59 protein-coding genes, 1 tRNA gene and 1 pseudogene (2 of these 61 only partly in view) are annotated in these 54,627 nt (G+C 68.1%); 37 read left to right on the forward strand and 24 right to left on the reverse strand.

Annotated elements, in window-relative coordinates:
• Positions 1-485, reverse strand: partial view of a UbiX family flavin prenyltransferase gene (locus ACERZO_RS17840; protein ID WP_372665796.1) — the 5' portion only. 124 nt of this gene lie to the left of the window's left edge; the window shows 485 of its 609 coding nt (coding positions 1-485); the start codon lies at positions 483-485; the stop codon falls past the left edge of the window.
• Positions 486-643: 158 nt separating this feature from the next.
• On the opposite strand from ACERZO_RS17840, the gene ACERZO_RS17845 reads away from it, so the two are divergent.
• Genes ACERZO_RS17845 through ACERZO_RS17875 form a run of 7 tightly spaced genes read left to right on the forward strand, consistent with a single transcriptional unit; the run spans position 644 to position 8,012 of the window.
• Positions 644-1,612 carry an amidohydrolase family protein gene (locus tag ACERZO_RS17845; protein ID WP_372665797.1) on the forward strand — a complete coding sequence of 323 codons (969 nt, stop codon included), beginning with the start codon at positions 644-646 and terminating at the stop codon, positions 1,610-1,612.
• Complete coding sequence (locus tag ACERZO_RS17850) at positions 1,609-2,385, forward strand: alpha/beta fold hydrolase (protein WP_372665798.1); 777 nt, start codon at positions 1,609-1,611, stop codon at positions 2,383-2,385. Before ACERZO_RS17845 ends, ACERZO_RS17850 begins: the two co-directional genes overlap by 4 nt.
• Positions 2,382-3,251, forward strand: coding sequence for an FAD binding domain-containing protein (locus ACERZO_RS17855; RefSeq protein WP_372665799.1), 870 nt, complete (start codon positions 2,382-2,384; stop codon positions 3,249-3,251). The genes ACERZO_RS17850 and ACERZO_RS17855 overlap by 4 nt, the downstream gene beginning before the upstream one ends.
• Positions 3,244-3,726 carry a (2Fe-2S)-binding protein gene (locus ACERZO_RS17860; RefSeq protein ID WP_372665800.1) on the forward strand — a complete coding sequence of 161 codons (483 nt, stop codon included), beginning with the start codon at positions 3,244-3,246 and terminating at the stop codon, positions 3,724-3,726. Before ACERZO_RS17855 ends, ACERZO_RS17860 begins: the two co-directional genes overlap by 8 nt.
• Positions 3,719-6,049 (forward strand): xanthine dehydrogenase family protein molybdopterin-binding subunit, encoded by a 2,331-nt coding sequence (locus ACERZO_RS17865; RefSeq protein WP_372665801.1) that lies wholly within the window; start codon positions 3,719-3,721, stop codon positions 6,047-6,049. The genes ACERZO_RS17860 and ACERZO_RS17865 overlap by 8 nt, the downstream gene beginning before the upstream one ends.
• The gene (locus ACERZO_RS17870; RefSeq protein ID WP_372665802.1) at positions 6,049-6,678 is read left to right on the forward strand and encodes an SRPBCC family protein; all 630 of its coding nucleotides are present in this window, start codon (positions 6,049-6,051) and stop codon (positions 6,676-6,678) included. Before ACERZO_RS17865 ends, ACERZO_RS17870 begins: the two co-directional genes overlap by 1 nt.
• On the forward strand, positions 6,675-8,012 hold the full coding sequence (locus ACERZO_RS17875; protein ID WP_372665803.1) for a uracil-xanthine permease family protein: 1,338 nt from the start codon (positions 6,675-6,677) through the stop codon (positions 8,010-8,012). Before ACERZO_RS17870 ends, ACERZO_RS17875 begins: the two co-directional genes overlap by 4 nt.
• On the opposite strand, the gene ACERZO_RS17880 is transcribed toward ACERZO_RS17875, so the two are convergent.
• Positions 7,981-8,919 carry a cation diffusion facilitator family transporter gene (locus ACERZO_RS17880; RefSeq protein ID WP_372665804.1) on the reverse strand — a complete coding sequence of 313 codons (939 nt, stop codon included), beginning with the start codon at positions 8,917-8,919 and terminating at the stop codon, positions 7,981-7,983. The two genes, ACERZO_RS17875 and ACERZO_RS17880, sit on opposite strands and share 32 nt — an antisense overlap.
• 54 nt (positions 8,920-8,973) lie before the next feature.
• On the opposite strand from ACERZO_RS17880, the gene ACERZO_RS17885 reads away from it, so the two are divergent.
• Positions 8,974-9,333 (forward strand): ArsR/SmtB family transcription factor, encoded by a 360-nt coding sequence (locus ACERZO_RS17885; RefSeq protein ID WP_372665805.1) that lies wholly within the window; start codon positions 8,974-8,976, stop codon positions 9,331-9,333.
• Position 9,334: 1 nt separating this feature from the next.
• On the opposite strand, the gene ACERZO_RS17890 is transcribed toward ACERZO_RS17885, so the two are convergent.
• Complete coding sequence (locus ACERZO_RS17890; protein WP_372666429.1) at positions 9,335-9,970, reverse strand: hypothetical protein; 636 nt, start codon at positions 9,968-9,970, stop codon at positions 9,335-9,337.
• A gap of 98 nt (positions 9,971-10,068) precedes the next feature.
• Between ACERZO_RS17890 and ACERZO_RS17895 the strand changes: the two genes are divergently transcribed.
• Positions 10,069-10,317: a hypothetical protein gene (locus ACERZO_RS17895; RefSeq protein WP_372666430.1), complete on the forward strand. Its 249-nt coding sequence runs from the start codon at positions 10,069-10,071 to the stop codon at positions 10,315-10,317.
• On the opposite strand, the pseudogene ACERZO_RS17900 reads toward ACERZO_RS17895, so the two are convergent.
• The 3 genes and pseudogenes from ACERZO_RS17900 to ACERZO_RS17910 form a co-directional block, all read right to left on the reverse strand.
• Positions 10,198-10,518, reverse strand: a pseudogene (locus ACERZO_RS17900) (SEFIR domain-containing protein); the annotation flags it as partial. The gene ACERZO_RS17895 and the pseudogene ACERZO_RS17900 overlap by 120 nt on opposite strands.
• Before the next feature lie 77 nt (positions 10,519-10,595).
• Positions 10,596-11,399 carry a MerR family transcriptional regulator gene (locus ACERZO_RS17905; protein WP_372665806.1) on the reverse strand — a complete coding sequence of 268 codons (804 nt, stop codon included), beginning with the start codon at positions 11,397-11,399 and terminating at the stop codon, positions 10,596-10,598.
• Between the two features lie 7 nt (positions 11,400-11,406).
• Positions 11,407-12,666 carry an amidase family protein gene (locus ACERZO_RS17910; RefSeq protein ID WP_372665807.1) on the reverse strand — a complete coding sequence of 420 codons (1,260 nt, stop codon included), beginning with the start codon at positions 12,664-12,666 and terminating at the stop codon, positions 11,407-11,409.
• Positions 12,667-13,043: 377 nt separating this feature from the next.
• Between ACERZO_RS17910 and ACERZO_RS17915 the strand changes: the two genes are divergently transcribed.
• Entirely contained in the window at positions 13,044-13,496 is a 453-nt protein-coding gene (locus ACERZO_RS17915; RefSeq protein ID WP_372665808.1) for a nitroreductase/quinone reductase family protein, read from the forward strand.
• A gap of 48 nt (positions 13,497-13,544) precedes the next feature.
• Here ACERZO_RS17915 and ACERZO_RS17920 read toward each other — a convergent pair whose 3' ends face one another.
• Entirely contained in the window at positions 13,545-14,318 is a 774-nt protein-coding gene (locus tag ACERZO_RS17920) for an ANTAR domain-containing protein (RefSeq protein WP_372665809.1), read from the reverse strand.
• A 188-nt stretch (positions 14,319-14,506) separates the two neighbouring features.
• Here ACERZO_RS17920 and ACERZO_RS17925 point away from each other — a divergent pair, with 188 nt between their 5' ends.
• The 3 genes from ACERZO_RS17925 to ACERZO_RS17935 all read left to right on the forward strand — a co-directional run bounded on the left by ACERZO_RS17925 (position 14,507) and on the right by ACERZO_RS17935 (position 15,769).
• Entirely contained in the window at positions 14,507-15,112 is a 606-nt protein-coding gene (locus ACERZO_RS17925) for an HSP18 transcriptional regulator (protein ID WP_372665810.1), read from the forward strand.
• A 220-nt stretch (positions 15,113-15,332) separates the two neighbouring features.
• The gene (locus tag ACERZO_RS17930) at positions 15,333-15,566 is read left to right on the forward strand and encodes a DUF6480 family protein (protein WP_372665811.1); all 234 of its coding nucleotides are present in this window, start codon (positions 15,333-15,335) and stop codon (positions 15,564-15,566) included.
• A gap of 29 nt (positions 15,567-15,595) precedes the next feature.
• On the forward strand, positions 15,596-15,769 hold the full coding sequence (locus ACERZO_RS17935) for a hypothetical protein (RefSeq protein WP_372665812.1): 174 nt from the start codon (positions 15,596-15,598) through the stop codon (positions 15,767-15,769).
• On the opposite strand, the gene ACERZO_RS17940 is transcribed toward ACERZO_RS17935, so the two are convergent.
• Genes ACERZO_RS17940 through mdlC form a run of 4 tightly spaced genes read right to left on the reverse strand, consistent with a single transcriptional unit; the run spans position 15,766 to position 20,153 of the window.
• A complete protein-coding gene (locus ACERZO_RS17940; protein ID WP_372665813.1) occupies positions 15,766-15,915 on the reverse strand; it encodes a hypothetical protein in 150 nt (49 codons plus the stop codon). The two genes, ACERZO_RS17935 and ACERZO_RS17940, sit on opposite strands and share 4 nt — an antisense overlap.
• A gap of 8 nt (positions 15,916-15,923) precedes the next feature.
• The gene (locus ACERZO_RS17945; RefSeq protein WP_372665814.1) at positions 15,924-17,141 is read right to left on the reverse strand and encodes an MFS transporter; all 1,218 of its coding nucleotides are present in this window, start codon (positions 17,139-17,141) and stop codon (positions 15,924-15,926) included.
• 7 nt (positions 17,142-17,148) lie between these two features.
• Positions 17,149-18,576, reverse strand: a complete 1,428-nt coding sequence (locus tag ACERZO_RS17950) for a benzaldehyde dehydrogenase (RefSeq protein ID WP_372665815.1) — start codon at positions 18,574-18,576, stop codon at positions 17,149-17,151.
• Positions 18,577-18,578: 2 nt separating this feature from the next.
• Positions 18,579-20,153, reverse strand: a complete 1,575-nt coding sequence (mdlC, locus tag ACERZO_RS17955; RefSeq protein ID WP_372665816.1) for a benzoylformate decarboxylase — start codon at positions 20,151-20,153, stop codon at positions 18,579-18,581.
• 94 nt (positions 20,154-20,247) lie between these two features.
• On the opposite strand from mdlC, the gene ACERZO_RS17960 reads away from it, so the two are divergent.
• From ACERZO_RS17960 to ACERZO_RS17970, 3 genes are read left to right on the forward strand one after another with little or no spacing between them, the layout of a single operon-like run.
• Positions 20,248-21,141: a LysR family transcriptional regulator gene (locus tag ACERZO_RS17960; RefSeq protein ID WP_372665817.1), complete on the forward strand. Its 894-nt coding sequence runs from the start codon at positions 20,248-20,250 to the stop codon at positions 21,139-21,141.
• A 21-nt stretch (positions 21,142-21,162) separates the two neighbouring features.
• On the forward strand, positions 21,163-21,354 hold the full coding sequence (locus ACERZO_RS17965; protein WP_372665818.1) for a tryptorubin family RiPP precursor: 192 nt from the start codon (positions 21,163-21,165) through the stop codon (positions 21,352-21,354).
• A 59-nt stretch (positions 21,355-21,413) separates the two neighbouring features.
• The gene (locus ACERZO_RS17970; RefSeq protein WP_372665819.1) at positions 21,414-22,466 is read left to right on the forward strand and encodes a cytochrome P450; all 1,053 of its coding nucleotides are present in this window, start codon (positions 21,414-21,416) and stop codon (positions 22,464-22,466) included.
• On the opposite strand, the gene ACERZO_RS17975 is transcribed toward ACERZO_RS17970, so the two are convergent.
• Entirely contained in the window at positions 22,438-23,217 is a 780-nt protein-coding gene (locus ACERZO_RS17975; RefSeq protein ID WP_372665820.1) for a cellulose binding domain-containing protein, read from the reverse strand. The two genes, ACERZO_RS17970 and ACERZO_RS17975, sit on opposite strands and share 29 nt — an antisense overlap.
• A gap of 165 nt (positions 23,218-23,382) precedes the next feature.
• On the opposite strand from ACERZO_RS17975, the gene ACERZO_RS17980 reads away from it, so the two are divergent.
• The 3 genes from ACERZO_RS17980 to ACERZO_RS17990 all read left to right on the forward strand — a co-directional run bounded on the left by ACERZO_RS17980 (position 23,383) and on the right by ACERZO_RS17990 (position 26,164).
• Positions 23,383-24,324, forward strand: a complete 942-nt coding sequence (locus ACERZO_RS17980) for an NmrA/HSCARG family protein (protein ID WP_372665821.1) — start codon at positions 23,383-23,385, stop codon at positions 24,322-24,324.
• Between the two features lie 36 nt (positions 24,325-24,360).
• Positions 24,361-26,115, forward strand: coding sequence for an AfsR/SARP family transcriptional regulator (locus ACERZO_RS17985; RefSeq protein ID WP_372665822.1), 1,755 nt, complete (start codon positions 24,361-24,363; stop codon positions 26,113-26,115).
• Positions 26,081-26,164 (forward strand) — tRNA-Leu (locus ACERZO_RS17990). The genes ACERZO_RS17985 and ACERZO_RS17990 overlap by 35 nt, the downstream gene beginning before the upstream one ends.
• Here the strand turns inward: ACERZO_RS17990 and ACERZO_RS17995 are convergent.
• The 7 genes from ACERZO_RS17995 to ACERZO_RS18025 all read right to left on the reverse strand — a co-directional run bounded on the left by ACERZO_RS17995 (position 26,146) and on the right by ACERZO_RS18025 (position 31,706).
• Positions 26,146-27,372 carry a recombinase family protein gene (locus ACERZO_RS17995; protein ID WP_372665823.1) on the reverse strand — a complete coding sequence of 409 codons (1,227 nt, stop codon included), beginning with the start codon at positions 27,370-27,372 and terminating at the stop codon, positions 26,146-26,148. The two genes, ACERZO_RS17990 and ACERZO_RS17995, sit on opposite strands and share 19 nt — an antisense overlap.
• A gap of 18 nt (positions 27,373-27,390) precedes the next feature.
• Complete coding sequence (locus ACERZO_RS18000) at positions 27,391-27,897, reverse strand: recombinase family protein (protein WP_372665824.1); 507 nt, start codon at positions 27,895-27,897, stop codon at positions 27,391-27,393.
• A gap of 148 nt (positions 27,898-28,045) precedes the next feature.
• Entirely contained in the window at positions 28,046-30,181 is a 2,136-nt protein-coding gene (locus tag ACERZO_RS18005) for a cell division protein FtsK (protein WP_372665825.1), read from the reverse strand.
• Positions 30,174-30,863, reverse strand: coding sequence for a hypothetical protein (locus tag ACERZO_RS18010; RefSeq protein WP_372665826.1), 690 nt, complete (start codon positions 30,861-30,863; stop codon positions 30,174-30,176). Before ACERZO_RS18010 ends, ACERZO_RS18005 begins: the two co-directional genes overlap by 8 nt.
• A complete protein-coding gene (locus ACERZO_RS18015; protein WP_191309814.1) occupies positions 30,860-31,189 on the reverse strand; it encodes a hypothetical protein in 330 nt (109 codons plus the stop codon). The genes ACERZO_RS18010 and ACERZO_RS18015 overlap by 4 nt, the downstream gene beginning before the upstream one ends.
• Positions 31,186-31,521: a WhiB family transcriptional regulator gene (locus ACERZO_RS18020; protein ID WP_372665827.1), complete on the reverse strand. Its 336-nt coding sequence runs from the start codon at positions 31,519-31,521 to the stop codon at positions 31,186-31,188. The genes ACERZO_RS18015 and ACERZO_RS18020 overlap by 4 nt, the downstream gene beginning before the upstream one ends.
• Positions 31,518-31,706, reverse strand: a complete 189-nt coding sequence (locus ACERZO_RS18025) for a helix-turn-helix domain-containing protein (protein ID WP_372666417.1) — start codon at positions 31,704-31,706, stop codon at positions 31,518-31,520. Before ACERZO_RS18025 ends, ACERZO_RS18020 begins: the two co-directional genes overlap by 4 nt.
• Positions 31,707-31,862: 156 nt before the next feature.
• Between ACERZO_RS18025 and ACERZO_RS18030 the strand changes: the two genes are divergently transcribed.
• The 3 genes from ACERZO_RS18030 to ACERZO_RS18040 all read left to right on the forward strand — a co-directional run bounded on the left by ACERZO_RS18030 (position 31,863) and on the right by ACERZO_RS18040 (position 34,297).
• The gene (locus ACERZO_RS18030; protein ID WP_372665828.1) at positions 31,863-32,243 is read left to right on the forward strand and encodes a helix-turn-helix domain-containing protein; all 381 of its coding nucleotides are present in this window, start codon (positions 31,863-31,865) and stop codon (positions 32,241-32,243) included.
• Positions 32,244-32,387: 144 nt separating this feature from the next.
• Entirely contained in the window at positions 32,388-33,950 is a 1,563-nt protein-coding gene (locus tag ACERZO_RS18035) for a transcriptional regulator (RefSeq protein WP_372665829.1), read from the forward strand.
• On the forward strand, positions 33,932-34,297 hold the full coding sequence (locus ACERZO_RS18040) for a signal peptidase I (protein ID WP_372665830.1): 366 nt from the start codon (positions 33,932-33,934) through the stop codon (positions 34,295-34,297). The genes ACERZO_RS18035 and ACERZO_RS18040 overlap by 19 nt, the downstream gene beginning before the upstream one ends.
• Here the strand turns inward: ACERZO_RS18040 and ACERZO_RS18045 are convergent.
• Positions 34,286-35,767 carry a helix-turn-helix transcriptional regulator gene (locus tag ACERZO_RS18045; RefSeq protein WP_372665831.1) on the reverse strand — a complete coding sequence of 494 codons (1,482 nt, stop codon included), beginning with the start codon at positions 35,765-35,767 and terminating at the stop codon, positions 34,286-34,288. The genes ACERZO_RS18040 and ACERZO_RS18045 overlap by 12 nt on opposite strands.
• Positions 35,768-36,185: 418 nt before the next feature.
• On the opposite strand from ACERZO_RS18045, the gene ACERZO_RS18050 reads away from it, so the two are divergent.
• The 5 genes from ACERZO_RS18050 to ACERZO_RS18070 all read left to right on the forward strand — a co-directional run bounded on the left by ACERZO_RS18050 (position 36,186) and on the right by ACERZO_RS18070 (position 41,492).
• Positions 36,186-36,527 (forward strand): MarR family transcriptional regulator, encoded by a 342-nt coding sequence (locus tag ACERZO_RS18050; protein WP_372665832.1) that lies wholly within the window; start codon positions 36,186-36,188, stop codon positions 36,525-36,527.
• 86 nt (positions 36,528-36,613) lie between these two features.
• Positions 36,614-37,441, forward strand: a complete 828-nt coding sequence (locus ACERZO_RS18055; protein ID WP_372665833.1) for a Scr1 family TA system antitoxin-like transcriptional regulator — start codon at positions 36,614-36,616, stop codon at positions 37,439-37,441.
• A gap of 1,217 nt (positions 37,442-38,658) precedes the next feature.
• Positions 38,659-39,234: a hypothetical protein gene (locus ACERZO_RS18060; protein ID WP_372665834.1), complete on the forward strand. Its 576-nt coding sequence runs from the start codon at positions 38,659-38,661 to the stop codon at positions 39,232-39,234.
• Positions 39,235-39,466: 232 nt separating this feature from the next.
• On the forward strand, positions 39,467-40,543 hold the full coding sequence (locus ACERZO_RS18065; RefSeq protein ID WP_372665835.1) for a DUF262 domain-containing protein: 1,077 nt from the start codon (positions 39,467-39,469) through the stop codon (positions 40,541-40,543).
• 40 nt (positions 40,544-40,583) lie between these two features.
• The gene (locus ACERZO_RS18070) at positions 40,584-41,492 is read left to right on the forward strand and encodes a hypothetical protein (RefSeq protein ID WP_372665836.1); all 909 of its coding nucleotides are present in this window, start codon (positions 40,584-40,586) and stop codon (positions 41,490-41,492) included.
• A 689-nt stretch (positions 41,493-42,181) separates the two neighbouring features.
• On the opposite strand, the gene ACERZO_RS18075 is transcribed toward ACERZO_RS18070, so the two are convergent.
• From ACERZO_RS18075 to ACERZO_RS18085, 3 genes are all read right to left on the reverse strand, one after another.
• A complete protein-coding gene (locus ACERZO_RS18075) occupies positions 42,182-43,048 on the reverse strand; it encodes a hypothetical protein (RefSeq protein WP_372665837.1) in 867 nt (288 codons plus the stop codon).
• Positions 43,038-46,355: a hypothetical protein gene (locus ACERZO_RS18080; RefSeq protein WP_372665838.1), complete on the reverse strand. Its 3,318-nt coding sequence runs from the start codon at positions 46,353-46,355 to the stop codon at positions 43,038-43,040. The genes ACERZO_RS18075 and ACERZO_RS18080 overlap by 11 nt, the downstream gene beginning before the upstream one ends.
• A gap of 378 nt (positions 46,356-46,733) precedes the next feature.
• The gene (locus tag ACERZO_RS18085; RefSeq protein WP_372666418.1) at positions 46,734-48,053 is read right to left on the reverse strand and encodes a recombinase family protein; all 1,320 of its coding nucleotides are present in this window, start codon (positions 48,051-48,053) and stop codon (positions 46,734-46,736) included.
• 270 nt (positions 48,054-48,323) lie between these two features.
• On the opposite strand from ACERZO_RS18085, the gene ACERZO_RS18090 reads away from it, so the two are divergent.
• Positions 48,324-49,373: a hypothetical protein gene (locus tag ACERZO_RS18090; RefSeq protein ID WP_372665839.1), complete on the forward strand. Its 1,050-nt coding sequence runs from the start codon at positions 48,324-48,326 to the stop codon at positions 49,371-49,373.
• A 269-nt stretch (positions 49,374-49,642) separates the two neighbouring features.
• On the opposite strand, the gene ACERZO_RS18095 is transcribed toward ACERZO_RS18090, so the two are convergent.
• Positions 49,643-49,954 carry a hypothetical protein gene (locus ACERZO_RS18095; protein WP_372666431.1) on the reverse strand — a complete coding sequence of 104 codons (312 nt, stop codon included), beginning with the start codon at positions 49,952-49,954 and terminating at the stop codon, positions 49,643-49,645.
• On the opposite strand from ACERZO_RS18095, the gene ACERZO_RS18100 reads away from it, so the two are divergent.
• From ACERZO_RS18100 to ACERZO_RS18140, 9 genes are all read left to right on the forward strand, one after another.
• The gene (locus tag ACERZO_RS18100) at positions 49,922-50,083 is read left to right on the forward strand and encodes a hypothetical protein (protein ID WP_372666419.1); all 162 of its coding nucleotides are present in this window, start codon (positions 49,922-49,924) and stop codon (positions 50,081-50,083) included. The genes ACERZO_RS18095 and ACERZO_RS18100 overlap by 33 nt on opposite strands.
• 52 nt (positions 50,084-50,135) lie before the next feature.
• Positions 50,136-50,867, forward strand: coding sequence for an SDR family NAD(P)-dependent oxidoreductase (locus tag ACERZO_RS18105; protein ID WP_372665840.1), 732 nt, complete (start codon positions 50,136-50,138; stop codon positions 50,865-50,867).
• Between the two features lie 207 nt (positions 50,868-51,074).
• Complete coding sequence (locus ACERZO_RS18110) at positions 51,075-51,260, forward strand: alpha/beta fold hydrolase (RefSeq protein WP_372665841.1); 186 nt, start codon at positions 51,075-51,077, stop codon at positions 51,258-51,260.
• Positions 51,257-51,682, forward strand: a complete 426-nt coding sequence (locus ACERZO_RS18115) for an alpha/beta fold hydrolase (RefSeq protein ID WP_372665842.1) — start codon at positions 51,257-51,259, stop codon at positions 51,680-51,682. The genes ACERZO_RS18110 and ACERZO_RS18115 overlap by 4 nt, the downstream gene beginning before the upstream one ends.
• 163 nt (positions 51,683-51,845) lie before the next feature.
• Entirely contained in the window at positions 51,846-52,319 is a 474-nt protein-coding gene (locus tag ACERZO_RS18120; RefSeq protein ID WP_372665843.1) for an aldo/keto reductase, read from the forward strand.
• Positions 52,316-53,029 carry a DUF998 domain-containing protein gene (locus ACERZO_RS18125; protein ID WP_372665844.1) on the forward strand — a complete coding sequence of 238 codons (714 nt, stop codon included), beginning with the start codon at positions 52,316-52,318 and terminating at the stop codon, positions 53,027-53,029. The genes ACERZO_RS18120 and ACERZO_RS18125 overlap by 4 nt, the downstream gene beginning before the upstream one ends.
• Positions 53,030-53,206: 177 nt before the next feature.
• Positions 53,207-53,608 (forward strand): nuclear transport factor 2 family protein, encoded by a 402-nt coding sequence (locus tag ACERZO_RS18130; protein ID WP_372665845.1) that lies wholly within the window; start codon positions 53,207-53,209, stop codon positions 53,606-53,608.
• 9 nt (positions 53,609-53,617) lie between these two features.
• On the forward strand, positions 53,618-54,160 hold the full coding sequence (locus ACERZO_RS18135; RefSeq protein ID WP_372665846.1) for a TetR/AcrR family transcriptional regulator: 543 nt from the start codon (positions 53,618-53,620) through the stop codon (positions 54,158-54,160).
• A 217-nt stretch (positions 54,161-54,377) separates the two neighbouring features.
• A protein-coding gene (locus ACERZO_RS18140; RefSeq protein ID WP_372665847.1) for a TetR/AcrR family transcriptional regulator crosses the window boundary here: on the forward strand, positions 54,378-54,627 show its start. 311 nt of this gene lie beyond the right edge of the window; only the first 250 of its 561 coding nucleotides appear in the window; its start codon is at positions 54,378-54,380; its stop codon lies beyond the right edge, outside the window.

A 54,627-nucleotide genomic window follows, 5' to 3' on the forward strand; every position in this document is an offset into this window, starting at 1 on the left:
ACCGTCCGCGGCCGCGGGTAGAACGCCGGCACCGGCGGCGCGACGATCGCGCCGGCCTCGGTCACCGCGACCATCGACTTGAGGTGGCCCAGGTGCAGCGGCGTTTCGCGGACCATGAGCAGCAGCGGCCGGCCTTCCTTGAGGCAGACGTCGGCGGCGCGGCTGACCAGGTCGTCGGTGTAGCCGGTGGCGATCGCGGAGAGCGTCTTGATCGAACAGGGCGCGACGAGCATCGCCGCGACCGGGAACGAGCCGGACGCGATCGCCGCCCCGATCTCGCCCGGCCGATAGGTGACGTCGGCGAGCGCGCGGACGTCGGCCAGGGTCAGGTCGCATTCGTGGCGCAGCGTCACGATCCCGGCCTTCGACAGCACCAGGTGCGTCCGGATCCCCGGCTGTTCCCGCAACAGTTGCAGGACGCGCACGCCCAGGCACGCTCCGCTGGCACCGGTGATCGCCACGACCACGTTCCGGGTTTCCGCCACGACCGCCGCCTTTCCTCTGTGGACTCCCATCGCAGCACGAACGCCCGCCGGAAGCGAGGGCCCGGCTGTCAGTTCTCCTTACGGCTGCTGCCAGGAAAGCGCGCTGGTCCCCGGCGCGCCGCCGACCTAGCGTCGGGGCACCAACCCGACCGGTGGAGGTGATTCGGACGGAAGTCCTCGACACGCACGCGCACATCGTGCCGCGCTCGCTGCTGTCCGCGCTGGAACAGCGCCCCGTCGCGGGGTTCTCGGCGCGGCGCACCGAGCGGGGCTGGGTGGTGGCGGTGCCCGGCACCGGCGAGACCCGGCCGATCGGCGCGCGGATGACCGAAGCCGCACCCCGCGAGAGCTGGCAGCGGCAGGCCGGCGTCTCACGGCAGATCCTGTCGCCATGGCTGGACATCCAGGCGGGCAGCCGTGACTGGGCACGCACGCTCAACGACGCGATGGCGGACGCGGCCGCGGAAGCCGGCACCGTCGCCCTCGCCTCGGTGGCCGGCGAGCAAGCCGCCGAAGACCTCCTCGAAGCGTGGCAGCGCCCGGAATTCGCGGGCCTGCTCCTGAACACCGACCCGCCGGACGGCCCGGCCCCGCACGAACCCGCTTTCGATCCACTGTGGACGATCGCCGCCGCCGAAGGGATTCCGGTGGTGCTGCACCCGCCGACGTGCGGGCCGTCCGATGCTCTCGCTTCGCTGGGCACGATGGGCAACGTCCACGGCCGGCTGATCGACAACACCGTCGCGATCACGCGGCTGATCCTCGCCGGAGTCCTCGACCGCCATCCCGGTCTGAAGCTGGTGCTCGTGCACGGCGGCGGGTTCCTGCCCTACCAGGCCCATCGGCTCGACGGCGGCTATCGCACGAAGGAAGCTTTCGCCGGCGAACTCGAGCGCGAGAAACCGTCCGCCTACCTCGGCGACTTCCACTACGACACGGTCGGCCTGTCCGCGCCGGCGATCGCGTTCCTGGCCGGGTTCGGGCCGGTTCTGCTCGGCAGCGACTACCCGTTCGCGCTCGGCGACCCCGAGCCGGTCCGGACGGTCCGCGAAAGCGGCCTCGACGACGCGGTCGTCGAAGCGATCCTGCACACCAACGCCGACGCGCTCTTCCGGAGGCCCGCATGAGCAAGCCCTTGGCCGTCCGCCGCCGCGGCGCGGGGGAGCCCCTGGTGCTGCTGCACCCGCTGGCGCTGTCCGGCGAGCTGTGGACACCCCTGGCCGAAGCCCTGTCCGACGAGTTCCAGGTGTTCGCCCTGGACCTGCGCGGCCACGGCGACAGCGCCTGGGACGGCAAGCCGTTCTCGATCGAGGACCTCGCCGGCGACGTCGCCCGCACGCTCGACGCCCTCGACCTCCGGTCGGCGAGCCTGCTCGGGCTGTCGATGGGCGGCAGCGTCGCGGTGAACTTCGCCGGCCGCTTCCCCGAACGCGTCCGGTCGCTCGTGCTGGCCGACACCACGGCCTGGTACGGCGAAGACGCCGGTACGACGTGGGCGGAGCGCGCCCAGAAGGCCGTCGCCGTGCCGCGGGCGAAGCAGGTGACCTTCCAGCTCGACCGCTGGTTCTCTCCGGAGTTCCGCGACCGGCACCCGGAAGAGGCCGACCGCGTCGTCAAGATCTTCCTGCGCACCAACAGTGAAGCCCACGCCGCCGCGTCGATCGCGATGGGCGCCATGGATTCCCGGCCGCTGCTGCCGTCGGTGACCGCGCCGACCCTGGTGCTGGTGGGGCGGCACGACTACGCGACCCCGCCGGCGATGGCCCGCACCCTCGCCGAGGGCATCGGCGGCGCCGAGCTGGAAATCCTGGCCGACCTGCGGCACCTGTCGCTCATCGAACACCCGTTGCTCGCCGGCCGCGTCCGGCAGCACCTGCGCCGCGTCACGGAGACCCGATGAAACCCGCCCGCTTCACCTACCACGCCCCGCGCGAGCTCGAGGAGGCCCTCGACCTGCTGCGCGACCTCGGCGACGACGCCAAGGTCCTGGCCGGCGGCCAGAGCCTGATGCCGATGCTCAACTTCCGCCTCGCCCACGTCGAGCACCTCGTCGACGTCAACCGCCTCGGGACGCGGTGGGAGACGCCGACGTTCGGCGACACCACGATCACCATCCCCGCCCTGGTCCGCCAGCGGCACGTCGAACGCTCGCCCGAGGCCGCGCGGCTGCTGCCGGTGCTCACCGAGGCCCTGCACCAGGTCGCGCACCCGCAGATCCGCAACCGCGGCACGATCTGCGGCAGCCTGGCCCACGCCGACCCGGCCGCCGAGCTGCCGAGCGTGCTGACCGCGTTGGACGCGAAGTTCACCCTCGCCTCGGCCCGGGGCGTCCGGACGGTGTCCGCCGCGGACTTCTTCCTGTTCCACCTCACCACCGCGCTGGAACCGGACGAGCTTTTGCTGGAGGTCAGCGTCGACCGGCCGGGCGCGAACCAGTTCTCCGCGTTCCGCGAGTTCGCCACCCGGCGCGGTGACTTCGCGCTGGCCGGCGTCGCCGTGGTGTGCGAAGTGGACGGTGGCGTCGTCACGGCGTGCCGGATCGCGGCGGCCGGGGTGGCGCCGACCCCGCAGCGGCTGACCGGCACCGAGCTGCTCGTGATCGGGCAGCCCCTCGGACCCGACCTGGGTGCGGCTGCTGAGGCCACCGCCCGCGCCCAGGTCGACCCCACCGGCGACATCCACGCGAGCGCCGCCTACCGCGCCCGGCTCACCGGCGTGCTGGTCAAGCGCGCGCTCGCCGACATCACGGAGAAGGCCCATGCCTGAAGTCACCCATCGCGTCCGGGGCACGGTCAACGGCGAGCCGTTCGACGAAGCCGTCGACTCGCGCATGACCCTGGCCGACTTCCTGCGCGAGAAGCTGCGGCTCACCGGCACGCACCTCGGCTGCGAGCACGGCGTCTGCGGGGCGTGCACGGTGATCGTCGACGGTGCCGCGACGCGGGCGTGCCTGATGCTCGCCGTCCAGGTGGATGGCGCGGCCGTGGAGACCGTCGAAGGCCTGGCCGCCGACGGCGAGCTGGCGCCGCTGCAGGAGGCGTTCAAGCGCAACCACGCCCTGCAGTGCGGGTTCTGCACGCCGGGGTTCCTGATGAGCGTCACGGCGGCGCTGCGCGAGGACACCGTCCACGACGAGACCGAAGCGCGCGAGGTGCTGAGCGGGAACATCTGCCGCTGCACCGGCTACACCGGGCTGATCCAGTCCGTTTTGGACGTCGCGAAAGGACGGTCCGATGCCTGACCCGATGATCGGCGCCCGCCTCCCGCGGCGCGAGGACCAGCGGCTGCTCACCGGCCGCGGCCGCTACCTCGACGACCTCGACCTGCCGGACGCCCTCGCCGCGGCCTTCCTGCGCTCGCCGCACGCGCACGCCCGGATCACGGCGTTCGACGCTGCCGAGGCCCGCGCGCTGCCCGGCGTCGTCGCCGTCTTCTCCGGCGCGGACCTGATGGAGATCCAGAAGCCCCTGGCGCCCAAGGTGCAGCACCCGAAGCTGCGCGACTACCCGCGGCTGCCGATGCCGCCGGAAGAGCTGCACTACGTCGGCGAACCACTTGCCGTCGTCATCGCGGAGTCGCGGTACCTCGCGGAAGACGCGCTGGAACTGATCGACGTCGACTACGACGTGCTGCCCGCCGTCGGGTCCACCGCCGCCGCGCTGCGTCCCGGCGGCCCGCTCGCGCACAGCGGCGACGAGTCCAATGTGGCCGTCCTGCTCACCCAGAGCGCCGGCAACGCGGCGGAAGCGCTGAGCACCGCGCCGCACACGCTGAGCGAGGAGTTCTACCAGATGCGCGGCGGCGGCCACTCGATGGAGCCGCGGGCCGTGGCCGCGCGCTTCGAGCCGGCGACCGGGCAGCTGACCATCTGGGACACCACGCAGTCGCCGCACTACGCGCGCCAGCAGCTGTCGATGATCTACGAGATGGCCGAGGACGACCTGCGCGTGATCGCCCCGCCGGACGTCGGCGGCGGCTTCGGTCCGAAAGCCCAGTTCTACGGGGAGGAAGTCGTCATCCCGTGGCTCGCGAAGAAGCTGCGCCGCGCGGTGAAGTGGGTCGAGGACCGGCAGGAGAACTTCGTCTCGGCGATGATGGAGCGCTCGCAGACCCACCGCGTCGAGGTCGGCTTCGACGACGACGGGCGGCTGCTGGCGGTCAAGGACGTCATCGAGCACGACCAGGGCGCGTACTGCGCCGGGCTGCAGGTGCCGTCGATCACGACGTCGACCGTGCCCGGCCCGTACAAGGTGCCGAACATCGACATCGAGCTGCGGGCCTGCTACACCAACATGGTCCCGACCTCGTCGGTGCGGGGCGCGGGCCGGCCGCAGGCGGTGTTCGTGATGGAACGCATGATGGACCGGATCGCCGCGCACCTCTGCCTCGACCCGGCGGAAGTGCGGCGGCGCAACCTCATCCAGGCCGACGAGTTCCCGTACCGGGTCGGCATCATGTTCCGCGACGGCAGCCCGCTCACCTACGACAGCGGCGACTTCCCGGCGTTGCTGGAAGGCGCGCTCGAACGCATCGGCTACGCCTCGGCCCGGGAGGAGCAGGCCCGGCTGCGCGAGGAAGGCCGATACCTCGGCATCGGACTCGCCGTCTACGTCGAAGGCTGTGGCCTCGGCCCGTACGAAGGCGCGAAGATCCGCGTCACCAACCGCGGCCGGATCCTGGTGACCCTGGCCGCGGCGGGGCAAGGCCAGGGCTACGAGACGATCTACGCCCAGATCGCCGCCGACGGCATCGGGCTCGACATGTCCTTCATCGACGTCACCACCGGCGACACCGCCCGGATCCCGTTCGGCCAGGGCACGTTCGCCTCGCGCATCACGGCCACCTGCGGGCCCGCGGTGTTCGACGCGGCCAAGCAGATGCGGGCCCGGCTGCTCGACACGGCGGCGGTGCTGCTCGGCTGCGCACCGTCCGAAGTGGACTTCGACGGCGACCTCGTCTGCCTGGGCGGCGACCGCGAGAAGTCCGTGTCCCTGCAGCAGCTCGCGCAGGTCGCGAACATCGGCAAGCACGGCATCACGCTGCCCCGCGGGATCACCGCGGGCCTGGAGACGGCCAGCTACTTCTCCCCGGAGCGCGCGGCCTACGCGAGTGGCGCGCACGCGGCGCTGGTCGAGGTCGACCCGGAGACCGGCGGGATCACCATCCTCAAGTACGTCATCGGCCACGACTGCGGGACGGTGATCAACCCGCTGCTCGTCGACGGCCAGGTGCTCGGCGGGTTCGCCCACGGCCTCGGCAACGCGATGTACGAGGAAGCCGTCTACGACGAAGAGGCCACCCCGCAAGCCACGAGCTACCTCGACTACGCGCTGGTGTCCTCGGCCGAGGTGCCGCCGGTCGACCTGTTCCACATCTCTTCGCCCAGCCCGCTCAACCCGCTCGGCGCGAAGGGCGCGGGGGAGGGCGGCACGGTTCCGCCGCCGGCCGCGATCGCCAACGCCGTCGAGGACGCGCTGCGCCCGCTCGGCGCCCGCGTCACCCGCGCGCCCGTGACTCCCGCTCGGATCGTCGACGCCCTGCTCGCCGCCGGAAAGGTTTCTTGATGCTGATCGAAAACTCCTTCGAGGTCGCCGCCGACCCCGACGAGGTCTACCGGTTCCTGCAGGACGCCCACAACGTCGCCGCGTGCTTCCCGGGCGCGGAACTGGTCGAGGACCTCGGCGAGGATGCGTACCGCGGCAAGGTGAAGATCAAGGTGGGCCCGGTGACAGCGGCCTACCAGGGCGTGGCGAAGGTGGTCGAGCGCGACGAGGTGGCCCGCACGGCGGTGCTGCTCGCCGACGGCAAGGACACCCGCGGGTCGGGCACGGCCAAGGCCCGCGCGACGATGCGCGTGACGCCCACGGGTGAAGGTGCGAACGTCGTGCTGGCCACGGATTTGACGATCTCGGGGAAGCTCGCGCAGTTCGGCCGCGGGATCATGGCCGACGTTTCGGGCCGGATGGTGGGGGAGTTGGCCTCCCGGGTACGGCAACGCATCGAGCACGGCGACGAGCAACCCGCCGTCGAGCATGCCGTGGCGCCCGCCGTCGGGGACACCACTCGGGTCTCTCCGCCTCCGGTCGCCGAGGTCCCGGCCATGAAGGCGTCCGCGCTCCTCCGTGTCGTCCTCGCCGGCATCCTCGAACGCTGGGCCGCCCGCCTGCGCGCCACCGCCCCGGAGTCGCCATGACCACTCGCATCACCGTCCCGGCGCCGCCGGAAGCGGTGCCCGTCTTCGATGTCGGCATCGACGACAAGGTCCGGGTCACGAGCGCGGTCGGGCTCGGGATCCAGAACATCCTCGGCATGGCGGGCCTGCTGATCTTCCCCGCGCTGATCGGCACCGCGTTCAAGCTGTCCGCCGCGGACACCGCCTACCTCTACGGCGTCACGTTCATGACGTCCGGCCTGGTGGTGATCCTGCAGTCGGTGCTCCTGCTGCGGCTGCCGATCATCCAGGGCCCGTACGCGGGTTCGCTGGCCGCGCTGCTGGCCGTCGGGCACGGGCGCGGCGGCCTCGGTGCGGCGTTCGGGTCGATGGTCGTCGCCGGGCTGATCTGGTGCGTGCTCGCGATCCCGCTCCGGCGGTTCGGCCCGATCATGTACCTCGCCAAGTTCGTGCGCGACCCGATCATCGCCGGCGTGCTCGTGCTCATCCTGGCCACCCAGCTGACGAGCACCGCGCTGCCCAACTGGCTCGGCACGCCCGCGAGCCCCGGCTTCCCGTGGGTGAACCTGCTCGCCGGCGGCGTCGCGGCGGCGCTGGTCATCGCGCTCACGTTGCTGCGCCGCGGAAAGCTGCTTCGCCGGGGCGCGGTCTTGGTCGCCGTTGTCGCGGGTACGGTCGTCTACGCGCTGCTCGCGCCGACGAGCTTCGGCGCGGTGGGGGAGAACCTCGGCGTCACGGTGCCGCGGATCTTCCCGTTCGGCTTCGCGGTGCAGGGCGACCTCGTGCTGATCTTCTTCATCACGCTGCTGCCCGCGATCGCCGAGAGCATTGCGACCTACGACATCGTGGCGGACTGGGGCGGCCAGGAGCTGTCCGGGTACCGCGTCGCCCAGGGCGTGTTCGGCGAAGTCCTCGGCAGCACGGTCGGCGCGGTGTTCGGCGGACTGTCCACTTTGGCCTACCCAGACAACATCGGCCTGCTGCGCGTGACGAAGGTCGGCTCGCGGTACGTCACCCTCGCCACCGGGGTGATCCTGCTGGTGCTGGGCGGGCTCGGCCCGTTCGACCGGCTGCTGCAGGCGGTCCCGCTGCCGGTGCTGGCCGCGGCGGGCACGGTGCTGTTCGGCGTGCTGTTCGCCAGCGCGATCGACGTCCTCTCGGGCCTGCACTGGTCCCGGGACAACCTGATGCTGGCCGGGTTCCCTTTCATCACGGCGATCGGTGGCCTGTTCATGCCCGCCACGACGCTCAAGGCGATGCCGGCGGTCGTCCAGCTGGTCCTCGCGCAGCCGCTGATCCTCGGCACGGTGCTGCTGGTCGTCCTCAAGCCGGCGTTCGGGTTGCGCCGGAGCTAGCCGGTTCGGTGTGGACGACCACCGCGGTCAGGTGGGGCACCGCGTGCACCAGCCGGTGCTCCACCTCGTGCGCGAGCGTGTGGGCCTGGGTGACGGTCAGCTCCGGCGCGACCGCGACGGCCAGCTCGGCCCGCAGGTGGTGCCCGATCCAGCGCATCCGCAGGTCCCGGACCTCGAATACACCGTCCACTTCGGACGCTGTCCGCTCGGCCAGCTCGACCGACGCCGGGTCGACGGCGTCCAGCAGCCGCCGGAAGACCTCCTTCGCCGCGTCCCGCAGGACGAACAGGATCGCGACCGTGATGCCGAGCCCGACGAGCGGGTCGGCGGCGGGGAAGCCGAACGCGACCCCGGCCGCGCCCGCGACGACGGCCAGCGAGGTGAAGCCGTCCGTGCGGGCGTGCACGCCGTCGGCGACCAGCGCGGCCGAGCCGATTTCGCGGCCGACCTTGATCCGGTACCGCGCGACGAGCTCGTTGCCGGCGAAGCCGATCACCCCGGCGACGGCGACCACCCACGGGTGCCCGACCGGCTCGGGATCGAGTAGCCGCACGACGGACTCGTACCCGACGAGCACCGCCGAAGCGGCGACGACCAGCACGACGACCACCCCGGCGAGGTCTTCGGCGCGGCCGAGGCCGTAGGTGTAGCGGCGGGTGGCGGCACGCCGCCCGAGCAGGAAGGCGACCCCGAGCGGGACGGCGGTCAAGGCGTCGGCGAAGTTGTGGATGGTGTCCCCGAGCAGCGCGACCGACCCGGTGAGGAGCACGAGCACCAGCTGCGCGACGGCGGTCCCGAAGAGCGCGGCGAACGACCAGGTCAGCGTGCGCAGGCCGCGCGAGCTGCTTTCGAGCGCGTGGTCGACGCGGTCGGCGGAGTCGTGACTGTGTCCGTGTCCGTGTCCCATGCCGTGAGTCTATCTGCGCACACACGCAGATACGCAAGTAGTAGGGTTCACGGCATGCACGCGTCGCTGCCGGACTTCGACATGCCCACCGACGAGCAGGTCCACCTGGCGGCGGAGTCGTTCCGCCTCCTCGCCGACCCGACCCGCATCAAGGTGTTGTGGGCGCTGCTGCAGGGCGAGTCATCGGTGGCGTGCCTGGCCGAACTGGCGGGCGCGGCCCCGACGGCGGTGAGCCAGCACCTGGCGAAGCTGCGGCTGGCGGGCTTGGTGAGGGGCCGCCGGGAGGGAACATTCGTGTACTACTCGGCGGCGGACAACCACGTGCGCGGGTTGCTGGCGCAGGCTTTGCACCACGCGGACCACCTGGACCGCGACCTGCCTGCCGAGCACGCCCACCACCCGCGGACGGAGTAGTTCAGCGCCTGAGCGGTGCCGCGAGCCGCGCCACGAGTTCCTCCGCCACAGCCGCGTTTGCTCGGCGCAGTTCCTCCGGTGAAAGGTGCTCTTCGGGGTTCACCCGCACGCGTTGCGGATTGCCGATGCTGAACGATCCAGACGTCGCCGAGGCCTCGACGAGTCTGCCGAGCCTCGTCGTAGGTGTGACCGGATCCAGCCCGATCGCCGGTGCGAGCCGCCCGGGTATCGGAAGACCGATGGCCAGCAACGTGTGCAGCCGCTCCGCGACCCTCTGCGTCATGTCCTCGCGATCCACGATGCTGTTCAGCCCCACGGTCGGCAAGGCGAACCAGCAGGAGCGCTGTCCGGTGCGCAGTACGGCGAGGCCGCCTTCTCCGGAACGCCAGTCGGTCGAAAAGGCCGAAGCGGCATCGGCATTGGATTCGACAGTCACGGACTGATCCGGAGAGAACAGTCCGTCGGCTCTGCCGAGTGCGGCCAGGCTGGTGGCGATCTGCTCGAGCAGTAACACGCCGTAGCGGGCTGTCGGCTGAGCCGGGACCAGGTGGACTTCGACGAGCGGTCGCGGTGGCTGGTGACGCCACGCAAGAATCTTCGAACGCCAGGTGACTGCGAGGTCCTCGAGAAGCGCCACCCGCTTTGCTCGGCGGCCGGAACGGGGGAGGGGGAGCGCGGCGGAAGGATGGGCAAGGCGCCGAGCTCGGGGCGGATGTGAAGGGGTTGCCGGGTCAGGTGGCGAAGCAGGTCGTCGGTTCCCTCGAGCGTCACAGCGGGCACCACGAAGTGGTCGGCGCTGCGCGGCTGCAGGAACAGGGGGATTTCGTCGATGCTGCGGCCGGGCAGTACGACCGGGAGGAGCTTGCGCGTCCAGTTCCCACGATCGCGCTGCAGGAGTTCGCGGAGGGCCGCCGCTTCCGCTTGCCCGCCGAGGTTGCGATCGCCGGGGCCGTTCCCGTCACCCATCCGACGGTAACCCTCTGACGCCACCACGATCACGAAATCTGCTTCGGTGATGTTCCGCAGCGCCCAGGCGTACCAGTCCTGCCGCTCGCCGGCCCAGCGGTCGAGTTCGACGTCGATCCCGTGTTGGCGCAGGAAGATCGCGAACGCCAGGACCGCTTCACAGTGCTCGAGGCTGTCGTGCGTGTACGACAGGAAGGTCCTGGGGTTGGGCGACGCCATCGGATGGATCCTCTTCGCCAGGGCCGCGTCAGCGGGCGTTGTCCTGGCTGAGAACGATAGCAACGGCAGAGTGCACGTCAGCCGATCGGCTCCTGCAGTTCCGTCACCCAGCCCGCCGGATCCGGCGGGCAGTCCAGGTAAAGCTCCCGCTGCAACCCCGCCGACGCGAACCCGTGCTCGTCGATCCAGCGGACCACCGCCTGCCAGCTCGGCAGGACACCGTCGATCGCGCCGCGGTGGACCAGTGTTGCCGCGCGCGCCGGCGGGAGGTCCGCCATCGTCAGCCCGTTCAAATCGCCCGGACCCACCGACGCCGGGATCGCCGCGTGCACGACGACCTCGTCCTCGGCGCGCTGCTCGTAGTAGCACGTCAGCCGCCCGGCCGGGGTGACGTCCGCGGTGGCCAGGCGCCGGCCGAGTTCCGCGCACAGCGGGCGGACCACCGGCCCGATCGCCTCCGGTGCGAACCCCGCCGCCACGCCCGTCAGCTCGACCACCCGCAGCGCCGGCAGCTCCTTGACCACGACGTCGGGCGCCGTTCCTTCCGCCTCGATCGTCCGCAGCCGGGCCTCGACCTGCGCCAGCCGCGCCGCGCCCTCCGCCAGCGCGGCCTCCAGCTCCGCCCGCCGCAGCGTCAGCATCCCGCGCACCTGCTCCGCCGAAACCTCGTCCGCCAGCAGCGTCGCCACCTGCTCGAGGGTGAACCCGAGGTCCTTCAGCGCGACGATCCGGTTGAGCCGCGCCAGCTGCCCCGCCGCGTAGCTGCGGTAACCCGTCGCGGGGTCGACGCGCGCCGGCCGCAGCAGGCCGAGCGCGTCGTAGTGGCGCAGCATCCGGACCGACACGCGGCCGTGGCGGGCGAAGTCGCCGATCGAAAACACGCGCCGATCATCCCGCAGGCGGGACGAACCCGCCGACGACGTCCGCGGCGAGCTCGGCGAACGTGATCGCGGTGTCGTCCTCGCGCGACGGCCCGACCACCTGCAGCCCGGCCGGCAGCGGGCCGCCGACCGGCGCGCTCACCGCCGGCAGCCCGGGCAGCGACGCCTGCGCGATCCAGAACACCTGATCGTCGTAGCGGCGCCGGTCGTCGTGCGCCGGCGCCGTCGTGAACACCGTCGGGCAGAGGAAGACGTCGACGTCCGCGAAGTACCGGGCCCACGCCGCGCCCAGTGCCGTCCGCTGTCGCTCCCGGTCGTCGGCGCCGTCCGGCCGGTGGCCTTCCTGCGCAGCGAAGAACCACTCGACCTGGAAGCCGAACGCCTCCGCCTGGACCACCGGATCCACGTCGTCCGGCCAGCCGCCGACCACCCGCACCCCGGCTCGGGCCAGCGCGTCGACAGCGTCCGACAAGGCCGCGCCGACCTCGTCGGTGACCGGGCAGGCCGGGTCGTCGAGGACCACGCCGACGCGGAAGTCCGCGAGCCGCGACCGGCGCGAAGCCGTCAGCTGCTCGGCGGTGACGCTCAGCGCGAGCCGCAGGTCGGCGGCCGACCGGGCCAGCGGGCCGACCGCCGACGGGAACTCCCGGGCGAGGTCGGTGAACGGCCCGGGCGGCTGGAAACCCCGCAGCGGCACGGTTCCCGGCGTCGGCTTGAGGCCGTAGACGCCGCAGTAGGCCGCCGGGATCCGGATCGACCCGGCCAGGTCCGAGCCGTACTCCACAAAGGACAGTCCGGCGGCGAGGGCGGCCGCCGCGCCGCCGCTCGAGCCGCCCGGCGTCCGCGTGCGGTCCCGCGGGTTCACCGTCCGCCCGTACACCGGGTTCTCCGTCCGGCCGAAGTCGGCGAGCAGGTGGTGCACGTTCGACTTGCCGACGACGATCGCCCCCGCCGCCTGCAGCCGCTCGACGACGACGGCGTCCCGGTCCGCGACGGCCTCGGCGAACGCGGGCTCGCCCCAGGTCGTCGCCATGCCCGCGACCGCGAAGGCGTCCTTGATCGTCATCGGGACGCCGTGCAGCGCACCGCCTGAGGTCGTGTCGGCGCGTGAGGCGGCTTCGAGCGCGAAGTCGCGGCGGGTCGCGACGACGGCGTTGACGTCGGAGGCGTCGATGCGCGCGAAGAGCTGTTCAGTCAGCTCACGCGACGACAGCGCGCCCCGGCGGAGGTCGGCGGCCACCTCGGTGGCGGTGCGGAAGAACGTCATGGGTCCGGGGTAGAGCCTGACACGGTGTCAGGGTCAACTGCCGAGTCCGGCTGCGGGTGTTTCCGCCTCGCGCCCCGGTGGTAGCCCCGAGTGATCGCCGTCCGAACGGCGGACGGCGCAGCGTGGCGGAGGGAAGACCGATGCCGAACGCAACCCGCATGACCGCACCCCCGGCGCCGCCCGAGCCGGTCTCGCCCGAACCGGTGGGCCCGGACCCGGATCCGGTGCCGCCCGGCCCGGGTCCGGATCGGCCGGCGCCCGAGCCCGGCACGCCCGTCCCGGATCCGCTGCCGCCGGAATCGCAGCCCGGCCCCGAGCGACACTGATACGGATCACAGATAATACGAGTTTCGTATGATCTGGTGTACGGTCGTGGCATGACAACAGCGCAGAACTACCGGCGGATGGTCAACGCCGGCAACAAGATCGTCGTGGGGCTGCAGCGGCTGGGGGTCGCGTTCGGCCCGATGCAGCTGCTCACCGTCCCGGGACGGCGCACGGGCGTGCCGCGCACGTTCCCGATCGCGGTCATCCCCATCGACGGCGACCGCTACATCTTCCAGGCCTACCCGAAGGCGGCCTGGGTCGCGAACGCGCGGGCGGCGGCCGAGGCGACGCTCACCCGTGGCCGCCGGACGTCCCCGGTGCACCTGGCGGAAGTGCCCGTGGAGGAGCGTCGCCCGCTCCTGCGCCGGCTGGTCGCGGACAGCCCGGCGAGCGTCGGGAAGCGGCTGGTGACCACGGGTCTGGCCGAGGATTCCACGCCCGACGCGGCCGCGGCGGCGGCCGAGCGCATCGCCGTGTTCCGCGTCGAGCCGGTCCGGCGCTGAGGATCGGTCTCATCGGGCCGATTCCGGTGCACGGAGGAGTCCCGGGCGTCAGAGGCCCGTCAGCTCCGCCGAGCCGGGCTCGAACGCCCGCAGCACCTGTTCGGCGGCGACGCGCGCGGCGGGGCTCGGCTCGATCGTGCGGTCGCCGTCGGGCTGCGGCGCGGGCGCGCCGCCCAGCAGTTCCACCAGTGCGACGGCGAGTTCGCGCACCTTGACGTTGAACTGCTGGCTGGCGCGCCGCAGCGTCGCCCACGCCTCGTCGGGGTCGCAGCGGCGCAGGGCGATGATGATGCCCTTCGCCTCCTCCAGCGCGGCTCGCGACTGCAGGAGGTCCAGCATCTGCTCGGTCCGGTCGGGCCGGGCCGCCTCGGCGACGAGCAGCGCCATCGCGGTGAACCTTTCGTGCCGCCGCAACGCCTTCAGCGTCTCTTCGGTGGCGGGCCGGTCGAGCGTCACCGACAGCACGAGTCTGCCCTCGGTGTCCCACGGCGCGGGCAGCGCGGCGACACCCCGCACGCGCGGCCAGTCCGTCCCGGGGTGGCGCTCCAGCAGGGTGGTCAGCGTGAGCGACGGCCAGCGTCCGTCGGCGAAGACGTCTGCGGTCACGACCGGCCGACCGGTGTCGCCGGCGGTCGCGACCGGCCCGCCGAGCTCGTCCAGCTGGGCCGGGACGAAGACGTCCGCGAGCCCGTGGGTGGCGACCACGCGCAACGGCAATCCGTGGTGGTGCACGGAAACCGCCGCGCCGAGGGCGCCCGGCACGTCGGCGGCGATCCGCTTCAGGAGCTCTTCGAGCAGCGCGGACACGGGCTCGGTGATCACGTGGTCGTCCTGGACGCCGGGCGGGGGGTCAGGCCGCGATCCGCCGCCTTCCGCCGGAGCTGAGGTCGCGAAAGGATCCGGTGCGCGTCATCATCGGAAACCACCTCCGGGAACTCGACTAACGGTGGTCTCTGTTCTAGCATGTCGTCGATGCGATGACAACATGAGGGTCGTCGGAAGGATGACGAATGGGCGATAGTGATCCCACCGGCGCGGTGAGCCGGCTCCACGAGGTGGTCGCGGCGGCCCGCGCGGGCAAGGCGGACCGGGAAGGACTGCTCGCGGCGCTGGCCGACCTGCGCGTGCTGCGCGAGGAACTGGCGGGCTGGGAGCCGGAGCTGATCACGGCGGCCCGCACGGCCGGCGCGAGCTGGGTGGCGCTGGCCCCGGCGCTGGGCGTGGCGAGCCGCCAGGCCGCGGAACGGCGCTACCTGCGGCTGCAGCCGTCGAACACGGGCGAGAAGACGGGCGAGGCGAGAGTCGACGCGGAGCGCGACCGCCGAGCGGGCGACCGGGCGGTCGCCGACTGGGCCCGCCGCAACTCGGCGATCCTGCGCAAGCTGGCCGGCCGCGTGAGCGCACTGGACGGCCTCGACCCGGCGGCGCAGAAGAGCGCGGACCGCTTGGGAGCGGCCCTGGGCGACGACGACCCGGCAACGCTCCTGCCGCCGTTGGTTGCCGCACAGTCCCATTTGGCCGGTGACCACGCGGGGCTGGCGGAGGAACTGGGCGAGATCTCGGCGGAGACGAACCGCCTCCGCCGCGACGCGGCCGTCAGGCGGGCGAAGGACTGAACCGGGGAAGACGCCACGCCGGAGGTGCTGCGGGGTGCCTTGCAGGTTCGCAGCCAGTCGCCAGCCCATGCCCAAGCCGCCTCCGGCCCGCGGCCGGGCTGCTCAAGCGAGCCCGAACACGTGCCGACCGAGCCGCAGCCCACTCACCCGCCCACCGGGTTTGCCCGGTTCCCCGGCGGGCACCCGTCGCGCAAGCCGACCGCGACGGAAGGACCCCGCCATGACCGCCCAGCCCCCGGATCCGGACCCCGCCCGGACCCCGGACCTCGAGGCCGGCGGGGGCGTGCCGCCGGGCAGCACGCCGCCCGACTCCGCGCAGACGTCCGGCCTCTCGCACCCGCAGCCGATGCCCGGCAAGACCGCGCCGGTGCTCTGGCTGATCCTCACCGGCGTCCTGGTGCTGATGGTGGCCGGGCTGGTGATCGCGCTCGCCGTCGGCTGGCTGGGTGTCTGAATCCCGTCGTGATCGGGTACCACCCCGGCATGGACGACAAGATCCCCGACCGGACGGAAACCCGCGCCGAGCTGCTGCCGGAGGAACAGGCCGCCGACAGCGCCGACCCCGAGGCGCAGGCCCGCCAGGTGCTGGAAGACTCCGACCGCCGCACCGAGGACCCGAAGCCGACCATGCGCCGGCGTCCCGGGGAGACGGCCTAGCGGTCGCCGCGGAAGTTGTCGTGCACGTCGGGGTGGCCCGGCCGCGCACGCGCTTCCTCGTCCTCCGACGGTTCGTCCCGGGTCGGCACGTCGACCGGATTGCCGCTCGAGTCCTCTTCGCCGGCTTCGTCACGTGGCTGCGTCATCCTGGCGGCTACCCGGCGGACACCGGCGTCAACCGCGACGGCGCCTCGCCACGCAGCATCAGCACCGCGACCAGCCCGAACGCGGCCACCACGGCGAAGAAGTAGAAGCCCCACGGGTACGCGATCCCGGCGGTGACCAGCGCGCCGGTCACGAACGGCCCGAGGATCGAGCCGAGCCGCCCCACCGCCGACGTCAGCCCGAGCGCCGTCCCGCGCGCCTGCGCGGGGAACGCCTGCGCGACGTACCCGTAGATCAGCACCTGCGCCGAGAACACGAACACCCCGGTCAGCAGCACGACCGCGTTCAGCACGAACGCGTTGCCGATGCGCAGGCTCAGCGCCGCGAGCAGCACGGCACCCGCGCCGAACCAGATCCGGGCGATCGGGCGGATGCCGAACCGGTCGGCGATCGTGCCGGCCAGCACCAGGCCGAGCACCGCGCCGATGTTGAGCACCAGCAGCAGCGTGATCGACGTCGAAATCGGGTAGCCCGCGGTCCGCATCAGCTGCGGCAGCCACGTGTTGAGCCCGTAGACCAGCAGCAGCCCCATGAACGACCCCGTCCACACGGCGATGCTGATCCGCCGGAACCGCGCGCCCAGCAGGTCGCGCAGCCCGACGCGCTCGGCCGAAGTGTCCTCCCGCGAAGCGAGGTACGCCGCGGATTCGGGCAGCTTCCACCACATCAGCGGCACGGCCAGCAGCCCGGCGATCCCGCCGCCGTAGAACAGCACGTGCCAGTCTTCCTTGGCGTACAGCGCGAGGATCGACGTCAGCACCGCGCCGACGTGGTAACCCGTCATGGTGAACGTGCTCGCGCTGGCACGCCGCCGTGCGGGCAGGTTCTCCGACATCACGGTCAACGCCACCGGCATGCACGCCCCGAGCCCGAGCCCGGCGGCGAACCGGAAGACCCCGAACGTCGCGACGTTCGGCGCGAGCGGCGTCAGCAGGGTGAACAGCGAGAACAGCAGGACCGAGCCGATGAGCATCACGCGGCGGCCGAACCGGTCGGTGAGCGGGCCGAGGCAGGCCGCGCCGACGGCCACACCGACCAGCGACACCGTCGCGACGAGGGTCGCGCCGGCCGCGGTGAAGCCGAGGTAGCCGCTCTTGAGCAGCGTCGGGATGGTGGCGCCGAGGGCGACCAGGTCGTAGCCCTCCAGCAGGACGGTCAGCCAGCAGAGAACCGCCGTCCACACGGGACGGGAAGACGTCGTTGTCATGGTTTCCTCAGAACGGGTAGCCGGCGATGTCCGCGCGGACGGTCAGCCACTGGGTTTCGGTGAAGGCCTCGATGTTGGCCTGGGCGCCGCCGAAGCGGGAGCCGTTGCCGGAGTCGCCGACCCCGCCGAACGGCGCGGTGGGCTCGTCGCCGACGGTCTGCTCGTTGATGTGCACCTTCCCGGAGCGGACCTCGTCGGCCAGCGTCATCGCCGTGCCGACGTCGCCGAGGATGCCGACCGACAGGCCGTACTCCGAGTCGTTGACCAGCCGCGCGGCCTCGTCGAGGTCGCGGTACGCGCGCACCGGCGCGACAGGACCGAAGATCTCCTCGCGCCACGCCGGGGTGTCGTCGGAGAGTCCGAAGAGGACGGTCGGCGGGTAGTACGGCGCGTCGGGCTTGCCGCCGGCCACTACTCGCGCGCCCGCCGCGACACTGCGGTCGACGACGTCGGTGACGTGCGCCAGCTGCCGGTCGTCGATGATCGGGCCGAGTGCGACGTCGCCGGTGGCGGGGTTGCCGACCGGCAGCCGCCGGGCCTTCTCCGCCAGCGCTTCGACGTATTCGTCCACTTGGGACTCGTGGACGAGGTGCCGGCCGGTCGTCATGCAGATCTGGCCCTGGTGCAGGAACGAGCCGAACGCGCCGGCCGACGCGGCCTTGGCGACGTCGGCGCCCGGCAGCACGACGAGCGCGTTGTTCCCGCCCAGCTCCAGGTGGACGCGCTTGAGCGAACGGGCGGCGGCCTCGCCGACCTTCCGCCCGGCCGCCGTCGAGCCGGTGAACGACACGACCGAGACCTCGGGCGCGTCGACGACCGCGGCGCCGACGGCGGCGTCACCCGGCAGCAGGTGCAGCAAGCCGGCGGGCAGCCCGGCTTCCTCGAAGACGCGCAGGATGCTCACGCCGCCGGACACCGCGGTGCGCAGGTCCGGCTTGAGCAGCACGGCGTTGCCGAGCGCGAGTGCGGGCGCGACCGAGCGGATCGCCAGGATCAGCGGGAAGTTGAACGGCGAGATCACCGAAACCACGCCGGCCGGGACGCGCCGGGCCAGCGACCAGCGGGGTTCGCCCGTGCTCAGCACCTCACCACGCGGGTGGGTGGGCAGCGCAGCGGCCTCGAAGCAGATCCCGGCCGCCATCTCCGTCTCGATCCCGGCCTTGGGGCGCGTCGAACCGGCTTCGCGGACGATCCAGTCCTGCACCTCGGCGGCGTGCGCCTCCCACAGCTCGCCCGCGCGGCGCAGCACCGCGGCGCGCTCGGCGGGCTTGCGCCGCGCCCAGTCGCGCTGGGCAACGGCCGCGGCGCGGGCCGCCTCGGCGACGTCGCCGGGGGTCGCGATGCCCACGCCGCCCAGGGTTTCCCCGGTCGCCGGTTCGACGACCGCGTGGGTCCCGCCGCTGCCGTGGCGGAACTCGTTGTCCAGCAAGGCCATGATCACTCCGGTGTGGTCGGTTCGGTGTCGACCTGGATCAGCCGCGGGCCGTCCGGGGTCGTCTTGAGCTGGGCGTGCAGGTCGTCGACGTCGGCGGCGGTGGTCGCGGGAACGCCGTAGCCGGCGGCGATGGCGGTGAAGTCGAGCCCGGGGATCTCGGTGCCGGGCACGTCCGGCGTCCCGAGCAGCTCGCCGAACCACCGCAGCGCGCCGTAGACGCCGTTGCGCAGGATCACGAACGTGACCGGGACGCGGTAGTGCGCGGCGGTCCACAGCGCCGTGATGCCGTAGTTGGCCGAGCCGTCGCCGATGACGCCGACGACCGGGCGGTCCGGGCTGCCCATCGCGACGCCGACCGCGGCGGGCAGGCCGAACCCGAGGCCGCCGGCGGCGGGGAAGAAGTACGAACCGTCCCGGCGCAGGTCCATCTGCCGCCACCACGCCGAGTTCGTCGACGTCGATTCGACGACGTACCGGGTGTCGGCGGCCTGCGTTTCGCGCAGCGCCGCGAAGACCTGCTCGGGGTGCAGCGCCTTCTCGCCCGTCTTGGGCGCGGGGCTCGCGACGTAGTCCACGCTCGAGGCGCGTCCCGGCAGCGTGGCCAGCAGCGCCTCGATCACCGGCGCCGGGTCGGCGACCAGCGCCTCGCCCATCGGGGCGCGGGCCGCGGCGCCGAAGTCGTCGGTCACCTGGACCAGCCGCGTGCCCTCCGGCAGGTAGGCGCCGGGAACGTACTGGTGGTAGCGGAAGACGGGCGCGCCGAGCACGAGGACGAGGTCGTGCCCGGTCAGCGCGTCCGAAACCGAAGCGATGCCGGCCGGCAGGACGCCGCGGAAGAGCGGGTGCCGGTTGGGGAAGGGCAGCCGGTGCGGCGACGGCGCCACCCACGTCGGCAGGTCGAGGTGCTCGGCCAGGGTGACGGCGCGGTCGAACAGGCCGAGGGCGTCGAGGTCCCCGCCGAGGACGAGCGCGGGGTTCTTCGCTTTCATGAGGCTCGCGGCGAGGTCCTCGAGCTGACCCGCGCTCGGCGTGAGTCCTCTTTGGACGCTCCGGTCCAGCGTCACGACGGCGTTCGCGTCCAGCTCGACGGCCCAGTCGTCGTAGGGCACGGAGAGGTAGCTCGGGCGCCGGTGCAGCTCGGCCTCGAACACGGCCTGGGCGAGCGAGCGCGGGACGTCCTCGGCGCAGCTCGGCTCGCCGGACCAGGCGGCCAGCGGGCGCATCAGCTGCGTCGCGTCGACGTTGGCGAGCATCGCCTCCATCCCGATGGCCGCGCGGACCTGCTGGCCGGCGGTGAGCACCAGGGGAGAGCGCGAGTAGCCGGCGTTGGTCAGCGCGCCCATGGCGTTGCCCGAGCCGGCGGCCGCGTGCAGGTTGACCAGCACCGGGCGGCCGGTCGCCTGGGCGTAGCCGTCGGCCATCCCGACGACGGCGCCTTCGTGCAGGCCGAGGACGTACCGGAAGTCGCCGGGCAGCTCGGCGAGGAACGGCAGTTCGTTGGAGCCGGGGTTGCCGAAGATCGTGGTCAGGCCGCGGCGGTGCAGGAACTCGTGGGCGAGCCGGCGGGCGGTGGGCATGCGCTGTCCTCCTCGGGCGGGTTGGACCAGACCCTAGGGAGACCACGGCGTGTGTTCCAATAAATGTTGCCTCGGTGGTTCATAGACGGGATCGATGATGCGCGACTTCGACCTCAACCTGGTGCGCACGTTCGTGCTGCTCTACGAGACCCGCAGCGTCACCGCGACGGCCGAGTCCCTGCACGTCACGCAGCCGACGATCAGCTACAGCCTGCAGAAGCTGCGGCGCCGGTTCTCCGACGAGCTGTTCCGCCGCACGGGCGGCGGCCTGGTCCCGACGACGACGGCCCGCGCGCTCTACGAACCGCTGCACAGCGCGCTGTCGGGCATCGAGACGGCGGTCAGCGGCGCGTGGTCGTTCGACCCGTCTTCGGCCCGGGCGGCGTTCACGCTGTGCCTGTCCGACCTGGGGGAGATCTCGTTGCTGCCGCGGTTGATGGCGGCGCTGCCTTCGCGCGCTCCCGGCGTGACGCTGACCGTCCGGCCGCTCGACGTCGACCGCGCCGCGGACCAGCTCGGCCGCGGCGAGATCGACGCGTTCATCGCGTCCCCGCTGATCAGCTCCCAGCGCGTCGCCCGCGTCCCGCTGTTCTCCGAGGGTTACCTGGGCATGGTGGCCGCGAACCACCCGCGGCTGGGCACCCGCGTCGGCTTCGACGCGCTGGCGGCCGAGCGCCACGTGACGGTGTTCGGCCCGACCGGCCACGACGGCCCCCGCCGCGCGCTGGAGGCGCACGGGCTCCTCGACCGCGTGGTCCTGGAGGTGACGCGCTTCGCGGCGCTGCCGTACCTGGTCCAGGACGGCGAGCTGGTGGCGATGGTGCCGCGCCTGGTGGCGGAGATGTTCGCGGCCCAGCACCACGTCCGGCTGTTCGAGCTGCCTCTCGAGGTGGAGCCGGCGCAGGTGTCGGTGTACACGCGCCACACGCACGCGCGCAGTCCCGCGCAGCATTGGCTTGTGACATTCATGCGCGAAGTGCTCGGCTGATTTAACACGCATTTTTCACGCGTGCCCTTTTTCCGCCGAAAGGTCTGGGCCGAACGTGTAGTGCTTGGTGCTGAACCGATCCCGCCCTGCCTAGTGTCGATCACGGTCCTGGCAACCGAACTAGGGAGGAATCCGGTGAAGCTCGTCCGCCTGGTGAAGAAAGCGCTTCCCAAGAAGAGCCTGAAGGCTTACGCCTGGTACGGCTGGATCTGATCGCGCGGCCGGTCCCGGCCACCGGGACCGGCCCGTTCCCCCTTCGAGGAGTGCCGAACGTGGTCATCGCTCCCGCCCACCGCGAGGTCGTCTTCGCACCCCGTCTGGCGGACCTGCTGCGCGAGCACCGGGACAGCGGGCTCTTCCGCCTCGAGCCGGACACCGTCGGGATCGCCGATCCGGACCTGATGGACGCCGTGCTGCGCGCCCGCCCGGCGAACGCCGAGGAGCGCCCGACGTTCAAGCCGGTGCTGGGCCGCGCGGTCACCCGCGCCGAATCGGCCTCGCTGATGCAGGCACTTGGCGCCGACGTCCGGGCCGCCTTGAAGCGGCCTGCCGACGCACCCGACCTCACCGGTGCGTGGCCGGCCGTGCCGCACGACTACCTGCGCCGATTCGTCTTCGGGCCCGAGACGCGCCGGTTCCGCGTGCTCGTCGACCGCCGTCTGGAGCTGACGCCGAAGCTGACCTGGTCGGCCGTCGCCGCCGGGGCCGCGCTGGCCCGCCGGCCGGGTCCGGACGCCGAGCTGTCGACGCTCGCCCGGCAGGTCCTCGCCGCCGAAACCCTGGCCGAACGGCGCTTCCGGATGTACCTCTACCGCCGGGGCGCCGCGCCGATCTGCTTCACCGTCGCCGCGCTGGTGACCAACGCGGTGTGGCTGGGCGCGCCGTTCGACGACGACGTCCCGAACGAGCACGTCCTGAACGAGGCGCTGCGGCTGCTGCCGCCGTCGTGGAACATCCTGCGCGTGCGCTCGCCGGAGTTCGCCGAGGTGGACGCCCGCATCACACCCGGCGACGACGTCCTGCTGCTGCCGTTGCTGAGCCACCGCTCCCCGAAGCTGTGGGAAGCGCCGGACGAGTGGCGGCCGCGGCGCTGGGCCGGGCTCGACGCCGACCGCCACCCGGGCTACCTGCCGTTCGGGCACGTCAGCGAGCGCTGCTGGGGCCGGCACCTGGTGCTGCCGCTGGCGAGCCGCCTGCTCGACGTCGTCCGCGCCGAAGGCCTCGTGCCCGACCCGCGGCGCACCCGCGCGCACGTCGAACTCGACGGCCTGCTCGAGCTGGCCGACGTGCGGATGGTCAGCCCGCGTCGCAGCGGGCGCCGTTGAGGGTGAACGCCGTGGGGGCCGGGTTTCCGTGGTCGAAAGCCCCGTTCAACCCCGTGCTGACGGTCGCGCCGGGGGCGAGGGTGGCGTTGTAGGACTCGGCGATCACGGTCACGCGGCTCCCGCTCTGGCTGTACTTGCCGTCCCACCCGTGGGTGACCCGCTGCCCGGCGGTGAACGTCCAGGTCAGCGTCCACGGTTCCAGCGTTTTGCTGCTCTTGTTGGTGATGGCGACGCCCGCGGTGAAGCCGTCGTTCCACTGGTCGGTCACGGAAAACCGCACGACGCACTTCGCGGCTTCGACCGGCGGCGGTGGCTTGGGGACCACCGAGGTCGGGGCCGCCGTCGACGACGCGGTTTGCCGCAGCACGGTCGGGATCGGCGTCGGGCTCGGCCGGGTGGACGCCGGGGCCGGACGTGGCGTCGTCGCCGGCGCGAGCGGGTCCTGGGGCGTGGCCTGCCGCTGCTGCGCGCTGCCGGACGTCACCGCGATGAGCACGAGGCTGCCGAGCACCACGACGGCGCCGGCGAACGCGGAGATCCACCGGATCCGCCGCCCGGCCCGCTGCTGGACGGCCGCGGCTTCGCGAGCCCGCTGCTCGAGCCGTTCGCGGTAGCCGTCGCCGGTGTCCTCCTCGCGGGACGTCGTGGCCGCGGGCGGCCCGCCGAGCGAGCGCGGCGTCGCTCCCGTCTCCCGGAGCAGCTCGGCGACGGAGATCTCGTCGTCGTCCCGCCGCCGACCGGCGCGCGCCATCCGGAACCTCCCGTTCTGCGGCCCGACCGGCGAATCCTAGGAAGCGGCGGCGACCTTGTAAACCGTGTGCACGCGGCGTGCACCCGTCGTGCACGAGACGCTGATGTCCGGACGGTTTCCTGGGGCGGTGGCCGGACGCACCGGCCCGATCCCAGGAGGTTCCCGATGTCCGACCCGAAGATCATCGCCGTCGTCGGCGCGACCGGCCAGCAGGGCGGCGGCCTGGCCCGCGCGATCCTCGACGACCCGGAGCGGCGCTTCGCGCTGCGGGCGATCACGCGCAACCCGGACTCCGCGGCCGCGCAGGCGCTGGCCGCCCGCGGCGCCGAAGTCGTCGCGGCCGACCTGGACGACGAGTCGAGCCTCACGAAGGCCTTCGAAGGCGCGTACGGCGCTTACCTCGTCACGGCGTTCTGGGAGTACAACTCCGTCGAGCGCGAACAGCAGCAGGCGCGCGCGATGGCCGCGGCGGCGAAGGCCACGGGCCTGCGGCACGTGATCTGGTCGACCCTGCCCGACACCCGCCTGCACCTGCGCGACGACCGCGTCCCGACGCTGCACGAGCGGTACAAGGTCCCGCACTTCGACAGCAAGGCCGAGGCGGAGGCGTTCTTCGTCGAGGCGGGCGTGCCGACGACGTTCCTCTCGACGACGTTCTACTTCGAAGCCTTCCTCGACTTCTTCCGCCCGGTCCGAGACGACGACGGCGTCGTCGCGCTGCACCTCCCGATGGCCGACCGGACGCTGCCGGGCATCGCGGCGGAGGACATCGGCCGGACGGCGTTCGGCGTCTTCGCGCAGGGCCCGTCGCTGGCCGGCGAGACGATCAGCATCTCGGGGGAGAACCTGACCGGCGAGCAGTACGCGGCGGCGTTCGCCAAGGAGCTCGGCACGGTGGTCGCCTACCGGCCGATGAGCGTCGAGGCCCTGCGGTCGGCGGGCTTCCCGGGCGCGGACGACCTGTCGAACATGTTCTTCTACTACGCCGAGCACGAAAGCGCCTTCGCCGGCGCGCGCGACCCCGAGGCGGTCCGGAAGCTCAACCCGCGTCTGCAGGACTTCGCGACCTGGCTCGCTTCGCGGCGGGAGGCGTTCGAAGGGCTGTGACGGAATACCGGTCCGTGGCCGCCGGTTGCGCTCTGCGTGACCGATGCGGTGCGGTTCGAAGTCCTCGGCCCGGTCCGGGCGTGGCGCGGCGACGTCGAGCTCGAGCTGGGGCCGCCCCGGCAACGGGCGGCCCTGGCGGTGCTGCTCCTGCAGGAGGGCACGCCGCTGTCGCCATCCCAGCTGGTCACGGCGTTGTGGGGCGGCGCGGAGCCGCGGGCGGCGGTCGGCATGGTGCGCTCGTACGTGTCCCGCTTGCGCCACGCCGGCGTCCCGATCGAGTCGGTCGGGGGCGGCTACGCGATCCGCGCCGGTTCCCTGGACGCCACGGAGTTCGAGCGCCTTTTGCCGTCACCGCGCGAGGCTCTGGACTTGTGGCACGGCACGCCGCTGTCCGGGGTGAACGGCGAGTACGCGGAGGCGGCCCGCGAGCGCTTGATCCAGCTGCGCTTCACCGCGCTCGAAGACCTGGCGGCGGCGGACATCGCCGCGGGCCGGCACGTCGATCTGAGCGGTCTGATCGCCGAGCAGCCGTTGCGTGAGCGGCCGCGTGAGCTGCAGATGCTGGCGCTGTACCGCGCGGGCCGCCAGGCCGAGGCGCTGGAGCTGTTCACGGCGACGCAGCGCCTGCTGGAGTCCGAACTGGGCCTCGACCCGGGGCCGGAGCTGCGGGAGATGCAACGCCGCATCCTGGCGGCGGACCCGTCGCTGGCACCGTCGGTGTCCCGCCCGTCCCAGCTGCCCCCGGACCTCCCGGAGTTCGTCGGCCGCGCGTCCCTGACATCCGAGCTGGCCGAGGCGCTGACCAGCCCGCGGGCATCGCTGCCGGTGGTGGGCATCGAAGGCCTGGCGGCGATCGGCAAGACAACGCTGGCGATCCACGTCGCCCGGAAGGTGGACTTCCCGGACGGCCAGTTGTTCCTGGACTTGGCGGAGTCGGCGGACCCGCTGTCCGAGCTGCTGCGCGGAATCGGCGTGCCGGACCTCCCGGCGTCGCCGAGCGAGCGAGCGGCGTTGTGGCGAACCCGCACGTCGGGCCGCAGGGTGCTGGTGGTCCTGGACAACGCCCGCCCGGAGGACGACATCCGCCTGTTGCTGCCTGGCGCAGGGGGCCCGGCAGTGGTGATCACAGCCCGCCGCCGGCTGTACGACGTCCCGCACGCCCATTGGACGAAGCTGGGCGGCTTGAGCGTCCCGGAGTCGGTGACCTTGCTGGCGCACTTGGTGGGCCAGGACAGAGTGGCTGCTTCGTTGCGGGAAACGCAGGTACTGGCATCGAGGGCGGCAGGGCTCCCACAGGTCATCCAGGCGATCGGCGAGAGGCTGGCATCCCGCCCGGACTGGACGATGGCGCAGGCGTTGCAGAGGGTGGGCCGCCCGGCCCCGGGAGCGCCGGCGAGGCCCCCGGAGTGCCAGGCGATAGAGAAGCCGTACGAGTCGGCGGTGGCGGAGCTGACGCCCTGGCAGACGCACGCGTTCGAGAGGTTGTCGGCGTTCCCGCACTTTTCGGTGGCAACGGCATCAGCGGCGCTGGACCTACCGGCCCGCGAGACGACGATCCTCCTGGAGTCCCTGGTGGACGCGCACTTGCTGGAGGTGACGGGCCTGGACGAGTACGGGTACCAAGAGCCGGTCCGGTTGTTCGCTGAATCGATGCAGCCTGATCGAAACCGGCCGATCATGCCAGAGGGTCTCGAGGGGGCGATCCAGACCCCCCTGAACGAGGGTCCGGGGGAGCCGTATACTCTTTCTTCAGCAGGTCCGAGTGGCGGAATGGCAGACGCGCTAGCTTGAGGTGCTAGTGCCCTTAACGGGCGTGGGGGTTCAAGTCCCCCCTCGGACACACACGTTACCCACACGGGGAGAGGCAGTCACAGTTACTGCCTCTTTTTTGTTGTCGTAGACCACCTGCAGGCCCAGGTCGCGGTAGACCTGCGTGATCCTCTCCGGGGCCCGCGAGTTCAGGGGCCTGGCGACGTCGCCGAGCTGGTCGAGCATCGCGTAGACCTCCGCTATGTCGACCGCCTGCGTGTCCGGCAGGTGCTTCAACTCCTCCGTCGCGGCCTGCCGCTCGGCCTGTGCGCGCTTCATCGGCTCGACGAAGTTGACGGGGTCCACGCCCGCCTCGATAGCCGCAAGGTGCCGTCGTAGCTTCTCCTCGGCACCCTTCAGCCGCTTCTCCGCGTTGGCTCGACGGCCGTCCACCCGGCCGTCCTGCGACCCGGTGAGCAGCCGTACCGTCTCGTCGCGGTTGTCCGGGGCGAAGATCTGGCACAGCCAGTCGTTGATCGGCGGGACTACGACGTCCTCTCGAAGGTTCACCGTCTTCGGGTGATCGGCCAGCGTCGCCGATCCTGGCGCCATCGTCCGTGCGATGCACCGGTAGTAGACGCCCTTCCTGATTGCTGCACCCTGCATCTTCCGGGTGCAGATCTCGCAGCGCACCACCCCCTTCAACAGGTACGTGTGCTTCGTGGCCGCCCGATTCCGTTCGAGCTTGGCAATGCCTGGCAGTCCGCCGGCTGCGCGGGACCGGCGCATCAACTGCGCCTGCGTGAACGCCTCGACAGAAACAATCTCCGGGTGCGCGGGTCGCCGCGACCGGACAACGCGATCCGGCGCTGCTCGCTTGAACCGCACGACGTGCCCTGCGCCGACGTCATCCGGATTCAGAAGCGTCTCCTGCTTGGTCCAACGCCCGAAGATCGCGTACCCGGTGTACCGGGGATTCTCCAGAATGGACCGGACGGTGCTGCCTTGCCAGCCGTCGGCGAGCCGGTGCCGGTTCTGGTCGGGCCGGCGTTCGGAAGGGCAGGGCACTCCGTCCTCATTGAGTCCCTTCGCGATCGCTCGATCGCCGACCCCTTCCATGTACTCGGCGAATATCCGTTGGACCACCTCGGCTGCGTCTGGATCGATGGCCAGCACGCGCAGCCGGAACCCCTCGGCGGCCTTTCGGGGGTTCGGGTGCGGACCGCCGTCAACGACGACGTACCCGTACGGCGCCCGACCGCCCTGGTGACGGCCCTCGTTGACCACCTGCGCGTCCATCGCCGCGCGGACACGCGCCTAGACGTGCTGACGCTCCGATTCACTCATCCCGCCGAGCACGCTCATGAGTATTTTGTGCGACGGGTTCCGCGCGTCGTACTTCCCGCCCAGCTCGGGCACCCACAGATCCACCCCGTACGCGGCGAACCGGGGCGCGATGAGCGAGAACTGGTTGCCGAACCAACAGCGCGTGCCCTCGCCGACCACGACGGCGTTCCATGTCCGCCGCGGATTCTTCAGCTCGGCGAGCAGCCGCGCGGCCTCGTTCCGGCGCTCCCAGGGGACTGACCGCGACTGCCCGACGTCGAAGTACTCCGCGACGACCCGGCCGCCCAGTGGCTCGACGAACTTCCGAGCGTTCCCGAACTGCCAGCCGCGAGAGGTCTCCGGGTCCTGGTTATCTTCCGTCGAGCACCGGCCGTAGGCCGCGAGTTCACCGATCCCGTCGTCGACCGGCTCGGCCACCTCAAGGCCAAGGATGTCGTCCAGCGTTGACCACGGGTCGTTGCTGATTTCAGCCGTCATGGTTCCTCCTCTGCCGGTCCGTCCAGCACCGGCACCTCGGTAAGCTCGATCAGAACGGCCAGCAGTCCGCGTGCCACGGCTGGCGTCAGCTCCGGTAATCCTGCAGTTAGGATAACCCGGATCGGTCGATCCCCGGACTGAGCGGCGCTCATGACCGACCTTCCTGTACTGCCGATTCGCCGCCTTCCCTTGCGCGGTCGATTGCGCTCCTGATTTCAGCCGTTCGGTATCCGCGGACCTGCCGCATCTCGCCGTCTTCGCCGGTTACGCGGTCTCGTGTCGGCCGGCATCCCACCTCGGCCATCTGCTGCGCGAACGTCCGCGAGTCGACCTCCAGGACGTCCAGCAACTTGGCTGTCGGCACGAAGTCTCGGCCGTCTGGCCCGAGATCGTCTCCCAAGCATTCAACGAGCGATGCGAGCACCTCGGGCAGTTCGCCAGGCGACTGAGCCGCGACAGTCGCGTGACCTGCACCGATTGCCTTGACCGCGGCTGCATGGTCGAGCACCGGCATGGCGTCCTGCCCGGCCGCGTGCCCGGTGAGCGTCCCGGCCGCCTCTCGCAGCGTCCGGCCCTGCTCGCAGATGGTCCGCCAGTCCTCGTTCGGCATGTAGTACGTCCGAACCGTCATGGCCAGCACATCGGCGCCGGCTGACGTGTCGCCGTCCGGCCGGAGAATGCCCACGCCTTTGTGCGAGGGCAACAGCCGACTGGAGTCGAACCCGCGCGTGTTCATCTGCTCGCCAAGCACGATGTTCGAGTCGCGCCAGTCCATCACCCGCAGCGCGAACCGCGAGCCGAGCACCGCCCGCAGCCCGGAAGGGATCGTCTTCGAGTCCGGCCGCTGCGTGGCGAGAACGAGCACGATCCCGGCGGCCGGTCCCTTCTTCGCCAGCCACGTCAGCAGCTCGCCGACGTACTCGCCGGCGGTGAGCTTCTTCCCTTGCACGTCAACGGGCGTGCGGTCCTCCAGCGGAACCTGAACCTCGTCGATGAAGATGGCCGTGATGGGCATGTTCAGCGCCTTATCGCGGGACATCTCCGGCGTGACCTTCGATTCCGGGCACGTCAGGTCGTCCAAGTCGCGCATCCGCCGGAACCGCGACTGAACCTCTCCGACCAGCTCAATCAGCCAGTCCACGAGCGCCAGAACGTGTTCGGGTTCGTCGCCGGACATGAACCGGTGCGCCACCAGCCCGGCCGCGTCCCAGTCCTTCCCAGCCTTGAAGTCCGCCACGTACAGCCGCACCCATGCGTCCAGGATGAGCCCGGCAGCCGCGAGCCGGGCGGCGAAGGTCTTGCCCTGCCGGGGGATGGCGCCGACCAGCAGGGACGTCCACACCAGCGGCAGGTCAATCCGCCGGTCCCGCGCATCCCGTCCGAAGGGGATCGGCCGCCACGCGTCCCACTGCGCCACGCCGAGCAGCGGCGTCCGCAACGGCGGAGAGGCGTACGGGTCCTCATCCGCCACCCACATCGACACCCGTCCTGCATGTCCACCGTTGCCGCGGACTCGTTCGACGATCAACTGGACCTCATCGACGGCAAGCGCCGACGCGAGCGCGTCCCGGTTCTTCACCACGTCGGCCGCCTTGCGGGTGGCGGGAAGGTCGACGGTGACCGCCCACCCGTCGCCAACGCGCGTCGCGCGCTCGACCAGCCGCAACGCCTCGTCCTTGCCGATCAGCTTCGCGTCCCGGAACGCGTCCACCAGGACCTGCGGGTCCATCGTCCAGGTCAGCGTCCGCGGCCCGGCGAGCGCCGGCTTGCGGCCGGGACTGCCGTCCTTTTTGCGCCCGAGGATCGCGAGTGCCAAGGAGGCGGCGGCCCCGCCGATCCACAGAGGATCGGTGCCGTACACCAGGTCAACGACTGCCACCCCGACGGCCGCGACGACCAGGACGGCACCGGTCACCTTCCAGCGGAAGAGGGTGAGCGCCCGAATCTCCGTGAACTTGTCGGCCAACTTCTCCGACACCTCGGCCGCCGTCCGGTAGTCCCGGACGGTGACCCACCCGCGCCACCACCGCACCCCGACGACCAGTCCGCGAACAACCGCGCCGACGTACCGCCACGGCGACTTCACCAGCCTGACGACGGCGTCTTTGCTCGCCTGGACGGCCTGAGGCTTGCTCTTCAGCCACAACGGCACCCGCGGCGAGTGCCGCCACCACCGGACGAAGCGGTTCGTCTTCGGCTCCCGCCGACGCGGTTGAGGCAACGTGTCGTCGATCAACTCGCCGTCGAACACGGGATCGGCCTTGACCGGCAATGAGTCAGCCATTGCCCACCTCCGACCGCAACGCCCGCGCCAGCCGGGGCGACAGGCCCCGCGAGCAGCCGGTAGCCCGCCGCACCCACGCCGGCGTGATCTCGACGTCCGGCGTCCAGGTCTCCCGAGCGATAGCGAGGTAATCGGCGAACAGCACCCGTCGCCCGGTCTCCTGCTGAACGGGCCGCCGTTCGGCTGCGACCAGCACGGCATCGGTGAGCTTGTCCCGCAGGTCGGTGATCGCTTCGACGGCGACGAACACGACGAGCGGCGGCACCGAGTGCAGCACGATCGCCGCAGCCTCTCCGGCGGCAAAGGACGTCCAGGTGTTCATGACGTACGTGGCCGCGAGCGTGAACCACTTCGCCCGCCGCACCCAGAGGCCGGTCCGGACCTGGTACCGCGCGGTGACCTGTTCGGCCCGCAGAATCGCCAGCAGAACGAGCGAGACGGTCGGGTCCAGCACCCACGCGGCCAGCCACGGCAGCGACCCCGGCCGGGTGCCAGCCGACGCGAAGCCCTGGACGTTGGTCATCGTGAACGCCAGCCCGAGCACGATCCCGGACCAGCACATCCAGTCGACCTGCCGCCGCACTCGCTCGATCCGCAGCGCGACAACGTCCGGATCGGTCTGGTAGGCGCGCACCTCCGCGGCTTCGGCGGCGTCCTGCGCGAGCCGTTGCGCCCGGTTCATCGCCGACCACCCCGCTTCGACGTGTCGACGGTGGTCACCGTCATGGCACGAGTCAGCGCGTAGGACGCGAACAGCGCAGGCAACCCGAGCACGGCGAACAGCAGCCACGGGTTCCCCGGATGGGCGATCACGACCCACTGAACAGCGACGATCAGCCCGGCGTTGAACAACACCCGCCCGACCAGCGACACGAGCCGGGCGCCACTCCGAGCGGCTTCAGCAGCGGCCTTCGCCCGGCGGGAACCGGCCCGCCAGACCCAGAGCAGCACAAGCAGCACGCCGACACCGGCGAGAATCTGCGTGGGCGTCACGGTGAGTCCGTTCATCGCGCACCCCGATCGGTCCGTTCGCCGCGCCGCAGCCAGACGGGGTGCAGGGCGCGCCGATCGTCGTCGGTCATTCCGCCCCAGACGCCGACCGTGTCGAGGCCGGCCGTCCGCAACTCCAGTTCTAGGCACTCGTCCCGGACGGGGCACCCGCCGCACAGTCGCGCGGCCAGTTCTCCGTCACTGCTCGCGTCGGGTGGCCCGTCGTCCGGCGGAGGCCACATGCAGACTCCCTCGCTGGTCACGACGTTGGTCAGGACTTCGGTCGGAACCCAGCGCAGCCGGTCCAGCCGCCAGGCGATCCCGACCAACTGCAGGTCGTCGGCGCTCATGCGGCACCTCCGGCCTGACGCGACCCGAGCAGACGGGCCAGCTCGGCCGACGACACACGGAGCCCGGAACGGCAGCGGGTGGCGCGCAGTTCGTGCGTCCGGATCGCCCGGCTCACCGCAGCGCGGGAGACGCCGAGCAGCCAGGCCGCTTCTCGAATGGTGTGAAAGGTGATGCACGAGTTCATGAGAAAGACCAATCTGATGATTTCAATACTATGTTGTTGATTTCAGCTCTTCGGAGGGCGCGTTTGTTCGACGCGCCGCCGACGAAGTGCTAGGCGACGTGGTGAAGGCGCGAAGAACCGCTAATCTCGGCGCTGAGGCGGAGCGCGGAGGAATACGTGACGGAGGACTGGGCGGCAGTCGCCAAGGCCATCAACATGCGCGTGAACGAACTCGGTTGGCGACAACGCGAGCTGGCCGAGCGATCGCACGTGTCGCAGGCGATCGTGCGCGAGCTCCAGCACCACACGGTGGAGCGCCGCCGGAGCGCGCGCACGCTCGAAGCGCTGTCCACGACGCTGGGCTGGCACCCGCAACATCTGCTGGCCGTGCTGCAAAACCGCACCCCGCCGCACCCAGACGAGCCAGCCGACGACGGCGACCAGCTGTGGTCCAGACTGGACGCGCTGGAACAGCGCCTGGCCGAGATCACCGACCGGCTGGAGGACGTTCAAACGAGCCTCGCGACCGTGGTCGAGCACGTGAAGCCGAAGCGTTAGCGCAGGGCGATTCGGGCTGGTGAACCAGGTGATTTCCATACCTAGAATTCAAGGCCGAAACGACGTCCGATCCCATGCACAACCAGTGCAGAAGCAGTGCGCAACCACTGCATATCCGCTGCACAAGAGCGCTTTGGGGCAGCAATGAGCGGAGTGGGCGGCTGGACCGGACGGTCAGCGTCAGCGCTGCAATCCGCGTTGCGGCTGAGCAATGAGAAATTCGCCGAGAAACTCGGAATCGGCGCACGTACGGTCGCGTCCTGGCACCAGAAGCCGGACCTTCGCCCGCAGTCAGAGATGCAACAGGTCCTCGACACCGCGTATGAGCGAGCGTCGGACGCCGAGCGAGCCCGCTTCGCCGAGCTGACCGGCGACAGGCCGGCCGCCCACACCAGGCCGGACACGAAGGAAGCCGATCGACGACTGGCCGCTGACCCCCACATCGGCGCGGCCCTCGAATGGCTCGACCAGCACGCCTACCTGAGCCCTGGCGCCGCACGCCGCGCCGTCGCCGAGCAGGCCGCGCGCGTCGACGCGCAGGAGGCGTACGCCCGGGCCACTCGCCGCGCGTGGGTCGATCAGCGCGCCGTGACCGACGCACTCGCCGAGTACTACGGTCGACGTCACGGTGACCACGGCTTGTATGCCGGAAGCTGCGGCGAGCAGGCCGTGAACACCAGCATCCTGACCTGCGCTGATTGGCTCGATCTGGCGTGCGAGCTACGCCCGCCGCACGACGGGCTCACGATCGCGAGCGCCCGACCAGACCCGCGGGAAGTGCTCGACGAGCACGCGACGAGTGCAGCGGTTAACCGGCTGGCCGAGACGGTGGCCATGAACACGCGGCTCATGAACGCGCCGCTCTATCGACTGCTGAGCACGGACATCCGTGAACGCCACCTCGGCGGCACGTTCGGCGTCGACCACTTCGTCCACTACGCGCTGACGATGGACCTGCTCGAAGGCGAGCTGCTTGACGCGCTCGCGGCCGGCAACACGACGCCGCTGCCCCTGCGTGATCGCTACCTTCCAGACGTCGGCGCCATCCTGGACGTCGGCGGCCGACTCTGCGCAGGCGGAGCTCTCGCCTTGACGGCCATCGCTCGGCCGGCCGACCCGTACCGCGGCGAAGCGGACTACGTGCTCTTGGTCCAGGAACGTTCCGGCCACGTACTCAACGCTACGCGCCGGCTCGCCGTCATCCCGAAGGGTTTCCACCAGCCACTCACCGACGTGCGGCGAGAAACCCAGATCGGCGCCACCCTGCGCCGAGAGATGGAAGAAGAGCTGTTCGGCCGGCCGGACGCTGATAACACCGTCGCCGACACGCTGACCGCGGACCCGATGCACCCAACCAGGCTCACGGAGCCGATGCGCTGGCTCCTCGCCGGGCCCGACCGCCTACGGATGGAGTGCACCGGGTTCGGCCTGAACCTCGTGAGCGGCAACTACGAGTTCGCCAGCCTCATCGTCATCGACGACGAAGAATTCTGGACACGCTACGGCGGAGTGGTGGAAGCAAACTGGGAATCCGCGACTCTTCGTCAGTATTCGACTACTGATGCGGAACTCGTCACCGAGTTGTTGGGTGATGTAGCGTGGAGCAATGAAGGACTGTTCGCCATGACGCAAGGACTTCGACGCCTTGCGGAAATCGGCGGAGAGCGTGTGAAACTGCCCGCGATCGAATGGGAGATAGGCCAGTGAGCGACGGTTGGACCGCCGGCAACGCCAACGAGGACGCGGCCGACACGCGCGGCTGGTTGGTCGGCCACTTCATCGACCCGTCGCAGGGCGTTCGAGCTTCCAAAGACGTCGAAGTCAAGTGGGCCAACCATCCCGCGGGGGACAAGCGTCCCGAGTGGACTTCCGACGACCAGCGAACCACTCTCGTGATGCTGATCTTCGGCGAGTTCCGCGTAGAGGTCACCGGCGGCGGCAAGATTATGACGCGCCAGGGTGACTACGTGATGTGGGGGCCGGGAATCGACCATTCTTGGGAAGCGTTGGCGGATTCGGTCGTCCTGACCGTTCGCTGGCCTTCAGTAACCTAATTCGACGGCGGGAATCTTCACTCGATCACCGCCGATCTCGGCGAGCCGACGTAACCCCTGGAGAAATGCGAACAGTCCTTCGTTGCTCCAGTTTTCGTCACCGATCAGTTCGGTGACCAAGTCACCGTCGAGCGTCGAATACTGCTGTAGGCCGGCTGCCTCCCAGTTCGCCTCCACGTCGCCGCCGAACCGCGGCCAGAACTCCTCATCCTCGATCACGACCAGGCTGGCGAACTCGTAGTTCCCACTGACCAGGTTGAGCCCGAACCCGGTGCACTCCATCCGCAGCCGGCCGGGCTGCTCGGTCAGCCACCGCATCGGAGCGGAAAGCCTGGTCGGGTGCATGGGATCGGCGACTCTGAGGTCTCCGGCGGACCGGTCAACGTCGGTCCTGCCGAAAAGCTCCTCCTCAAGCTCACGGCGCAGTGTGACGCCGATCCGGGCGTCCGCTCGCCGGTCCGCGAGCGGTCCATGGAAGCTCTTCGGGATCACCGACAGACGGTTGGCCGTGTTCACGACCTGCGCGGACCGCTTCTGAACCAGCAGCACGAAGTCGGCATCACCGCGGAACGGGTCCGCCGGCCGTGCGATCGCGGTCAACGCCGGCACACCACCCGCGCAGAGGCGGCCGGGCAGGTCGAGCACCGCGGACACGTCGGGCAGTTGACGGTCCCGGAGCGGCATGCGACCTGGACGCGCGGCGCGACCGCTCGCCAGGTGCTCGGTCAACTCGCGCTCTAGCAGGTCCACGCCCAGTGCGTACTCGACGAACGACGCGATCCCAACCTTCGCCCGCAGCGCACCAGGCTGCGGGTCGACCTCGAGCAGCCGGTACAGAGGAACGTCGGTGATTCGAATGCCGGACGCTGTTGCGTCCGCGAGACGCTGCACGGCAGCTCGCTCATCAATCGCCGCCGGAGGCCGCGCGCCGCCACCCTCGAAGACAGTCCGCTCGCCCATAGCCGTCAGCGAGCAAGCGAGATCCAGCCACGTCGGCCGCGTGAGGACGCTGGTGATCACCTCCACCCGGCCGCAGCGCGCGGTGTACGGCCGGTGGTCGCTGGTCGGCGGCGCGTAGTAGTCAGCCAGGGCATCTGCGATGACGCTTCGCGGTGGATTCGGCCGGTCCCGAGTTGAGGCGGCTATGCCCGCGTACACCTGTTCACGGGTTCGCCCCAGCGGCCACCCGGCGTGCCGATCGAGCCACGTGAACACCGGCTCGAACGGGTCGTCCGGGCTGAACTCGCGCGTGACAGCGCTCGGACCGATCAGGGCATGCAACTCGTCTCGTGAACGACCGAGCACGCTCGCGAGCTTCGGCCAGAGGTAGGGGAGCGGCACGTAGTCGCCCGCCTCCCAGCGAGCAACGGTCGACCGGTCGACGTGCAGCGCGTCCGCCAAACCCTCTTGCGTGAAGCCGGCGACCTTCCGAGCTGAGATCAGCCCATCGCGACGTCGCCCTATGGGCATGGCCAACCTCCAACCCTGCGTGACCAGATCAATGTAGCAGCAGTAACTGCAGCTCAGACAGGCTAGTGCGCCACGCGCGCCACACAACTGCCGCACTGCTGCGCTGGCCGTGGAATCTGACTCCCGTTTGACTGATTTCATCAGTCGCGAGGTCGAAGGGAGGGGACGTGACAGGCACTGACTGCAGGTCGCTGCACGCAGGGCTCTACATCAGCTGGTACCGGTGCGTGCTGGACGGCCTGACACACGCGGTGACGGACGACGAGTTCCTGCGCGGCATCCGCCTTCAGCAAGGCCGGTACCACTCTCTCTGCGGCCACGAAGTGCTGATTCACTCCTGCCTGGCACCGGCCGACCGTTCATGTCCGACGTGTCGTGAACTCGTGAACGCCTCCGCGCGCGTCGCGGTGAGGCGACGATGACGCCGATCTCGCCCATATCGCGAACGGACCTCGACGCGCTGTTGCTCCAGCCGGTCCGTCTGTTCATCGCCTGCCTGCTCGCCGACACCAGTTGGCGTTCGCAACTCGCAGTCCAGCAGGCATTGGGGCTTCCCACGCCCGACCTTGACCTGCACATCGAGTTCTTGCGCGCGGCTGGCTACCTCCAGTGCCGTGCCGAACCCCGCGAACTCCGCCTGACCCCGTTGGGCTTGAAGCGGCTACTGGAGCACATCGGCGCCCTAAAGACGGTCGCGGCAACAGCTGGCGCCCTGGTCGCGGAAGTCCGAACTGCACTCCCCGGCGAGAGCCCGCCGTGACAGCTGGCCATCGCTAACCAGACCGTTCTAACCCGCAGTTCACGTGCACGCACCTGCTGCGAACAGCCCTCAGCAAGGATCTGAAGATGCCCAAGCCGGCTATATGTTCGCCCGCGACTGTTGCTGTCAGCAGCAGTTTGCGAGACGCCCGCGAGCGCCGCCGAATCGGTTTGCGGAGGCTGGCCGACAAGATCGGTGTTCGCCCCGCGACTCTCTCGGCGTGGGAGCTGGGCGTCAGAGTCGCGCCCGCGACGGCCGTGGCCTGGATCCTCGGATACCTTCGGGTGGAGTCGGCTGAGTACGACCGGGTGATGGCGCTCGCCCCGCACGCCGGCGACGCGAACCTGGTCGACTCGTCTGACGCGCAGCTAGGGCACCTGCTGTGGACGTACGAACAGCTCTCCAGCCGCGTCGTGGAGTGGGCACCGTCGGGCATTCCCGAGCTTCTCCAGACGCGGACGTATGCCGAACGAGTGCTCGACAAGGCCGTGGTAGAGGACGACCGAAGGGACATGGAGCAGCTGAGCCGCCAAGTCCGCCAGCAGGCACTGGATCGAGGGGACCGGCGTTACCTGTTCCTTATCGGTGGCCAGGCACTAAACGGCATGGACGACCTGCACAACGAGCAGATCGAGCACCTTCACGCGGCGGCGCAGCTCAAGCATGTGACTGTCCGGATTGTCCCGTTAACGGAGACCGCGCTGAAGTCGATCGGCGCCTTCACGATCTTCGAGGGTCGATCCGATCCGATCGCGGTGGTGCTCAGGCACCACCACTGCAACACCTACCTGACCGACCGCAAGGTCCTGAGCCGCTACCACGACACGGCAAGGGCCCTGCTGCGGCGCGCGTTCGACGAGCCAGCGAGCACGTCCGGCCTGGCCGCACCTGCGCTAATTCGAGCGACGCGGTGACGGCGGCCATCTATATCGACCCGCTTACGATCCTCCCGGTGATCGAAGGCGAGTGGCATCGAACCCGCTTGACGAAGATCCCGGCGCCCGGACAGGTCATAACGATGCTCTGCGGAGCCTCCGGCGCCGCGGTGTTCCAGCCATCCGGCGAGCGCCGGCAGCGCCGGATTCCTTGGCAGTGCGAACGCTGCGACACCATCTACCGACGTGATCAGGGCATTCCACCTCGGCAAGATCGGAACGGTCGCCCCTGAGCCATTGACCGCATACAGTGGCGAGACGTCGACCCTGCACGCGACTGCATTCTCGACGGTCGTCGGCACGGATGTGGCGGACCTGCCTCAGATGCGAATCGGCACCGCGAGACCCGTCCTGTGACGGCTGTGCTGGCTCCCGATGGACCCGGCACAGCCGTCACAGCGACATCTTCGCAGGCCAATCAACTTGGTGGCGGTCATAGCGTGTGTGACGGGTGACGACTCGCGGAGCGTACTGTGACGGCTAGCTCCGTGACATTTCGTGACAGTGGGTAGACCCACCGCGATGGGTATCACGAACTAGTCGCGAAAATTTGAGAAATCAACGTGCCGAACCGGTTGCGCGGTGGCGGCAAACGTCGCCCCGTTGCCAGTAGGCAACGCGCGTTCGGCGGCGTACCACAGCCAAGCGTGCCGCTAGTGCGCTCGCTGCGCACGGCTTGCCGCCGATCCTGTTCGTGCTGATCTACTGGGCTTGCTAGTCAACGCTAGACGGGGCCGTGGCTGCGTCGCGTCGCGCCGTGATGTCCGGCGAAGATCTTGGTGCCGGACTCGCCCAGTTGATCGCCATCGCCAAGTTGGTCAGCGTCAGTTACGCGACCGACGTTGCCCCGAGGCGTCGCGCCGCGGCCGGAGGTCTGTCGCGCCCAGTGTTGAGTTGACAGTTGTCACGGAATCTCTGGCTTATCGCGTGCTCGCCGGGTGACTCGATCTTGCTCGGCCACTTCGGGCGCGGCCCGAAGCTCGCCGGGAAGTGCGGGCGGGCGGCGGCGTCGCTCAGTTTGCCCATTGGACCCCGTGGCACACTTGTCACGAGGCGCTCGACCGCTTGGAACGTGCCACGGTCTCGGGGTGTCGGACACGATGTAGTCGCCGCCTGGCTCGCCGGCCGCTGAGCCGCAAGTACGATACCGCGTGTCGTTCGACGGATGCTGTCCAGAGAGTGCGCACAATGGAGTCATGTCGAGTTGGGTCTCATCTGTCGCGGCCGTGGCAGCAGCGGTGTTCAGCCTCGTCGCGGTCGTCTTGACTGCCCGACTCACGCGTACGACCCAGGTTCAGCAGTGGCGACGTGACTCAGCGATGCGCACAATGTCTCGAGTACTTGAGGCGACAACAGCATGTTCGCTTGCCTACTTTGAGCAGGCAAGAAGTCTTGATGCGCTGGACAGTGAACGCGATGCTCACGGAACGGCGGAAGCTTTTGATAACGCTAGGGAACGCCGACGGGAAGTCCTCCACGCGCTCGCTGACCTTGAATTGGTCGCAAGCAGACGCTGCATCGATGCGGCGTATCGAATTTGGTACTGGCTCGATCAACCGATGGCCATCTCACTGCGCGCCGGCGGCGGGGAAGGCAAGGTTCAAGCGTTCTGGGAACTCGCGGAAAACGTGGTTGAAGCACGTGAGAGTTTCGTTGCAGCCTGTCGAGTCGATCTTGGTATTGATCGTCGATTGAAGGTTTTGGACAACTCGCGCCGCGATGTCACGAAGCTGATTAGCGAGCCGCCATCCGATCCGAATGAGATTCCCTAGCGGTTGGAATATTTGAATCGGTCTGCAGGAACATTTTTAATAATGTTCGGCAGGGTGTGCGGTCGATGAGGTGGCGTTGACGAATTCGTTAACGAGCAATGTCGATCAGTCAAGATGTGTACTCCGTTGATCTGCCGCCGCTGAGTGGCGTCGTGTTCGGCCGGATGATTCCCATCGGCGTGTCCATGCTCGAACGACCCTTAAGACGGCCTCGGTCGAGTACTATGGCGCGGTGAACGAACCTAACGAACGGCTAGTCGAACAATGGAATGGCAAGCAGGACGCTCTCGTACTCCAGTATAACGAATTGGCCCTGTCAACTCTGGCAAATATGGTTGGAAGTGGCACGATTGATGTGGCTCCCCAATTTCAACGTCGAGATCGCTGGGCCACGGCGAAACAGTCCGCACTAATCGAGTCGTTCCTTATCAATCTTCCAATTCCACCGATCTACCTGTCGGAGGAAGCTGGCGGAAAGTTCTCCGTGATCGACGGTCGTCAAAGACTTACTGCTATTCGCATGTTCTTCGCGGATGAATTCCCGCTTGGGCGAACTGAGGAACTCCCGGAACTTGAGGGGTACCGGTACTCGACATTGCCACAGGAACTTCGAAGTGCGCTAGACATGCGACCATTGCGCTCTGTTACGTTGATGAGGCAGACAGATGCTGATATCAAATACATCGTTTTCCATCGACTGAACAGCGCTGGAGACGTCTTGAACTCGCAAGAGATCAGGAATGTTATTTATCGAGGGCCATTGAATGATATGATTTACAAGCTGGCAGAGATTTCCTTCTTGCGTAAGCAGCTGAAGATCGACAACGTTCAATCTAGCGCCTATAGGAAAATGCAAGATGTAGAGTTTGTCTTACGTTTTCTAACTTTGTCGGAGACGTGGCGCAAGTTTAGTGGTGACCTTGCTCCAAGTATGGACGACTTCATGGCCCGACGGCGCGAAGCAAGTCCAGCTGAATTGAAGAAATTCGAATCCCGATTTATTCGCGCCATCGAGGCGTGTCAGTCTATTTGGGGGCATCACGCTTTCCATCGCCCCGATGGTAATGGCTGGAGAGAACAAGCGCTAGCAGGATTATACGACGCGCAAATGATTGCAATGAATGAAATTACTGACCATGAAATCGCAAGCTTGGTTGCGCGAAAGGATGAAGCCACTCAAGTTCTTCGAAAGTTGTTCGATAATGAAGAGTTTGATAAGGCGGTTAGGACTGGAACTAATACCCCCGCGAGGATACAGACCCGGATTGAGGAACTAACAAAAACACTTCGCGAGCTGCTGGGCCGGTGACCGCACTGTGAGTAATGCTCGTACAAGATTTCTTGAGATAATGGACGGGGCGTATGCTGCTTCGCAGGCGAGTCTACTGTTGGATAGAGCCGGCTCCTCGTCGGTAGACGCACATGCCGCACGATTGCTACGGAACGGTCTTTCGGTCACTTGCTTCGCCGCATTTGAGGGATTTTTTCGCGAACGCACCTCAGAAATTGCAAGCTGGTTGACTTCGCAGGCGATTCCATATTCCCAGTATCCTCCAGGGATTCAAACGGCAGCGCTTCGACGAGGTACTGATGTACTGCAGGCGCTTATGAAAAGAGATCCTGCGTCCAACGAAGTGCAGCAGGCCGTCATCGAATTGGGAGAGTCCTGGAGTCGGAGACATGGTGGATCTGGGTGGAGACTTCCGCATGCTGCACTGCTTTGGCCAGGTAGCAATCTGGGTGCTGGAGAAACGATTCAAATTCTAGCTTCTTTTGGAGTCGCGGCTAGTTGGCCAGATTTTGTGAGTGTCGCAGAAGCGGGAGGATTCACAAACTTGCCAACAAAGAATCTATTTGACGAGATCGCCTCCAGGAGGCACTTTAGTGCGCATAGCTCCTCGTATGATGCTGATATACTGTTGCTGCGCGCAACTCCAGATAATTTGAAGGCTTTTGCGTTCTCGCTCGACTGCTTGCTCTCTCATGCCGCCCGAGCAATCGCTCGACGAATTCCAGTTGGAAAGGGGCGGAATGCTCTTGCGCTAACGCGCCTTGACGAATCTAAGGGGCGGGGCGGCTGGGAAGAGTATGCGGGCCCAGTCTCAACAAAGGGAAATCCTGTATCTATTCATAAAGATCTAAATGAGGCCATCAATAAATTCATGGCCTCGTCGAGTGCTCCTTCGGATGTGCTACTTGTTAGAAAATGGAATGGTATCGAACATGAAGTTGCAACTTGGTACACTACAGGGGTGTAGAAGCGGGAACTTGAATGCTCAAAACCAACGATTTGGGCACGCCAGAGGGCGGATGTGGAGCTGTCGACGATTACATAGGCGGACGGTCGAACTCAGTCACCTAACCTTCTGTTGAGTTGCCTGCGCGATGATCACTGGTCAAGTGCAGGCTAGTGAAACCATCACTACAAGTCAGAGCTATGGCACTCTAAGTGCCCTGCGGCGTGTCGTGCTCCTGTGTCACGACAGGAACTCAGACGCGTCAGGCGCGTACAGTACGTCGGGCTCCGTCGTCGGCCAGTGATCGGGGAGATTGGTCAAGCGCGTCGGAGGTGGTTCATGCACTTCGGCTTTTAATGAGCGCGTTGGCCAGGCGCAGATGTCGTGGATCGCCACAAAGGTTACCTCGTCCACGAGAGCTGGCTTTGTCCCCCCGACCAGCCCATTTCGTCGATGGCCTGCCTGGATCACGACGGTTAGCAGGAGCCATTGTTCTGGCGTCATGCCGGTTCCACCCCTGCAACCCGATCGACCGGGCTTCTCGAGGATCCCGACCACCGTCCGGGCGATCCACTAGTGTCTCGTTCGGTGCCGGTTGCCGTCCCGGTCGGCGTTCGACGGATATGAGACGCCGCGCGCGTTCAACTCAGGCGATGCCGGCCATGCTGTCCGGCGCCAGCGGCTCGTTACGCCTGTTATCTTATATCTGGTTACTTTGAAGCTGGTTTGAACCCGCTCGGCTGCACGCTCGCCCACGTCGCAACGACTAATTTCAGAAAAGCGTCTCCTCGGGTTCGGGAGACGGCGGCGACTGCGTGGGCGAGCTGAATGCCGGCGAATGCGGCGGACGAACCGATCACACCTAACTCCTGTAAAATCTCCAGATGGCCACAAGGCAATCGCGGGGATTGTGCCATCAAGCTTCGTTCCACGAGAGAATCCAGCTCCGAACGAATAGTCTTTCCTCGAGGAATTCGATAGGTGCGCCATCGGCCCTCGACCTGGCGCTTGTAGTAATCGATGCTTCCCGCCGACAGTTGAAGGCCAAGGTCGGCTGCGACCCTAACGACGGCCGAACGCACGCTCTCAGCACTGCGCTGCCGCCACGCCCGGCGATCGCTTTCGCGCTGCTGAACGATCATTGCGACGTCAGCCAGGTCGGATAGCGCATCGACCAGTTGTGCAATCAGTTTTTCTGCGCACAGCGCCCACTCATTTGGCTTGGTGGGTGACCGGGCGCCGCAGGCTTCGTATTGCCATTCACTGAGGGCGCGGACGGCTGGCTTGTTTGTGGAGTGCTGATGGGCGGTTCGAATATCTTTCAGTGTCGCCCAGAAAGTTCGTGCGAGAGGTGCAACCTGGTGTGCTGTTCCTAACAGGAAGCCGACGTCCACGCCCCATTTTTCGTGCCATTGCATATACACCTGAGAAACGAGCGCCTTGAAGGTGGCTAGGTTATCAATGGATTCTGGTAAGAAATCCTGTGGGAAAGGTTCTAATGGTTCACTTGTGGATAACAGTTTATACTGCGACAGTCGCATTAATTCGGCTTCGAGGCGGTTAATTTCATCCGGCATAGCGTTTCCCGCCGTCCGAGCGGCGCGGTCCGCGTGCAGGGTCGGCAAGTGCTCCCCGCATATTGAAGGCGATGTGGAAGTCCGGGAGCGTCTCGCCGCGCTGTGGCGGCTCAAAGACGGTGAACCGTCTGGGAATAAACGCTACCTCGATGGAGAGATTATCCAACCAAACCTTGCCGCGTCGGCCATCCGGCGAGGTCCACGTGACGCGTCCGCTGTGCAGTTGCGGCTCACCATTCTCTGTGGAAGCAAGGTACGTCGCAACAACCCGTGACGACAATTCGACGGTTCGGCGGTCAAGATCCTGAAATATGGCCTCTGACTGTCGGTACTGTCCGAGATGGAAGAGGGCGAGGCCATGTAAGAACTCGAGGCGGTACTGATCGAAGGATGCGGTTGAGGAGATGGACTGCACCAGCCCGATGCAATCGCTCCAGTCTTGGGTGGAGAATGCTAGTACTTCCCGTTCGCCACGGAGAAATTTCTTGCCGGTTTTCAGCTCCCAGAAAAGATCGAGCAGTAGGCGGGAGCACCGCCAGTCTTCCCGGATTTCAGGCGGCCCGTTGAGGAGGTTGTGCACAGCTGCTTGCTTTCCCTTACGGCCCTTCTCGGCATCAATTCGAGCGAGGAAGAAGAACGCGGCGGGGTCGTTGTTTGACCTCAGCGATTCTAGGTGTCGCTCCTCAAGTGCCGAGTCGTTTAGCAGTCGTGCCATGTCTTTCTGTCGGAGATCGTATAGAGCGCGTTGACTCGGGCTTAACCCTTCGGAGTCTACGGAATCCAGGGATGCCGTGGCATTAGCAAGCATGTCCACACGTAGTGAATCGTCGAGTTTCGCGTTCTCCAGGGCCTTGGAAGTCGTCCACGCCACGACATCCACTGGGTAGTAGTTTTCTGGGTCGATCTGTCGCGCGGCTAATGCGGACCGAGTGACATCCTTCATCAGCGCTGACAGATGCGCGCCATCCGCTGTCGGCGACTGTGCGTACACCTGTGTGCCGATCGTGCTCCCGAGTTCCACTAGTAAATTACGCTTTGCCATCCCGGATAGCTCAGCGTCCTGAATGGTCTCCTCGAGAAGATGTTGGGTGTCTACAAGAAGTGCTAGCCGCGCGGTCTGATCATTTTTATCATCCCCATGCTCCCGCTTTGTGTACTCGCGGGTCAAATTCGCCTCGGCGAGCACTAAGCGATGGTGGGCGCTGCCGAGCTCCTCTCGGAGGGTTTTGAAAGCGACGGCTAGTTCCAGCCAATGATGAGAGTACTTGTTGGCGTCGGCCGACTTGTGGCCAATCTTGTCGACGAGAGTGACAATGAAGTCGACCTCGACTCCACCCCATTTTGATTGATCCGGCCGCAAGTTCTCGATCATCTCGCACATTATCCCGATCTCAGCCGCAGTGTTGAGGTCCTCTCGGGCAAGAAGCTCGGCCTCAAGTTGCGTTCGGACCCCCAGCACTTGCTCGCCGTTAGTATCCTCCTCCCATCGGAAGAGATCGAAGTTCGAAACGATCTCTGCAAGGTGACTCCAGCCGGCGCGCCCGATGACCCGGAGGACCAGCTCAAGCGGAATACTTAAGCCCCACTTTCCAGCTACCAGCACGACTGCTGTCAACTGTTCGGCGACGCTCCGTTCGGCGAATGAAAGGTTGATCAGCTCTTCGTGGGGTCTCTCGGATGGGCGGAGCGAATTGATATCGTAGCCAGCGTCAGCCAGTGCTCGGGCAAGTGCGGTCAACTCGACCCGATCGGGGCTTCCTTCCTTGGCTAATCTTTCAAATGCGGTCTCGTAATGCCGGGCTTCCCTTGTGAGACCACGTTGAATGCTGAATTGTGAGTCGGGAATAAGGCGGTACAGCATCGCGAGGAAGGACGAGTGTACATCATTTCCGCCGCTGCTGGGAAGGTGCAGTCCGAATCGTCCTAGCCATTTCCTGGCTTTTTTGATCTCCTCTTTAGAGAGGCTTACGTCGACTGCGAGGTTTCGAGTTGCCTTCCCTGGAACGCGGTAGCTGCTGCCTACGATCAGAACGCGACGTCCCCGTGCGCGCAGCTTATTTTGCAGTGAGTAATAGTCGTCATCTTCGACCATGCCGTCCCAAATCAGCACGGTCGGCAACCCGGCCACCTCTTCGGCCCATAGGGCAAACCGGTCAATATCGGCCGCAGCGGGGCGGTCGCCGCGTCTTGCCTGATGTAGGACTGCGGCCTGGCCGCTGCGTGCCACGTCCAATGCCAAGCCGCACAGTGCGAGACTCTTCCCGGTCGCGGTTTGTCCCGCCAGTATGATCGGATCGAAAGTCGAAAAGTCGTTGAGACCTTGCATCACGCGCTGAAATAGGTCGTCTTCGAAGTCTCGGCGTAGCTTGTAGTCGCTCGCAACCGCTTTGAATGGCGGTGCGCCGTCGCTGTAGCCGATCAGATTCCGAAATCGCTCGTATTCGATCGCAGGAGATGCCATGGGGAATGGCTCAAGTGCACTCGTGTCGATAGGTCGGGCGGCACTGATGACTTGGTTCCATGTGCCAATGTCTAACTCGACAAAACCATGCCTTGTTGGGATTAGTCTACGGCCGGCTCCGCGTTCGGCGGCAGAGATAATTAATCTGCCATCGTCCTCCGCGTCGCGGAGGACCTGAGCAAGAGAATCAGCATGTGTGTTTAAGTGGCCACGCTCGATGGCGGCTTGGACGAATTTGTCTTTCAGTAATTCGGGTGTTACGGAGAAGAGGTGAGCCTGGTTTGCTCCAAGCTTTGTCAGGAAGATGAACAGGTCCTTGGTTGTCAACCAGTCGTCGACCTGATAACCGTCGATAACCACGACGCCGCGCGGGGTCACCAAGCGGTCAGCTAGCACACCTAACGTCTCGCCTGCCCGGGCAGTCGCCTCGACCTCGGCGACTAGGCCGGTCGGTGGGCGCTCGTCTTCCGGAAGGAAAGTCGCACCGAATAGGTGACGGATATGCAGGTCGGTTGCGCTCCGCGGATTTCTTCCGAGCTGGGGGACACCGATGGATCTAACTCGGCGCCAGCTCGTGGTGAAGGCCTGCTCAAGCGCGGAGTCGATGCGCGAGGTAAAGACACCATTCCATGAGAACTCGGCAACGTTGGCGAGCTGCTCCGGCGTGTCCGCGTTGCTCAATACCTCTGCTGCGCGCTGGTACTCCTCGGTGGCACTTCCCAGTGGGGGTGTCGTCGGCAGCCCCTCGGGCCCGTCGTCTGTCCAACATGAGGAAGCCTGCCCAAGCAGCAGGAATGCAGGTCCCACGACAAGGCGGGGCAGGAGGGCTTGAAGAGATTCGTCCATACCCTGTCCTCATGCTCGGCTGGTCGGATCGGTCAGCCTAAAGCATGGCACGGTGTGTTGCCAGAACGAGGCGAGGACGCGCGGTGGTGCCCTCTGTGTTGATGTGAACAGAGTGGTGGCCGAATAGGGTGCGTCGGCTGAAGGGTTACTACATTAAGTTACTAACGACTACGTGTGGTAGTCGACCTGCTGTAGAGCGGCCTCCTGACGGCGCCCAGTGCGGTGCCGGCTGTCGTACGCGAGTCGTGCGCTTCCCATGGACAGCAGCACCTCGCCGGCTGCTTTTAAGGCCGTCCGGGCAATTGCAGTCGTGTAGATAGCGAGCAAGATCGTCCTCGGACACTCAATTACCCCATAGAGTCGCGAGTCGGGGCGAGGTCAGAGTAACAGCAGCTGGTCGCCGACGGTTTTGTCTATCGTGGCAAGTGTGCAGCGTGGACCGCATGCCTTGACTACTTGTGTCGGGCCGCCACACTTGATCGTTAGGTCGTTCGATCTCAGGTAGTCGGCGATCGTGGCTCCATCGTCACCGACAGTCTCGGCGAATCGCGCACGGAGATCGTTGAGTAGGTGGTCTTCGCGGACGTAGACGTTCTTGGCGAGTTCTGGTGGGCGGTTGCGGGCACTGGTGTGACCGTGGCGGCAGCGGTAGCCCGGGCGGCCGTTCACCCAGTGTGAATCCAGCCGGCGGCCGCACACCTGACATTGCACCAGGCCCGCCAGCACGTACGTCCTGGTATGGCCGTGCTGGGTGGGTCGAGCTGAGCGCATGCCCTGCACGGCCAGGAACGTCGTCTCGTCCACGAGCGCTTGATGCGTCACCTTGTCCGACTTGGCCCAACCTGGTGCCGCCGACGGTCGGGTGGGAACACCGTGGTGGGCCGGGCCGGTTGTTCTGGCGCCGTGCCGGTTCCACACCTGCCGCCGCGTGTACCGCGGGTTCTCGAGGATCCCGACCATCGTCCGGACGATCCACTCGTGCTTCGTCCGGTGGCGGTTGCGGTGCCGGTCGGCATTCGACGGGCACGGGACGCCGCGGTCGTTCAGCTCCCGCGCGATCCCGGCGACGCTGCGTCCGGTGGCTCGTTGCTGGAAGATCCACCGCACCCATGGTGCGGTAGTCGGATCGGGTTCCAGGCGGTGCAGGCGGCGGCCCCAGCTCGCGTGGGGCCGGTTCGGGTGGGGACCGGCATCGGCCAGGCGGTAGCCGTAGGGTGGCCGGCCGCCGAGGAACCTGCCTTGAACACGGGCTTGGACGCCCATCGCGGCCAGTACTCGGTGCCGGGCCCGCAGTACCTCGCGGCGTGATTGGGATCCGAGCAGGAGCATCAGTGCCTGGTGCACCGGGTCATCGAGGTTGACCGGACCGTCCGCTTCGGGGAGCCACAGCTCGATACCTTGCGCCTGGAGTGCGGTCAGCACGGCGTTGAACTGGTCGCCGTAAAACGCGCGCTCGTACTCGCCGATCACGACAGCATCGAACGAACGGTTCGGTGCTGCCGCGGCTGCCATCAGCTGGGCCGCGGCCGGCCGTTCGCCCCAGGACAGCCGGCGTGAGAACCCTTCGTCAAAGAACTCAGCCACGATCACACCGCGCCGGCGGACCGTCTCCTCGGCAACCTCGCGCTGCCACCCCAACGACGTCTCCCGATCCTGGAACTCGACCGTGGACATCCGCCCGTAGAACGCGAACCTCAGCCCATGGCCCTCGACGGCCTGTCGGCGGCGCCGGGCACCGGCTCGGCGCGGGGAGACTGCGCGTGTCGTGGTGTCTCTGCGAGCTGAGCTGATCATCGTGCACCTCGGTGCTTGAGGTGGTTCGGGTCGAGGGCGGAACGCGGTCGCCCGGTACCGATGACGAGCTTGGGGTTGATCTGCACTCGAATGGCCGCATTGCCGCGCGTATCACGAGTGTTGCACCGTAAGTGGTCGACCTTTGTCCGTGGGTAGCCGTCGGGGAGGCGTCGGATGTCGACCTTGGTGCTCTATACGCCGCAGAATCGGCTGCTCGACCTGGCCAGGCTCACCGAACGTGACTTCGCGCTGATCAGCTCGCTGCAATACAAGATCAAGCGCGGTGACCGAATCTTGCTCTGTCAGAGGGCTGCGCACGAGGACGAGGGAGCCGAGATGTTCGTTCGGCTCAAGAAGGGACGTTACGCTGCAGTGCACTTCCGAGGGAGCGCGTGCACGCAAACCCACGAAATCTCCGTGGAGTCCCCGGAGCATCGACGCCAGAAGGACTATTGGCAGCGGGCTGCCGAGGATGCTGGTTACCGAACGTCACAGGAGGTGCGGACTGGGGCTGGCACGATCCTTGACGTGGCGATCGACGGTCCTCGCCGAACGGGTATCGAGGTCCAGCGTTCGCAGCTGCAGTCTCGGTTGGCCAAGTCGCGGACCACGAAGTCTTTCCGGGCCGGCTGGCTGCCGGTCTGGTTTTTGGACTCCGACCGGACACCACCGTGGTTTCACGAAGTCCCGGCACTCGGCTGCAACAAACTTCCGTGGAGTTCGCTGCCGCCGAGGCGGTCCGCTACGGCGCTGGGGCCGAGCCGGTTCGTTGCGCGTGCCTGCACCGTCATGAATTTCGGGACCTGCCCGAACGGCACGAAGAAGCGTCCGAAGCCTCACTGCCGGGAGTATCACCCGTATCGCGAGCCGTGGCCGGGGCTGACCGTCGATGACGTCGCAGCCATGCTTCCCGCCGAGCAGATCGTGCCGATGCGGGCGCTGCGGGGTGACGTCCACCTTGTCGCACCCGAGACCTTGACTTGGTTCGAGGAGCTGACCGGACAGAACGGCGCGTACTTCCCGGACATCCGTCGTCCTCGAGGTGGGCGAGCCGCGTCAAGTGCGTTCTGCGTCAATCCAGTCCACGACCAGCAGATCGTCGAACGAACCTGTTTCAAGTGCGATCGTGCCCCGGCCGGTCCCGGCGGCGTGCTGTGCCTCGCTTGCACGCGCGCCATGGAGAGCCGTCCGGCCCGGGACTACTACAAGTCGCTGCCGAATTGAGCCTGCGATGCGGGCCAACCAGATTCAATTGAAGCACCGCCAGCCCATCGCGTATAACGCTCTATTCATGGGCCCTTCGTTCGCACGCCGAAAGCCACGAATGTCGGCGCCGTCTCCGGGTACTGGGACTTCTCCAGTTCGGCTGCGGGCGGTGGCATGCGCCCGGGTGTCGGTACCAGGCTGCGGATGATGCACCCGGGTGCCCTGGCATCGTCCTTCGTGAACGCCGGCCGACGTGACTGGCATCTCGTCGGCCGGCGTTCCTGGACCTACTGACGTACGACTCCGACCTGCTGGGCCAGCTGCTCGGCGTTGATGTCGAGCCACTTGTAGCTGATGCTGTTCCACAGGTCGCAGTGCTGTGCGGCCGCGAACGCGGCCGAGGTCACCGTCGAACTGCCGCCGAGCTGGAAGACCATCGCCCGCTGGTCCTTGACGCGCGGCCACTCCGCCTGTCCGGCCGTGTCCGGGGTGCCCTGGCGGACGAACGCTCCCCAGTACCGGACCATCAGGCCGAGGCCGAGCGGCTCGGCATCCGGGCCACGACCCTGCTCGTCGAAGCCGACCGGGTCGGCCTGCACGCCCTGGTGGACCTCGTCGCCGACCAGCGGCTGGCCCCCGTAATCGACGCGACCTTCCCGCTGTCAGAGGCTGGAAAAGCCCAAGAAACCAAGCCCAGCCGGGGAAAGAACGTCTTGACGCTCGCCTGATCAGAAAGGAACTCCTGCAGTGAACAGGCCCTTGAACGGAACCGTTGCGCTGGTGACCGGGGCCAGCAGCGGCATCGGCGCCGCGATCGCCCGCGGCCTGGCCGAAGACGGCGCGGCCGTCGCACTGGTCGCCCGCCGCGTCGACCGGCTGAAGGCCCTCGCCGACGAGCTGGCGACCGACGGCGCCGACGCGCTCGCGGTGGAGGCCGACATCACCGATGCCGCGCGGGCGGCCGACGCGGTCGTCCGCACGGTCGGTGAGCTGGGCCGGCTGGACATCGTGGTCAACAACGCCGGCACGATGCTGGCCGGCCCGGTCGCCGACGCCCCCGACGGCGAGTGGGAGCGGATGCTCGCCATCAACGTCAACGGCACGCTGAACGTCACCAGGGCCGCGCTCCCGCATCTGCGGAGTGCCGCGGAAACCGCGTCGCGCGAGGTGGCCGACCTGGTGACGATCAGCTCCACCTCGGGCCGGGTGGCCCGGCCCGGCAACGCCGTGTACAGCCTGACCAAGTTCGGCGTCAACGGCTTCTCCGAGGCGCTGCGCCAGGAGATGCTGCCGCACCGGGTCCGGGCCGGCGTGGTCGAACCGGGCGTCGTGCAGACGGAGATCGGTTCCCACGTGCGTGACGGCGTGCGGGAGGCGTTCATGGCGCAGTTCGCCACGATGACCTTGATGGAACCGTCCGACATCGCCGACGCCGTGCGGTACATGGTGACGCGCAACCGTCGCGTCGCGGTGAACGAGATGCTGGTCAGGGCCGGTGAGCAGACCTGGTGAGGTCACCGACTCTGCTTCTGGCGCACGGTTTTCTCGATGACCGGACTGTCTGGGACGCCCTTGTACCGGCGCTGGCCGAGCAGGTCTCACCGGTTCCGTTGCAGGGCACCCGGTTACCGGAGGAGGCCATCGTGCACATCCGCAACTCCGCCGGAAATGCCGAGGTGCAGCGGGGGATCCGCCGGGAAATCTCACCCGACCTGGACGATGCGGCTCTCGACCGTCTCGGGCGACATGCTCACCGGCGGGATCTTCCCCCGCTTGCCCGGCGCGCGCGTGGACACGGTGCGCGGCGGCGGGCACTGGCTGCACGGGGGACGGCCTCGGGCGATGGCCGAGAAGGTCCTCGACTTCCTGCGCAAGCACTACCGACGACCAGAAGGTGAGGCATGACCACCGAGAAGAAGCTCGCCACCGTGAACGGGGTTTCCATGGCCTACGCCGAGGAGGGTGACGGCGCTCCGATCGTGTTCCAGCACGGCAATCCGACGTCGTCCTACCTGTGGCGCAACGTGCTCCCGCACGTGGCCGGACTCGGCCGCCTCGTCGCGTGCGACCTCGCCGGCATGGGCGGCTCGGGCAAGCAGCATTCTTCGGGCCCGGACAGCTACTCCTACCAGGAGCACCGCGACTACCTGTTCGCGCTGTGGGAGCGGCTGGGGATCGGCGAGGGCGTGGTGCTCGTCCTCCACGACTGGGGTTCCGCCCTCGGGTTCGACTGGGCGTTCCAGCACCAGGACCTCGTGGCGGGGATCGTCTACCTGGAGGCGATCGTGACGCCGAGCGGGTCACGACCGTCACGAGGCGCCGGGTGATCGGCGACGCCGTCCGCTCAGGGGCGCGCGGGGAGTTCGGCGTTCTGATTCCGATCCGGCCGGCGGTCAAGGAGACCGAAAGGCGCCGCCGTCGGTGACGGCCAGTACTCGGCGCGGCTGAACGATGCCCCCCGATTGACCAAGTGGAGAGTTCTCCGCTACGGTGGCCGGAGAAGCGGAGAACTCTCCGCATGATGATTTCCGGGAGCTCCTGATGCATTACCGAAAACTCGGCACGACCGGGCTCGAGGTGTCGCCCATCGCGATCGGCGCGATGACCTACGGCGAACTCGACCGCGGCGCCTTCGCCGACGCGCTGTACTCGCCGGGGCAGGATGCGTCCAACCGCGCCATCGTCGACGCCGTGGGCAAGATTGCGGCCGATCGTGGTGTGAGCCGTGCCGCCGTCGCCCTGGCGTGGCTGCACCGCCAGCCGGTCGTCACCGCTCCGTTGGTCGGCGCCGGTTCCGTCGAGCAGATCGACGATGCCCTCGCTTCGTTGAACGTCGATCTCACCGACGACGACGTCCGAATGCTGGAGGTGCCCTACACGCCGCGGTACGACTTCCAGGGCATCTCCGACGAAGCCGAACTTGAGGCCATTCGCGCCCGCATTCCGGGGATGGCGCTCAAATGAGGTCGATCCTTCGCTCCGATGGAGCCGTCCGCGTCGGGGGCTTTCTGCTCTTCTTCGGCCCGCTCGTGTCGTGGACGGCCGAGCTCGTCACCGCTGCGGCGTGGCAAGATCCGCATTACTCGCCGATCTACAACTGGGTCAGCCATCTCGGACTGACCGGCCCGAGTCAGGTCGCGTTCGGGCAAGTCGGGAACTCCCCACTTGGTGCGGTCATGAACACCGGCTGGGTCCTCTATGGCCTCCTGCTGATCGCCGGCGCGCTGCTGACCTTCGATCTTCGGCGAGGGCCGCGGTCGATCGCGATCGTCGTACTGGCCGCCTTGGCCGGCGTCGGCGTTTCTCTGGTCGGGATTTTTCAAGGATCCAACGCGAACGTCGCGAACGGCCTGATCGCGTTCCACACCTACGGTGCGCAGGGTGTGATGCTGGCCGGAAACCTCATGGCGATCGTGGTCGGCGTGAACGCCACCCGGATCGGCTTGGGACGTGGTCGCGGGGTCGCGAGCGTGGTGCTGGGCGTTTTCGGACTGGTGGCGTTCGTCGTCTTCATGGCTGACGTGTTCACTGGATGGGCGTGGAACATCGGCTTGTTCGAACGCGCCGTGATCTATCCGATCATGATCGGCCACGTCGCCCTCGGCAGCGGCCTCATCGCTGCTTCGGCCGCCCGACGGGCCGCGCAGCGCCCACTGGTGCCTGCCGGCGGATGACCGAGACCGGGACGGTCGGTTCATGCCGGCCTGCCCGGGCCCGGCGGCGATGCCGATGCGCTGATCGTCCCTGTTCGGAGGAGCGGGGGGTGGCGAGGCGCGTTCTCCGTCACAAAAGCTGGAGTAGGTGTCGGCTTGTAAGTAAGAATTTACTTACAAGCTGACCCCAGGAGCATGATGACCACCGCTGACAACGCCAGTCTCGGCCGCGCCTTCTTCGACCTTCTCGATCGAGGCGACCTCGAGGGCGCCCTCGACCTCCTCGCCGAAGACGGGGTCTGGACCGTCCAATCCGGTCCGGCCTTCTCGCTGGCCGGGGACTACACCAAGCAGCAGTTCCCCGAGATGCTCGCCAAGGTCGGTGCCGCCATGCCCGACGGTGTCCGCGTCGAGATCGCCACCGTCACCGCCGACGAGTACCGCGTGGTGGTCGAGGCCGTCGTCCACGGCACCAACGTCGTGGGCAAGACCTACGACAACAAGCTCGTGTACGTCCTCGATGTCCGTGACGGCAAGATCGTCCACGGCCGTGAATACCTGGACACCATCCACGCCCGTGACGTCCTCGTGGTCGGCTAACCTGCGGGGATGCGCGACCCCGATGCCACCAGACGTCGCATTCTCGACGCCGCCACCAGTGAATTCGCCGAAAGCGGCTTCGGAGGTGGCCGGGTGCAGCGGATCGCTGAAGCCGCGCGGGTCAGCCAGCGAATGATCTACGTCTACTACGGCGACAAGGAGGGCCTCTTCGACGCCGTCCTCGAGCATCACATCCTGGCGAGCCAGCAGGCCGTCGGGTTCGACCCCGCCGATCTGCCCGGCTACGCGCAAAAAGTGTTCGACTTCTACCGCGAGCACCCGCACTTCGTCCGGCTCACGCTGTGGCAACATCTCGAGCGTCCCGAGCTCATGCGGAGCCTGCCCGCCGTCGTCGAAGCCGTGGCCGGGAAGATCGACGGCATCGCCGCCGAGCAGCGGGCCGGCCGGATTCGCGACGACTTGCCCGCGAGTCGGCTGCTCGACCACATCCTCGCGCTCACCACGGGCAACCTCGCCAACCCCAACACCTGGAGCGACGCCGAACGCGACGCCCTCGGCCGCGACGTGGCTCTGCTGGCCGGACCCCGCTGACGGCCCTCGTGGGGCGGCTCGCCGCCGCCGGAACATGGCGCTCTCGGCGAGCAGCGACGGCCGTGCCCATCGTCGAGGCCCACGGTGGTAGCAAGCGGCGCGGTCGCGTCTGTCGACGTCATCTCGAGACTGGGCCGGAGAGCGTTGCCGTTTGGGCCGGGGCCATTCGCCGTGCGCCGATCGAGCCACATACCGTGGTGTCGAAAGCGAGGTCAATGTGTCCCTGAATGCCCCCGAGCCTTCCCGCTCCGACGCGATTCGCAATCGTGAGCACATCCTTGATGTGGCTCATGACGCGTTCGCGGAGGACGGCACAGTGTCTCTCAACGTCATCGCCAAGAGGGCCGGGGTGGGCGCAGGCACGCTGTATCGGCATTTCCCCACCCGCGAGGCGTTGATCCTCGCTGTGTACCGCGGTGACGTGTCACGTCTCGTCGATTCGGTCGACGCCTTCCTGGTCGAGCGTG

Origin of the sequence: Amycolatopsis kentuckyensis (assembly GCF_041679295.1) — a bacterium.
Lineage (GTDB): Bacteria > Actinomycetota > Actinomycetes > Mycobacteriales > Pseudonocardiaceae > Amycolatopsis > Amycolatopsis kentuckyensis_A.

Coding starts and splice junctions, on each gene's coding strand:
- ACERZO_RS18075 (WP_372665837.1), bottom strand. CDS start 43,048: ATGCCGGATGAAATTAACCGCCTCGAAGCCGAATTAATGCGACTGTCG.
- ACERZO_RS18050 (WP_372665832.1), top strand. CDS start 36,186: ATGACGCCGATCTCGCCCATATCGCGAACGGACCTCGACGCGCTGTTG.
- ACERZO_RS18025 (WP_372666417.1), bottom strand. CDS start 31,706: ATGAACTCGTGCATCACCTTTCACACCATTCGAGAAGCGGCCTGGCTG.
- mdlC (WP_372665816.1), bottom strand. CDS start 20,153: ATGCCCACCGCCCGCCGGCTCGCCCACGAGTTCCTGCACCGCCGCGGC.
- ACERZO_RS18125 (WP_372665844.1), top strand. CDS start 52,316: ATGAGGTCGATCCTTCGCTCCGATGGAGCCGTCCGCGTCGGGGGCTTT.
- ACERZO_RS18135 (WP_372665846.1), top strand. CDS start 53,618: ATGCGCGACCCCGATGCCACCAGACGTCGCATTCTCGACGCCGCCACC.
- ACERZO_RS17860 (WP_372665800.1), top strand. CDS start 3,244: ATGCCTGAAGTCACCCATCGCGTCCGGGGCACGGTCAACGGCGAGCCG.
- ACERZO_RS18010 (WP_372665826.1), bottom strand. CDS start 30,863: ATGAACCGGGCGCAACGGCTCGCGCAGGACGCCGCCGAAGCCGCGGAG.
- ACERZO_RS18090 (WP_372665839.1), top strand. CDS start 48,324: ATGTCGACCTTGGTGCTCTATACGCCGCAGAATCGGCTGCTCGACCTG.
- ACERZO_RS18020 (WP_372665827.1), bottom strand. CDS start 31,521: ATGAGCGCCGACGACCTGCAGTTGGTCGGGATCGCCTGGCGGCTGGAC.
- ACERZO_RS17930 (WP_372665811.1), top strand. CDS start 15,333: ATGACCGCCCAGCCCCCGGATCCGGACCCCGCCCGGACCCCGGACCTC.
- ACERZO_RS17870 (WP_372665802.1), top strand. CDS start 6,049: ATGCTGATCGAAAACTCCTTCGAGGTCGCCGCCGACCCCGACGAGGTC.
- ACERZO_RS17975 (WP_372665820.1), bottom strand. CDS start 23,217: ATGGCGCGCGCCGGTCGGCGGCGGGACGACGACGAGATCTCCGTCGCC.
- ACERZO_RS17865 (WP_372665801.1), top strand. CDS start 3,719: ATGCCTGACCCGATGATCGGCGCCCGCCTCCCGCGGCGCGAGGACCAG.
- ACERZO_RS17945 (WP_372665814.1), bottom strand. CDS start 17,141: ATGACAACGACGTCTTCCCGTCCCGTGTGGACGGCGGTTCTCTGCTGG.
- ACERZO_RS18000 (WP_372665824.1), bottom strand. CDS start 27,897: ATGACGGCTGAAATCAGCAACGACCCGTGGTCAACGCTGGACGACATC.
- ACERZO_RS17925 (WP_372665810.1), top strand. CDS start 14,507: ATGGGCGATAGTGATCCCACCGGCGCGGTGAGCCGGCTCCACGAGGTG.
- ACERZO_RS18110 (WP_372665841.1), top strand. CDS start 51,075: ATGCGGCTCTCGACCGTCTCGGGCGACATGCTCACCGGCGGGATCTTC.
- ACERZO_RS17880 (WP_372665804.1), bottom strand. CDS start 8,919: ATGGGACACGGACACGGACACAGTCACGACTCCGCCGACCGCGTCGAC.
- ACERZO_RS18130 (WP_372665845.1), top strand. CDS start 53,207: ATGACCACCGCTGACAACGCCAGTCTCGGCCGCGCCTTCTTCGACCTT.
- ACERZO_RS17960 (WP_372665817.1), top strand. CDS start 20,248: ATGATGCGCGACTTCGACCTCAACCTGGTGCGCACGTTCGTGCTGCTC.
- ACERZO_RS18045 (WP_372665831.1), bottom strand. CDS start 35,767: ATGCCCATAGGGCGACGTCGCGATGGGCTGATCTCAGCTCGGAAGGTC.
- ACERZO_RS17910 (WP_372665807.1), bottom strand. CDS start 12,666: ATGACGTTCTTCCGCACCGCCACCGAGGTGGCCGCCGACCTCCGCCGG.
- ACERZO_RS18080 (WP_372665838.1), bottom strand. CDS start 46,355: ATGGACGAATCTCTTCAAGCCCTCCTGCCCCGCCTTGTCGTGGGACCT.
- ACERZO_RS17935 (WP_372665812.1), top strand. CDS start 15,596: ATGGACGACAAGATCCCCGACCGGACGGAAACCCGCGCCGAGCTGCTG.
- ACERZO_RS18060 (WP_372665834.1), top strand. CDS start 38,659: ATGTCGAGTTGGGTCTCATCTGTCGCGGCCGTGGCAGCAGCGGTGTTC.
- ACERZO_RS18070 (WP_372665836.1), top strand. CDS start 40,584: ATGGACGGGGCGTATGCTGCTTCGCAGGCGAGTCTACTGTTGGATAGA.
- ACERZO_RS18035 (WP_372665829.1), top strand. CDS start 32,388: ATGAGCGGAGTGGGCGGCTGGACCGGACGGTCAGCGTCAGCGCTGCAA.
- ACERZO_RS18015 (WP_191309814.1), bottom strand. CDS start 31,189: ATGAACGGACTCACCGTGACGCCCACGCAGATTCTCGCCGGTGTCGGC.
- ACERZO_RS17855 (WP_372665799.1), top strand. CDS start 2,382: ATGAAACCCGCCCGCTTCACCTACCACGCCCCGCGCGAGCTCGAGGAG.
- ACERZO_RS18040 (WP_372665830.1), top strand. CDS start 33,932: ATGGGAGATAGGCCAGTGAGCGACGGTTGGACCGCCGGCAACGCCAAC.
- ACERZO_RS18055 (WP_372665833.1), top strand. CDS start 36,614: ATGCCCAAGCCGGCTATATGTTCGCCCGCGACTGTTGCTGTCAGCAGC.
- ACERZO_RS17940 (WP_372665813.1), bottom strand. CDS start 15,915: ATGACGCAGCCACGTGACGAAGCCGGCGAAGAGGACTCGAGCGGCAAT.
- ACERZO_RS17850 (WP_372665798.1), top strand. CDS start 1,609: ATGAGCAAGCCCTTGGCCGTCCGCCGCCGCGGCGCGGGGGAGCCCCTG.
- ACERZO_RS17915 (WP_372665808.1), top strand. CDS start 13,044: ATGACAACAGCGCAGAACTACCGGCGGATGGTCAACGCCGGCAACAAG.
- ACERZO_RS17995 (WP_372665823.1), bottom strand. CDS start 27,372: ATGGACGCGCAGGTGGTCAACGAGGGCCGTCACCAGGGCGGTCGGGCG.
- ACERZO_RS18005 (WP_372665825.1), bottom strand. CDS start 30,181: ATGGCTGACTCATTGCCGGTCAAGGCCGATCCCGTGTTCGACGGCGAG.
- ACERZO_RS17875 (WP_372665803.1), top strand. CDS start 6,675: ATGACCACTCGCATCACCGTCCCGGCGCCGCCGGAAGCGGTGCCCGTC.
- ACERZO_RS17980 (WP_372665821.1), top strand. CDS start 23,383: ATGTCCGACCCGAAGATCATCGCCGTCGTCGGCGCGACCGGCCAGCAG.
- ACERZO_RS17885 (WP_372665805.1), top strand. CDS start 8,974: ATGCACGCGTCGCTGCCGGACTTCGACATGCCCACCGACGAGCAGGTC.
- ACERZO_RS17950 (WP_372665815.1), bottom strand. CDS start 18,576: ATGGCCTTGCTGGACAACGAGTTCCGCCACGGCAGCGGCGGGACCCAC.
- ACERZO_RS18115 (WP_372665842.1), top strand. CDS start 51,257: ATGACCACCGAGAAGAAGCTCGCCACCGTGAACGGGGTTTCCATGGCC.